Here is a 55,248-nt window from a genome sequence, read left to right as displayed (position 1 = left end):
CCGGGGTCTACGGACGGGTGATGTTCTCGGTCCACATGGTCGAGCACATGGCCCTGATGATGGCGGTGCCGATCCTGCTGGTCCCGGCCAACGCCGTCACCCTGGCGATGCGGGCCCTGCCGGCCCGCCGCGACCGCACGCTGGGTCCACGGGAGGTGCTGCTGGCGGTCGTGCACTCCCGGTGGGCCGCGTTCGTCGTCAACCCGGCCGTCGCCGGCGCCCTGTTCTTCGGCAGCCTCGTCGTCTTCTACTGGAGCGGCATGCTGGAGTGGGCGCTGACCACCCACGTCGGCCACCTGTTCATGGTCATCCACTTCACCCTGACCGGCTACGCCTTCGTCTGGTCGCTCGCGGGCACCGACCCCGGGCCGCCCAAGTGGCCCGCGCCGTTCCGGATGATGGTGCTGCTGGCCACGCTCGCCGGCCACGCCTTCTTCGGGCTGGCCCTGATGCAGGGCGCCTGGCTGCTGGCCCCCGGGTTCTTCAAGGCCATCGAGGTGCCCTGGGTGCCCGACCTGCTCGCCGACCAGCAGCTCGGCGGCACCATCGCCTGGGGCATCGGCGAGCTGCCGACCGTGGTGCTCATGCTCATGGTCGGCCTCGACTGGCTGCGCCGGGACACCCGCGAGGCGGTCCGGTCCGACCGGCAGGCCGACCGGGACGACGACGCCGAGCTGCGCGCCTACAACGAACGCCTGGCGGCCATGTCCGCCCGCACCGACCGGAGGAGCACACCATGAGGATCGCCGTCGTCCAGCTGTCCTACGGCGAGGGGGCCGACGAGAGCGTCGCCGAGCGGGCCGCCCGCGTCGCCGACCTGGTCCGCGAGCACGCGCCGGGGCACGACCTCGTCGTCCTGCCGGAGCTGTGGAGCGCCGGAGGCTTCGCCGTGTCCGAGTGGGAGGAGCGCTCCCAGTCGCTGGAGGGGCCCGAGCTGCCGGAGGCCCTCGCCCCGCTGCGGGAGGCGGTCCGAGGGACCGGCGCGGTGCTGCATACCGGGTCGGTCGTGGAACGCACCGCCGAGCCGGGCCCCGAGGGTCGCCACCTGCGGAACACCTCGGTGGTGCTCGACCCCGAGGGCGAGGTGGTGGCGACCTACCCGAAGATCCACCGGTTCGGCTTCGGCGGCGGGGAGCCGCGGCTCATGGAGGCCGGGGACGACCTCGTCGTCACCGACCTGCCCGCACCGGCCGACGCGCTGACGGTGGGCCTGTCGACCTGCTACGACCTGCGCTTCCCCGAGCTCTACCGGGCGCAGGTGGACCTGGGCGCCCAGATGTTCGTCGTGCCGGCGGCCTGGCCGGCGCCCCGGGTGGAGGCCTGGCGGCTCCTGCTGCGCGCCCGGGCGATCGAGGACCAGTGCTTCGTGGTCGCCTGCAACACCGCGGGCGAGCACGCCGGGATCCGGATGGGCGGCTTCAGCGCCGTCATCGACCCGTGGGGCACGGTGCTGGCCGAGGCGGGCACCGGGCAGGAGGTCCTCTCGGTCGAGATCGACCCCGGCCAGGTGGACCGGGCGCGGACCGACTTCCCCGTGCTGGGGGACCGCAGGCTCTGAGGCCACCCCGCGGCCGACCGTCTCGACGACCGCCGCAGCGCGTCGACAGGCCGGTCGGCGTCGGACGGGCTACCGTGGTGGACGGTCTTCACGGAAAGGAACCACCATGGGCCTCGGCCTCGGCATCTTCCTCCTCGCCGTCGGCGCGATCCTCGCGTTCGCGGTCAACTACGCGGTCTACGGCATCGAGCTGCAGACGGTCGGCTACATCCTCATGGCGGCGGGCGTCCTGGCCCTCCTCCTGGGCCTGGTGATGAACACCCAGCGCGCCAACACCACCCACCGTGAGGTCGTCGACCGGCGCGACGACACCGACGTCCGTCACCGCGACGTCTGAGCCGTCGGTCCCCGCGCCGGGACCGCGGCGGACCGGTTCGCCGCGGCCCGGGACCGGGTGCACGCGTGGCTCCCACGCGGGCTGGCACGGATCCTGCCCGCCACCGCGATCGGCTTCGCGGCGATCAGCTCCTTCACCTACGCCGTCGACCTGACCGTCCTGGCCGTCGGCTTCGACGTCCTGGAGCTGCCCTACCCGGTCGCCGTCACCGTCGGCTACCTCGTCGCGTTCACCCTGGCGTTCGTGCTCAACCGGTGGCTGAACTTCCAGTCGCACGGACCCGTGGCCGGGCAGACAGGCCGCTACGTGCTGACCGTCGTGGCCAACTACGTGCTGTTCATCCTGCTGCTGTCCAGCACGCTCGAGGCCGTCGGCGTGCACTTCCTCGCCGCCCGGCTCGTCGCCGGGGCCTGCGAGGCGGTGTTCATGTACCTCATGATGCGGATCGTCGTCTTCCGGCAGAAGCGCTACGCCTGAGCCGGGAGGACCGTGGTCAGATCCCTCAGAAGGACTCCTCCGGCAGCTCCATCAGCTCCGAGGCGTCGCCGGCGGTGACGACCCGACGGTCCGCGCCCAGCCGGGGCAGCACCTCGGCGGCGAAGAACCGGGCGGCGGCCACCTTGCCCTTGAGGAAGGCCTCGTCGGCCGGCCGCTCGCCGGCGGTCAGCAGCCGCTGGGCCACCTCGGCCTGGCGCAGCAGCAGCCAGGCGATGACGAGGTCGCCGGCGGCCATGAGCAGCCGGGTGGTGTGCAGGCCGACCGCGTAGATCTGCTCGGCCTCCTGCTGGGAGGCCATCGCCTTGCCGACGAGGTGCTCGACCATCGCCTGCAGCTCGCCCAGCGCCCGCATCACGGCCTGGCGCACCTCGCCCAGCCCGTCGTCGGTCTGCGCGGTCGCGGTGGCCATGATCTGCTGCGCGACGTAGCCCAGGGCCGCGCCCTTGTCGCGGACGATCTTGCGGAAGAAGAAGTCCAGGCCCTGGATCGCGGTCGTGCCCTCGTAGAGGGAGTCGATCTTGGCGTCGCGGACGTACTGCTCGACGGGGTAGTCCTGCAGGAAGCCCGAGCCGCCGAAGGTCTGCAGGGACTCGGTGCCCAGCAGCACCCAGGCCCGCTCGGAGCCGCAGCCCTTGACCAGCGGCAGGAGCAGGTCGTTGACCTTGACCGCCATCGCGGCCTCGGAGTCCGGCTCGACCTGCTCGTGCCCGGACGCCAGCTGGGCGGCCTGCACCGTGTCCTGGAAGGAGGCGGTGTAGAGCATCAGCGCCCGCAGCCCCTCTGCGTAGGACTTCTGCAGCATGAGCGAGCGCCGCACGTCGGGGTGGGAGGTGATCGTCACCCGCGGGGCGGTCTTGTCCGTCATCTGCGTCAGGTCGGCGCCCTGGACCCGCTCCTTGGCGTAGTCCAGCGCGTTGAGGTAGCCGGTCGACAGGGTCGCGATGGCCTTGGTGCCCACGAGCATCCGGGCGTACTCGATGACCCGGAACATCTGGGCGATCCCGTCGTGGACCTCGCCGAGCAGCCAGCCGACGGCGGGCCGCGACTCGTCCTCGCCGAAGCGCAGCTCGCAGGTGGTGGAGACCTTCAGGCCCATCTTGTGCTCGATGTTGGCCACCTGCACGCCGTTGACCTCGCCGACCTCGCCGGTCTCCAGGTCGACGTGCTTGCCGGGCACGACGAACAGCGACAGCCCCTTGGTGCCCGGGCCGGCACCCTCGGGACGGGCCAGGACGAAGTGGATGACGTTGTCGTAGAACGGGGCCGTGCCGCTGGTGATGAACCGCTTCACGCCGCTGATGTGCCAGGAGCCGTCCTCGGCCTGCACGGCCTTGGCGCGGCCGGCCCCGACGTCCGAGCCGGCGTCCGGCTCGGTGAGCACCATGGTCGCGCCCCACTTCCGGTCCACCATGAGCTGGGCCAGCTTCTGCTGCTCCGGCGTGCCCAGGCGGTAGAGGACCGTGGCGAAGGAGAAGCCGGCGGAGTACATCTTCACCGCAGGGTTGGCGCCGAGGACCATCTCGGCGACGGCCCAGGCCAGGCTCGGCGGGGAGGCCGTGCCGCCCAGCTCGGTGGGGACCTCCAGGCGCCACCACTCGTTGTCCACCCAGGTCTGGTAGGACTTCACGAACGACTCGGGCATGGTCACCGAGCCGTCGGCGGGGTCGAGCACCGGGGGCGTGCGGTCGGACTCCAGCAGCGAGTCCCCGATGGGCCCCTCGGCCAGCTCGGCGACCTGGTGCAGCACGTCGCGGGCGGTCTCGACGTCGATGTCCTCGAACGGCGCGGTGCCCAGCACGTCCCCCCGCTCCAGCACGTCGAACAGCATGAACTCGATGTCACGGACGTTGCTCCGGTAGTGACCCACGGTCGCCTCCACGTTGAGTCCCGGTACCCGGTACCGGGAGTACCTACTTCTTGGTAACAAGTGTGGCCCACGGGTCCGGGGAAAGCAACATCGGGGGGTATGCCGTCGTGCCGGGCCGTGGGGGGCCGCGCCGGCCCCGTGCCCGCGGACGTGCGTGCGGACCGTCGACGGTGCTGCGGGTCAGAGCCGGAGCAGCTGCTCGCGGGTCGCCCGGGCCAGGCACTCGGCGGTGCGGTGCCAGGAGGCGTGCGCGCCGAACCGGGCGGAGAGGTCGACGGCGCTGACCCGCCCCACCTGGCCCACGGGGGTGCCCGGCCGCACGGTCCCGACGAGGACCACGACCGGGATGCCGTGCCGCGCCGCGGCCGAGGCCACGCCGCCGACGACCTTGCCGCGGAAGGACTGCTCGTCCAGGGCCCCCTCGCCGGTCAGGACCGCGTCGGCCCCCTCCAGCGCGGCCTCGAGCCCCACGTGCTGGGCGACGACGTCGAAGCCGGGGGCCAGCCGACCCCCGAGCGCCACGAGCCCGGCGCCGAGGCCGCCGGCGGCACCTCCGCCGGGCATCGTGGGCAGGTCCACCCCGGCGGCGGCGAGACGCTCGCCGAAGACGTCGAGGTACTCCGCCTGCACCCGTTCCAGCCGCGCGGTCAGCTCCTCGACCTGCTCGGGGTCGGCGCCCTTCTGCGGGCCGAAGACCCGAGCGGCGTCGGTGAGCACGGTCGTCACGTCGCAGGCGGCGACGACGTCGACGCCCAGCCCCAGGGGGGTCCGGCCGTCCATCCGCTCGAGCACCGCGGCGACCGCGTCGCGACCCCCGTCGGTCGTGGCCGACCCGCCCAGCCCGACGATGACGGTCCGGGCCCCGGCGCGCACCGCCTCGGCGACCAGCTCACCGGTGCCGCGGCTCGTGGCCCGCACCGGGTCGTTGGCGGCGGCGCCGCCGGCCAGCGCCAGGCCGGAGGCCTGTGCGCTCTCGATGACGGCCGTGCCGTCGTCGCCGAGCCGCCAGGCGGCCTGCACCGGACGGCCGTGCGGCCCGGTGACCGTGCTCGTGCGGGTCGCCCCGCCGAAGGCGTCGAGCATGCCCTCCCCGCCGTCGCAGAACGGCATGCCCCGGACCTGCCAGCCCAGCTCCTCGGCGGCGGGGGTGACCGCGGCGACCACCTCGGGGGCGGTCAGCGACCCCCGGAACTTGTCCGGGGCCACGACGAGCACGCGCCGACGTCCGGCGTCCTGCGTGCGGTCCCCATCCATCTGCCGATGCTACGTCCCCCCGCCGCTGTCCTTCCGATCGGTCGTCGCGGGCGCCCCGTCGTCCTCCCCGCCCCCCGACGTCTCCTTCTTGTTCTTCCGCTCCTCCTTCTCCTGCTTCCTGCGCTCCTTCTCCGCTTCCTTCTCCTCCTTCTCCTGCTCCTTCCGAGCCTTCTCCTCCTCGCGCCGCTGCTCCTCGTCCTCGTAGGACTTCTCCCGGGACGCCAGCATCTCCAGCGTCCGCGACATGGTGATGAGGACGGCGGTCGCCGTGGGGGAGGCCGGGGTGGAGGGGTCGTTGACGACGTCGTCCAGGGCCTCGGTGGCCCTCCGCATGCGTCGCAGGTCCAGGGTGTCCATGGGCAGGCGCCAGCCGTCGAGCAGCTCCTGCAGCGCGCGCAGCGCCTCGCAGGTGACCTCGGCCACCGGCTCCCGCATGGCCGGCCCCCTCAGGTCGCTGCCGGCGGCGACCATCCCCATCGCCGCCGCGGCGAACTCCCAGGTGCGCAGCTGGTCCTCGGCCCGGGCGATCGTGGCGCCGTGCTGGTAGGCGCGCTGGTTCTTGCGCCGGGCGTCGCGCAGCTCGGCCACCGACTCCCGCGCCCTGGCCAGCTCCTGGTCGAGGTCGGGGGCCCGGCCCTTCCCGGGGTCCTTGGCGTCCTCCGCCATCTCCTCGGCGCTGCGGGCGTCCTCCTGCCGGGTCCCCTCGGTCTCCGTCCCGCCGGTCGTCGCCGCCCCCCGGGTCTCGCGCTGGTCCCCCCGGCCCTGGGCGTCCGCGGAGTCCTTCTGCTCCTCGTCGTCCTCGTCCTCCTCCTGCGCGGCCTCCAGGTCGTCCTCGAGCCGGTCGATGACGTCCTCGACCCGGTTGGACAGGGCGTAGCGCAACCGGTCCAGGTTCTGCTCGGCCAGCGCGACCGGCTGGCCGGGCAGGACGACGGCGATGAGGATCGCCATGACCGCACCGAGCAGGATCAGCAGCGTGTAGTACCCGACGAACGGCAGGTCGCCGCCGCCGAAGATGAGCGTGAACAACGCGGCCGTCGGCACCCAGGACCCCATCGGACCCAGCCAGCGGAAGGAGCCCAGGACCACCGCGATGCCGACGGTGATCCCCATCGCGAGCCAGCCGTCGTGGTCGCCGAAGAAGTCGGCGACGATGGCCGCCGTGCCGCCCAGGACGATCGCGGCCGAGGCCTGCAGCGCGGTGCGCAGCGAGCCGCCGGGGTTGTTGGTCGTGGCGATGACCGCGCCCAGCGGCGCGTAGTAGGCGTAGTTCGACGCCTCGCCGGGCAGGTTGGAGGCCACGATCCAGGCCAGCGCGACCGCGAGCATCGTGCGGAACGCGTTGGCCGCGATCGGGTTGCGGTCCCAGAGGGACACGGACCTGAGCAGCGCCTGTCTTGGGGTGGGGGTGGCCACCCCCCGATTGTGGCCCAGACCGCCGGCGACGGCAGGGGCGGGTGGCGGTGGCGGGGTGCCATGCAGGATGATGCGGAGCCATGAGGACGTCGATGAGGACGAGAACCCGCGCCCGCGCCGTCGCCGGCGTCGCCGCGGTGGCCCTGCTCGCGGGGTGCAACGCGGGCGCCGGCAGCAGCGACCCGACCACCGACCCGGGGGACGGGGGCACCGAGGAGGCGACCGACCCGGCCGACGCCGAGGACGACACCGGTGCCGCGACGGGGGAGGCCGCCGGCGGCGGCAGCGACGAGACCGTGCGCATCGGCCTGGTGGCCGAGCCGGCCAGCCTCGACTTCTCCACCACCGACGGCGCCGCGATCCCGCAGCTGCTGCTCGACAACGTCTACGAGACGCTCGTGCGCGTCGACGTCGAGACGGGGGAGGTCGTCGGGGCGCTCGCCGAGGACTGGGAGGTGAGCGAGGACCGGCTGACCTACACCTTCACCCTCAAGGACGGCGTCACCTTCAGCGACGGCTCGGAGTTCACCGCCGAGGACGCGGCGTTCTCCCTCGAGCGGGTCTCCTCCGACGCCTGGACCACGAGCCTGAAGGCCCAGCTCGACGTCGTCGAGGGCGTCGAGGCGGTCGACGACCGCACGCTCGAGGTCACCCTCTCCCGGCCCAGCAACCAGTTCCTCTACGCGCTGACCACCCGCGTCGGCGCGATGTACGACACCGAGGGCGTGGACGACCTGGCCAACGACCCGGTCGGCACCGGCCCCTACGTCTTCGACGAGTGGCAGCGCGGCTCCCGGATCACCCTGCAGCGCAACGAGGACTACCACGGCGAGACGCCGTACTTCGCCACCGTGGAGATGCACTACTTCCGCGACCCCAACGCGCTCAACAACGCGATGCTCACCGACGCCATCGACATCGTCTCCACCGTCCAGGCACCGGAGTCGCTCGACCAGTTCGAGGGCGGTGACTACCAGATCGTCGAGGGCACCACCAACGGCGAGGTCGTCCTGTCCTTCAACAACGGCGACGGCCCGTTCACCGACCTGCAGGTGCGCCAGGCGGCGCGCCACGCGATCGACCACGAGAGCCTGCTGGACACCTGCTGGGCCGGCCGCGGCGAGCTCATCGGCAGCATGGTCCCGCCCACCGACCCCTGGTACGAGGACCGCACCGGCGACTACCCCTTCGACCCCGAGCGGGCCCGCACCCTCCTGCAGGAGGCCGGCGCCGAGGGCGAGGAGGTGCGCCTGCGCCTGCCCACCCTCCCGTATGCCGTCGCGTGCGGCACCGTGGTCGAGTCCATGCTCGAGGACGCGGGCTTCGAGGTCACCGTCGACGAGCTGGAGTTCCCCTCGGCCTGGCTGGAGACGGTCTACACCAACAAGGACTACGACATGTCGATCGTCGCGCACGTCGAGCCCCGCGACCTGGGCAACGTCTTCGGCAACCCGGACTACTACACCTCCTACGGCACCGAGGAGCTGCGGACCCTGCTCGACGAGGCCGACGCCGGCACCCAGGAGGAGCAGGTGCAGAAGATGCAGGAGGCCGCCGAGCTGATCAGCACCGACGCGGCAGCCGACTTCCTCTTCCTGCTGCCCAACCTCATGGTCGCCGACCCGGACATCACCGGGCTGCCCGAGAACGCGATCACCGAGTCCTTCCGCCTGGCCCAGCTCGGCCGCGGCTGACCGACGCCCCGACGGTCCGCACCCGCCCGAGGCGAGACGGAGACCACCTTCCCCATGCTCCTGCGAGTCGCGCACCGGCTGACGGTGCTGCTGGTGAGCCTGGCGCTGGCCTCGGTGGTGGTCTTCGCCTTCATGCGCGTCCTGCCCGGCGACCCGGCCCGGGTCGCGCTGGGGGTGAACGCCTCGGAGGAGGCGGTCCGGGCGCTGCGCACCCAGTTCGGGCTGGACCGGCCGGTGCTCGTGCAGTACGTCGACTGGGTCGGCGGGCTGCTCACCCTCGACCCGGGCGTGGAGTTCCTCTCCCGCGCCCCGATCGGCCCCCAGATCGCCGACCGGCTGCTCGTCACGGCCTGGCTCGTCGTCTCGGCGATGCTCCTCGCGCTCGTCGTCGCCGTGCCGGTCGGCCTGTGGATGGCGCTGCGGCACCGCCACTGGGACGGGATCGTCCTCTCCGGGCTCTCCCAGGTCGGCGTGGCCGTGCCCGCCTTCCTGGCGGGGATCCTCATGATCTCGGTCTTCGCCGTCCGGCTGGGCTGGCTCCCCTCGGGCGGGTGGGTGGTGCCGGCGCAGGACCCGGTGGGCTTCGCCCGGCGGCTGGCGATGCCGGCGCTGTCCCTCGCGCTGGTGCAGGGGGCGGTGCTGGCCCGCTACGTGCGCTCGGCCGTGCTCGACGTGCTCCGCGAGGACTACCTGCGCACCGCCCGGGCCAAGGGGCTGCGGCCGGTGCAGGCCCTGGTCCGGCACGGCCTGCGCAACGCCGCCGTCCCGGTCGTCACGGTCCTGGGCCTGCAGCTGGCCACCCTGCTCATCGGCGCGGTCGTCGTCGAGCGCGTCTTCGTCGTCCCCGGGCTGGGCTCGCTGCTGCTGGACTCGGTGGCCAAGCGCGAGCTGCTCACCGTGCAGGCCGTGGTCATGGTGCTCGTCGTGGCGGTCCTGGTCATCAACTTCGTCGTCGACCTGCTCTACCTGCTGATCGACCCGCGGCTGCGGACGGGGGCCCGATGAGCGAGGTCGGGCGCGCCTGGGGGCGCCGGCTCAACCCCAGCCTCGTCGTCGGCGGGGTGCTCGTGACCGCGATCGTCGTGCTGGCCCTGGTCTCCTACGTCTGGACCCCTTGGCCGCCGATGCGGGTGCTGCCCGTCGAGGCGTACCAGACCCCCAACGCCGAGCACTGGCTCGGCACCGACCGCTTCCGGCGGGACGTGTTCACCCAGATCCTCGTCGGCGCCCGCACCACCCTCTACGTCGGGCTGGTCGCCGTCGGCGTGGCCGCCGTCGTCGGCGTGCCGCTGGGCATCCTGGCCGCCATGTCGCCGGGCTGGCTCGGCCAGGTCGTCATGCGCACCAACGACGTGCTGCTGGCCTTCCCGGCCCTGCTGCTGGCGATCATGTTCGCCGCGCTCTACGGCGGGTCCACCCGGGTGGCGATGATCGCCATCGGGATCGCCACGATCCCCGCCTTCGCGCGGATCACCCGGTCGGGCGCGCTCGGGGTGATGAAGAGCGAGTACGTCGTCGCCGCGCGCGCCGCGGGCCGCTCCCCGCTGGCCATCGCCTGGCGGCACGTGCTGCCCAACGTCGCCGGGCTGGTCATCGTCCAGGCCTCGGTGTCGTTCGCGATCGCGATCCTCGCCGAGGCGGCGCTGGCCTACCTGGGCCTGGGCACGCCCACCGGGCAGGCGTCGTGGGGGCGGATGCTCTACGAGGCGCAGACCACGCTGCGCTCGGCGCCCCACCTCGCGCTCGTCCCCGGCGCCGCGATCGCCCTGTCGGTGCTCGGCTTCAACCTCTTCGGCGACGGCCTGCGCGACTGGCTCGACCCGCGGCTGGAGCGGCGGTGAGCAGCGTGGCCGGCGCGTCGGGGACGGCCAGGAGGTGCAGGAGGTGCCCGACCGCACCGTCCTGCGGGTCGACGGCCTGGACGTGCACGCCGGCTCCACGCCGCTGCTGCAGGACGTCTCCTTCGCGATCGACCGCGGCGAACGGGTCGGGCTGATCGGCGAGTCGGGGTCGGGCAAGTCGCTGACCGCCCTGTCCGTCATGGGCCTGCTCCCCGAGGGGCTCGGGGCGACGGGCGACGTCCGGCTGGCCGCGCGCACCCCGGCGGAGCACAACCTGCTCGCGCTGGGGGAGCGGGCGCTGGCCCGGATGCGCGGCGACGGTATGTCGATGGTCTTCCAGGAGCCGATGACCGCGCTCAACCCCACGATGCGGGTCGGCGCCCAGGTCGCCGAGGTCATGCTGCTGCACCGCACCCGCTCGAGGAGGGCCGCCCGGGAACGGGCCGTCGAGCTGCTCGAGCAGGTCGGCCTGCCCGACCCCGCCCACGTCGCCCGCGCCTACCCGCACGAGCTCTCCGGCGGCCAGCGCCAGCGGGTCGTGCTGGCGATCGCCCTGGCCAACGACCCGGCGCTGCTCATCTGCGACGAGCCCACGACGGCCCTCGACGTGACCGTCCAGGCGACCGTCCTCGACCTCGTCGTCCGTGGCGTCGAGGCCCGTCAGGCGGCCCTGCTGTTCATCACCCACGACCTCGGCGTGGTCGCGACCGTCTGCGAGCGGGTGCTCGTCATGTACGGCGGGCGCATCGTCGAGGCCGGCCCGGTCCAGGACGTCTTCGGCGACCCGCGGCACCGCTACACCCAGGGGCTGGTCGCCGCCAGCGACCTCTCCGGGGCCGACGGCCGGCGCGAGCGCGCCCGGCTGCCGACGATCCCCGGCTCGGTGCCGCCCGCCGGCCGCTTCCCCGCCGGCTGCGTCTTCCGGACGCGCTGCGCGCACGCCACCGACGTCTGCGCGACCCCGCCCCCGTGGACGCCGCGCGGGGAGCACCCCGCGGGCGCGACCGCATACGGGTATGCCTGCTTCCACCCGGCGGGAGGTGAGGAGGATGGGTGAGGGGACCGGCACGCCCGCCGTCGAGCTGCGCGGGGTGAGCCGGCAGTTCCGGCGGCGGCGCACGTCCCTGCTGACGCCGGCGCCGGTCGTCGACGCCGTCCGGGACGTGAGCGTCACCGTCGCCCGGGGCGAGCGGTTCGGCATCGTCGGCGAGTCGGGGTCGGGCAAGTCGACCCTCCTGCGCCTGGTCAGCGGCCTCGACCAGCCGACGGCCGGGGAGATCCTCGTCGAGGGCCGGCCGGTGCACGACCAGCCCGCGCGTCGGCTCGGCTGGCTGCGGGAGACGCTGCAGCTGGTCTTCCAGGACCCGATGAGCAGCCTCGACCCGCGGATGCGGGTGCGCGACATCGTCGCCGAGCCGCTCGTCGCCCAGGGCCGGCACGACAACCGCGAGCGCGTGCACGAGCTGCTCGAGGCGGTCGGGATGTCGGCGGAGGCGGCCGACCGCTACCCGCACCAGTTCTCCGGCGGGCAGCGTCAGCGCATCTCGGTCGCCCGGGCGCTGGCGCCGGGGCCGGACATCCTCGTGGCCGACGAGCCGGTCAGCGCGCTCGACGTCTCCGTCCGCGCGCAGGTGCTCAACCTCATCGACGAGGTGGTCGACGGCTTCGACCTGACGTTGATCTTCGTCTCCCACGACCTGTCGGTGGTGCGGCACGTGTGCGACCGGGTCGCGGTGATGCGGCGCGGGGAGTTCGTCGAGGTCGCCCCGACCGAGCAGCTGTGGAACGACCCGCAGCACCCCTACACCCAGCAGCTGCTGGCGGCCGTCCCCGACCTGCACGGGGCGCTCGCCGGCCGGACCGCGCGGGACCTGGCCGCCGACGTGGCCCGCCGCGGGCAGGACGGGGCCGGGACGGGCTGACCGCCCTGGCCGGCGCCCGGGCCCCGTCCCCGGGACCTCACGCCCCGGACGCGGCCCAGTCGGCGGGGCGCGGCAGGGTGCGCAGCGCCCGGCTGGACAGCACCGCCCCCACCGCGAGCAGGCAGATCGCGGCGCAGGCCAGCAGCGTCGGGCGCAGGCCGAGCAGGCTCAGCCCCCAGCCCGCCAGCACGGGCGCGAGCGGCAGGGCGCCCGCCCCGACCAGCTCGGCCGCGCTCATCACCCGGCCCAGCACCCGGCGTGGCGTCTGGTGCATGAGGTAGCTCATCATCGCCGCGTTCGTCGCCGGGCCGCCGAGGATCCCCACGGTCAGCACCGCCAGGGTGCCCCAGAACCCGGGGACGAACGGCAGCACGAGCATCGACAGCCCCGCCAGGGACATCCCCGCCATCGCCACCGGGCCGGAGGGGAAGCGCTGCACGACCGGGCCGGCGGCCACCGCGCCCACGAGCATCCCGACGCCGAGGGCGGTCGAGACCAGCCCGATGCGCGCCGGGTCCTCGCCGGTCGTGGCCAGGTGGTAGAGCAGCGTGGTCACGGCGGCGTTGAGGCCGAGGTTGAGCAGCAGGGCCACGGTCATGACGCGCCGCAGCTCGGCGCGGGCCCACAGCCACCGCAGGCCCTCGACGGCCTCGGCGCGCACCGAGGCGACGTCGGTGGCCCGCTCCGCCCGGAAGTCGCCCCGGAGCACCAGCGCTCCCGCCGCGGCGACGAGGTATGCCGCGCCCGCGGCGGCGAGCGCGGGCAGCGCCCCGATCCCCAGCAGGAGGCCGCCGAGCGGCGGGCCGCCCATCGCCACGGCGGCGTCCCGGGCCTGGTTGGCGCTGGAGGCGGTCGGCAGCAGGGCGGGCGGCACGACCTGCTTGAGCGCCGCGTCGGAGGCGCCGGCCAGCAGGCCCGCGCGGACGCCTGCCAGCAGATTGAGCGCCCCGAGCGCGACGAGGCCGAGGTCCAGCGTCAGGACCGCGACCATCCCGGCGACGACCGTCGCGGCGAGCGTCCCGCTGAGCGTCATCAGCCGGCGCAGGTCGTGCCGGTCGGCCAGCACCCCGCCGAGGAGCGTGGTGGCGATGCGGCCCCCGGCGCCGAGCGCGGCGACCGTGCCGGCCGCGGCGGCGCTGCCGCTGACGACGACGACGAGCAGGGGGACGAGGAAGAACTGCAGCGAGGAGCCCAGGGCCTGCCCGGTGTCGCTGAGCAGCCAGGCCCAGTAGGCCCGGTGCCGGTGCAACGGGGGGAGGGCCGGCGGGACGGCCGTCCGGCCGGCGGGGCTGGGAGCCGACGGGTCGGCCGGTGCGGTGGTGGTCATGGACCGACAGTAGACCCGCACCGAGAGTTGCGCAATAGAAGGTGCGCAACTATTTGTGCGGGATGATCGGTAGGGTGGCCGTAATGACCGACGACCCGTCCTCCGCGCCCGCCGCCGGGCCGGCGTCCGGCACCGTCCGGCTCACCTCGCCGATGCTCAAGGCGATGGCCCACCCGCTGCGCCGACGTCTGCTGGAGCTGATGCACGAGGACGTGCCCCGCCGTGCGGCCGACCTGGCCGAGCTGGTCGACGCGCCGGCCAACTCGGTGAGCTTCCACCTGCGCCAGCTGGCCAAGGCCGGCCTCATCGTGGAGGCACCGGAGCACGCCCGGGACCGGCGCGACCGGGTCTGGGTGGCCTCCGGCAGCGGCTTCACCGTCAGTCCGCCGGAGGGCCCGGTGACCGCGGACGAGGAGCTCGTGCTGCGCTCCTTCATGGACCAGGAGGCGCTCGACCTGCACGACCTGGTCGCCCGCATCACCGCGTGGGCGGCGGCGTGGGGCAGCGGACGGGAGGAGTCGGTCCGCGCCGCGATCCACACCGGGCTCGTCGAGCTGACCGAGGAGGACGTGCGCTGGCTCAGCGGCGAGCTCGAGGCGCTCATGGACCGGGCGATCGAGCGCAGCCGCACGCCCACGGACCGGCCGAGGAAGCTCTGGCGGATGGTCTCCCTCGTCGCCGACGACTCGTTGCCCCGCCCGACCCACCCCGACCACGGAGAGGCACCATGACGACCCAGCCCACCGCCGGCCCCACCAACTCCCTCGTCGACGTCGCCGGCCTGTCGGTCGGCCACCACACGGCCGCCGGCGAGGGGTGGCTCACCGGATCCACCGTGGTGCTCGCCCCGCCGGAGGGGGCCGTCGGCGGGGTCGACGTCCGCGGCGGCGGCCCCGGCACGCGGGAGACCGATCTGCTGGACCCGCACAACCTCGTCGACCGGGTTCACGCCGTGTCGCTGTCGGGCGGGTCGGCGTTCGGCCTGGCGGCCGCCGACGGCGTCATGCGCTGGCTGCTCGACGAGGGGCGCGGCTTCCCGATGGGGGCGCCCGGCCAGGTGGTCCCGATCGTCCCCGGCGCGGTCATCTTCGACCTCGGCCGCGGCGGCAGGTGGACGAGCACGCCGGACGCCGAGTTCGGCCGGCAGGCCTGCGAGGCGGCCCGGGACGCGCTCGCCGCCGGCTCCGACGGGCGTGCCGCCGCGCCCCCGGTCGGGGCCGTCGGCGCGGGCACCGGCGCCCAGGTCGCCGGGGGGCTCAAGGGCGGGGTCGGCACGGCCAGCCTCGTGCTCGAGGACGGGACGACCGTGGCGGCGCTGATCGTCCTCAACGCCGTGGGGTCCACGGTCGACCCGGCCACGGGCGAGCTCTACGCCGCCCACCGCCTCCTGCCCCGGGACCTGGAGGACCTGCCCGGCTTCCCCGAGGGGGCGCGGCTGCATACCCCCGAGCCGGTGGACGTCGAGGCCGCCCGCACCCGGGCGGCCGAGCTGGGGTCGGAGGGCCTGCCGCGCACGCTGGCCACGACGATCGGGGTGGTCGGCACCGACGCCGCCCTGTCCAAGGCGCAGGCCTCCCGGCTGGCGATGAGCGGGCACGACGGCATGGCGCGGGCGGTCGTGCCGGCGCACACGATGTTCGACGGGGACACCCTCTTCACCCTGGCCACCGGCGAGCGCGAGGCGCCGGACGCGTGGGCCATGCACCAGCTCCTCCAGGGCGCGGCCGACGTGGTGGCCCGCGCGATGGTGCGGGCGACGCTGGCGGCCCCCACCGTGACCACCTCGGCCGGGACGTGGCGGGGCTACGTCGACGCCTTCCCCAGCGCCGTGTGGTGAGAAGCCTGCCGACCGGCACCTAGACTCGCTGACCGTGACCGCCGAGCCCGGACGCGACGTCGTCCTCACCCTGTCCAGCCCCGACCGCCCCGGGATCGTGCACGCCGTCTCCGGCGTGGCGCTCGAGCAGGGGCTGACGATCACCGACAGCCAGCAGTTCGCCGACCCCTCCAGCGGCGAGTTCCACCTGCGGATGGAGCTGCGGCGCGACGGGGGCGGCGCGCAGGGGCGGCCGGCCACGGGGCCGGCCGGGATCGCCGACCTGCGCGCCGCGTTCGCCCCGGTCGGGGAGCGCTTCGGCGCGCAGTGGGACGTGCACGACCGGGCCGAGCCGCACCGGGTGCTCGTCATGGTCAGCCGGATGGGCCACTGCCTCAACGACCTGCTCTTCCGGGCCCGCAACGGCCAGATCCCGATCACGGTCCCGGCGATCGTGTCCAACCACGAGGACTTCGCCGACCTGGCCGCCTGGCACGGCATCCCGTTCCACCACGTCCCCGTCACCAGGGACACCAAGCCGCAGGCCGAGGAGCGGCTGCGCGAGCTGCTGGCCGAGCACGACGTCGACACGATCGCGCTGGCGCGCTACATGCAGGTGCTCTCCCCGCAGCTGTGCGCCGACATGTCGGGCCGGATCATCAACATCCACCACTCGCTGCTGCCCAGCTTCAAGGGGGCCAGGCCCTACACGCAGGCGCACGACCGCGGCGTCAAGGTCATCGGGGCGACCGCGCACTACGTCACGGCCGACCTGGACGAGGGCCCGATCATCGAGCAGGACTTCCGCCGCGTCGACCACCGGCTGACCCCCGAGCAGCTGGCGCAGGCCGGCCAGGAGGTCGAGGCCGCCGCGTTCTCGCGGGCGGTGCGCTGGCACGCCGAGCACCGGGTCGTGCTGCGCGGCGGTCGCACGGTCGTCTTCAACTGACCTCCCCCTGGCGTCCCGGGCCGGGCGCTGCCAGGATCGGGGTATGACGTCGCTGGACTACGCCCGCATGTTCCGTCTCGACGGCCGCCACGCGGTGGTGGTCGGCTGCGGCGGCATCGGGGCCGAGATCGCCGCCGGGCTGGCCGCCCAGGGGGCCCGCGTGAGCTGTCTCGACAAGGACGAGGCGGTCGCCGTGGCCGTGCGGGACCGGCTGTCCCGCAACGAGAGCGACGGGGAGGCGGGCACCGGCGACGGTGACGGGACCGGCGGTGCCGGGCACGCGGCATACCCCGTCGACGTGCGGGCCGAGGGCGCCCTGGCCCGGGTCGCCGAGGAGCTGGGCGACGTCGACGTGCTCGTGCTCACGGCGGCCATGAACGTGCGCAAGCGGCTGCTCGACTACACCGGCGAGGAGTTCGACCGGGTCGTCGGTCTCAACCTGCGCGCCACCTTCGACGCCGCGCGGGCGTTCGCGCCGCGGATGGTGGAGCGGGGCACCGGGTCGGTCGTGGTGCTGACCTCCATCCGGGCGGTGACCGTCGAGCCGGGGCAGGGCGTCTATGCCGCGACCAAGGCCGGGGCCATGCAGCTGGTGCGGACCCTGGCGGCCGAGCTCGGTCCGGACGGGGTGCGGGTCAACGCGGTCGCGCCCGGGGTCGTCGAGACGCCGCTGACCCAGCAGATCCGCGACGACGCCGAGTGGGGGCGGGCCTACGCCGAGAAGTCGGCCCTGGGCCGGTGGGCGCGGCCCGAGGAGATCGTCGGGGCGGTCTGCTGGCTGGCCTCGGACGCGGCCAGCTTCGTCACCGGCAGCCAGGTCATGGTCGACGGCGGGTGGACGGCCATCGACGGGCGGTTCACGCCCCCGACCTGAGCCTCCTGAGGGCACTCTCAGCCGGTTCTTGACGCGGACCCGGACGTTTCCGCAGGTCGCGCAGGCCCCACCTGTCAGGAACCGGATGAGAGTGCGGGCCGACCCCCCTCCGGGGCCATCACTCCCGGAGCAGCTGCTCGCCCTTCTCCCGCAGCTCGACCTTGCGGATCTTGCCGGTGACCGTCATCGGGAACTCCTCGGCGACCTGCACGTAGCGCGGGATCTTGTAGTGCGCCAGCCGGCCCGAGCAGAACTCCCGCACGGCCTCGGCGTCCAGCCGCGGCGCCCCGGCCCGCAGCCGCAGCCAGGCCATGAGCTCCTCGCCGTACTTCTCGTCCGGCACCCCCACGACCTGGGCGTCGACCACGTCCGGGTGCGACATGAGGAACTCCTCGATCTCCCGGGGGTAGATGTTCTCCCCGCCGCGGATGACCATGTCCTTGATCCGGCCGGTGATCTCCACGAAGCCCTGCTCGTCCATGACGCCGATGTCGCCGGTGGCCATCCAGCCGTCCCGCACGACCTCGGCGGTCTTCTCCGGCTCCTCCCAGTAGCCGAGCATCACCGAGTAGCCCTTCGTGCAGAACTCGCCGGGCTCGCCGCGCGGCACGACCTCGCGGGTCACCGGGTCCACGATCTGGATCTCCAGGTGCGGACCGACGCGGCCGACGGTGCCGACCTTCTTCTCGAACGGGTCCCGGGGCGAGGTCTGCGTCGACACCGGGGAGGTCTCGGTCATCCCGTAGGCGATCGTCATGTCCCGCACGCCGGCGTCGATGAGCCGCTGCATCACCGACGCGGGGCACAGCGACCCCGCCATGATCCCGGTGCGCACCGTGGCCAGGTCCTGGACGGAGAACCCCTGATCGGCGTCGATCAGCTCGAACATCGCGATGAACATCGTCGGCACCCCGTAGAGCGAGGTGCACGCCTCCTCGCGCACGGCCGTCAGCGTGGCCGCCGGGTCGAACCCCGGCCCCGGGATGACCATGCAGGCGCCGTGGGTGACGCACGCCAGGTTGCCCATGACCATGCCGAAGCAGTGGTAGAAGGGCACCGGGATGCAGACGACGTCCTCCTCGGTGTAGCCGCAGCCCACGCCCACGAAGTAGCCGTTGTTGAGGATGTTGCGGTGCGAGAGGGTCGCGCCCTTGGGGAAGCCCGTGGTCCCGGAGGTGTACTGGATGTTGATCGGGTCGGTCGGGGAGAGCCGCCCCTGCAGCTCGGTCAGCCGCGCCCTGCTCACCTGGTGGGCCCCGCCCCGGAACTCCTCCCACGCGTGGCTGCCGATCACCAGCACCTGCGCCAGCGTCGGGCAGTCGCGGCGGACCTCCTCGACCATCGCCGGGTAGTCGCTGGAGCGGAACCTCTCGGCGACCACGATCGTGCTGATCCCCGCCTGGTCGAGCACGTAGGCCAGCTCGTGGGTGCGGTAGGAGGGGTTGATGTTGACGAGGACCGCGCCCATCTTGGCGGTGGCCAGCTGCACGAGGGTCCACTCGGCGCAGTTCGGCGCCCAGATCCCCACCCGGTCCCCGGTCCGCACCCCCGAGGCGATGAACGCCCGGGCCAGCAGGTCCACGTCCTGCACGAGCTCGGACCAGGTCCAGCGCCGCCCGCTGGCGGACTCCACGAGCGCCTCCCGGTCCGGGTGGGCCCGGGCGGTGTCGTCCAGCGCCTGCCCGATGGTGGTCTCCAGCAGAGGTATGTCGTCGCGCCCCCGGGCGTGGGACAGGTCGGGCGAGGGGGCGGGGACTGCGCTGTCGTCCATGGGGCCATCCTGCCCCCGCCGGGGGCACCCGCTCCACCCGGGGCCGTGGCCTCCTGCCTGCGGCGTGGAGGAGGTCGGCACGGCATACTCGACGCATGACCGACACCGCTGCCACCGCCGGCCCGGACGACGCGACCGCCCAGGAGCTGCCCGCCCTGGTCGAGGCCCACGTCAGCGTGCCCGACACGGACACGGCGCAGCGCATCGCCAGCGACCTCGTCGCCCGCCAGCTGGCGGCCTGCGTCCAGGTGCTCGGGCCGATGACCTCGGTCTACACGTGGGAGGGCGAGGTGCACCGCAGCGAGGAGTGGCTGCTGCTGGCCAAGACGACCGCCGTGTCCTTCCCGGCGCTGGCGCGGGCGGTCCGCGCGCTGCACGGCTACGAGGTGCCCGAGGTCGTCGCCGTGCCGATCACCCAGGCGCTGGGGGAGTACGCCGCCTGGGTGCGCCAGCACGCCGACGGCATCGACGACGCGGAGCTGTCCGGCCGGGCGGACGCGCCCGGCTGAGGGGCGGGTGAGCGGGCCGGTCAGCCGGTGCTCGTCGTGCCCTCGTAGAGGCCGACCTGGTTGCCGTCGGGGTCCTCGAAGATCGCCCACCAGCTGGTCTCGCTGATCGGGCTGCGGTCCATGACGACCCGGCCGCCCCGCTCCTGCACGGTCCGCAGGGTGTCCTCGATGGAGTCGACCTCGACGTAGGAGCGCGGCTGGCTGAAGTCCTCGCTGCGCGGGGCCAGCCCGCCGCCGCTGATCTCGTTGGGGGCCTGCCACATCGGGTAGCCATCGAAGCCGGGGACCTCGGCGATCTGCCACCCGAACAGGGCGCGGTAGAAGTCGGTCGCCCGTCCGGTGTCCGAGACCGGGATGTCGATGTGCGTGATGTCTCCGTGTGCCATGGGACCTCTCCTGCGGTGAGACGGGTGTGACGTGGGTGCGACCGGGGGGCCGGCCGCCGGGGGTCAGTCCAGGCAGAACTCGTTGCCCTCGGGGTCGGCCATGACGATGAACCCGTGGGTCATGGGCGGGTCCGGCTCGAACCGCTGCAGCCGGCGCGCGCCGAGGGCGACCAGACGCTCGCACTCGGCCTCGAGCGTGGCCATCCGCTCCTGACCCTCCTGCCCGGGAGCGGCGCGCACGTCCAGGTGGAGGCGGTTCTTGGCGACCTTGTCCTCGGGCACCTGCTGGAAGTACAGGTGCGGCCCCGACCCGTCGGGGTCCTCGAGGGCCGAGGCGCTGTTGCGCTGGTCCTCGGGCACCCCCGCCTGCTCCAGGAAGTCGTCCCAGGCGGCCAACGGGTCGGCGCCCGCGGGCAGGTCGACGCCCGGGGGCGGGGGATGGACGTAGCCCAGCACGTCCCGCCAGAACACGGACAGCGTCCTGGGGTCGTGGGCGCCGAAGGTCACCTGGATCTGCCGGCTCACTGGTCCTCCTCGACGGCGGGGTCACCTCCCTCCACTGTGCCGCAGGAGGGGCGGCCGGGGGAAGAGCCTGGTGCGACCCGACCGGAACGGCAGAAGGCCCCGCCGGTGGTCGGCGGGGCCTTCTGCGCTGGAGCGGGCGACGAGAATCGAACTCGCGTATTCAGCTTGGGAAGCTGATGTTCTACCATTGAACTACGCCCGCACCGGCTCGACCCGAGGTCTCCCGGGTCGGGTAGAGAGCATACCCCACCTGCGCACTCGCCCGGAAACCCGGCCGTCCCGGGCCTCCCGGACGCCCACTACAGTGGCTGCGTGCTGCTCTCCGACCGCGACATCCGCGCCCAGATCGACGCCGGCAGGGTCGTGCTCGACCCCTGGGACCCGGCGATGGTCCAGCCCTCCAGCGTGGACGTGCGGCTGGACCGGTTCTTCCGGCTGTTCGACAACCACAAGTACCCGGTCATCGACCCCGCCCAGGACCAGCCCGACCTGACCCGTCTCGTGGAGGTGGAGCCGGAGGAGTCGTTCGTGCTCCACCCGGGGGAGTTCGTGCTGGGCTCCACCTACGAGCAGGTGAGCCTGCCCGACGACGTCGCGGCCCGGGTCGAGGGCAAGAGCTCCCTCGGCCGGCTGGGGCTGCTCACGCACGCGACCGCCGGCTTCGTCGACCCCGGGTTCACCGGGCACGTGACGCTCGAGCTGTCCAACGTGGCGACCCTGCCGATCGTGCTGCACCCGGGCATGAAGATCGGGCAGCTGTGCTTCTTCCAGCTCAGCTCCCCGGCGGAGCACCCGTACGGCTCGGACGTGCGGGGCAGCCACTACCAGGGGCAGCGCGGTCCGACCGCCAGCCGGTCCTGGTCGGGCTTCCACCGCACCCGCATCGTCAGCTGACGCGCGCCCCGACCGGGCCGCTCAGCGCTCCGGCGTCCCGTCGGTGTCGGCCGTCGGGGAGGAGTCCGAGGGACGCTCGACCGCCGACTCCGGGCCGTCGGTCGCCTCGACCGCCTCGTCCTGCGTCGGCGCCACCCCTTCCTGGAGGGCGTCGTCCTCGGCCTGGGCCTGCTCGGCCACCGGGGCCCCGTCCCCGGGCGCCTGCGTGTCGGCGGGCGCGTCGGCCGCGGGCTCCTCGGCGACGGGCTCCTCCGTGCCGGGCTCCTCCGCGCGGCGCACGGCGGCCAGCAGCATCTGGGCCACGTCGACGACCTCGACCTCCTCGCGGGCGCCCTCGGACTGCTTCTGGGTCAGGCCGTCGGAGAGCATGACGCGGCAGAACGGACAGCCGATGGCGATCCGGTCGGCACCGGTGGCCAGCGCCTCCTCGGTGCGGTTGAGGTTGATCCGGGTGCCGAGCTTCTCCTCCATCCACATGCGTGCGCCACCGGCGCCGCAGCAGAACGACTTCTCCCCGTGGCGGGGCATCTCCCGCATCTCCACGCCGGGCAGGGCGCCCAGGAGCTCGCGGGGCGGGGCGTAGACCTGGTTGTGCCGGCCCAGGTAGCACGGGTCGTGGTAGGTCACCGACGAGGCCGTGGAGGCCACGCCGGCGGTGTCGGCCTGGTCCGGCCGGGAGACCGGGGTCAGGCGCTTCTCCCGGACGAGGCGGTTGAGCAGCTGCGTGTGGTGGACGACCTCGAACTGGCCGCCGACCTGGGGGTACTCGTTCTTGATGGTGTTGAAGCAGTGGGCGCAGGTCACCACGATCTTCGTGGCGTTGACCTCCTTGAGGACCTCGACGTTCTGCATCGCCAGCATCTGGAAGAGGAACTCGTTGCCGGCCCGCCGGGCGGGGTCGCCGGTGCAGGTCTCGCCGTCGCCGAGGACCGCGAAGGACACCCCCGCGGTGTGCAGCAGCTCGGCCACGGCGCGGGTCGTCTTCTTGGCGCGGTCCTCGAAGGCGCCGGCGCACCCGACCCAGAAGAGGTAGTCGACGGCGGAGAGGTCCTCGACGTCGGCCCCGGCCATCGGGACCTCGAACGGCAGGTCCTTGGCCCAGTCCATCCGCAGCCGGGCGTTCATCCCCCACGGGTTGCCCTTGTTCTCCAGGTTCTTGAACAGCCCGCCGAGCTCGTTGGGGAAGGCGGACTCGATGAGGTTCTGGTAGCGGCGCATGTCGACGATCGAGTCGACGTGCTCGATGTCGACGGGGCACTGCTCGACGCAGGCGCCGCAGGTGGTGCAGGACCAGAGCACCTCGGGGTCGATGACGCCGCCGCCGTCGGGGACGGTCGGGTCGCCGACGGTCTCGCCCACGAGCGGGCGGGCGGCCTCCGCCACGGCGGTGGTGGGGATGCCGTGCAGCTGCTCGGGACGCTCCCCGTCGCCGAGGGCCTCGAAGGCCTTCATCGCCGCGTCCCGGTGCTCGCTGTCGGCGAGCAGCCACGGGGCCTTGGCGTGGTGGTGGTTGCGCAGGTTGACCACGAGCATCTTGGGCGAGAGCGGCTTGTCGGTGTGCCAGGCCGGGCACTGCTCCTGGCAGCGGCCGCACTCGGTGCAGGTGGAGAAGTCGAGCAGGCCCTTCCAGGTGAAGTCCTCGACCTTGCCGACGCCGAGGGCGGCGTCCTCGTCCAGCTCCTCGATGTCCTCGAAGTCCACCGGCCGGCCGTTGACGGCGATCGGCTGCAGCTCGCCGAGGCTGGTCCGGCCGTCCGCGTGCCGCTTGAACCAGATGTTGACGAAGGCCAGGAAGCGGTGCCAGGCCACGCCCATCGTCGGGGTGACGGCGACGGTGATCATCCACCCCATCGAGATGAGGATCTTCAGCAGGGCGACCGCGACGATCGTGCTCTCCAGGGCCTGGACCGACATGCCCTCGAAGAACCGGCCCAGCCAGCCGGTCGTCGGGAAGTGGACGAGGTCGGCCCAGCTGGCACCGGTGGCCCGGCCGAGGGCATACTCCAGCCCGCGCAGCGCGACGATGCACAGGCCCACCCCGAGGATGACGAACTCCACGACGTAGGCCTGCCAGAAGGTGGACCCCCAGAACCGGCTGCGCCGCTCCAGGGAGCGCGGGTGCTGGCGCTGCCGGACGACGATGAGCGCGACGATGCCCAGGATCGTGAACCACCCGAACAGCTCGGCCAGCCAGATGTAGGGCGGCCAGTGCCCGATGAGGGGGAGCGCGAAGGAGGGGTCGAACAGCTGGCCGTAGGCGGTGGCCAGGGTCGTGGTCAGCAGGAGAAACCCGAGCATGACGCCCCAGTGCGCCACGGCGACGAGCGGTTTGCGGGCCATCCGGGTGTGCCCGAGGAACTCGCGCAGGAGCGTCAGCGTCCTCGTCCCCGGCTCGTCGGTGCGCTCCTCGGGCCGGCCGAGCCGGAACTTGGCCACGAAGCCGACGATCGTCCGCGCGAAGAGGGCGACGGCGGCCAGCGTGACCAGGCCTGCGACGACGATGGCGAAGACCTGCAGCGTGCTGACGTCCATGGGTGCAGGGTAGCCGTCGGGGCGGACGGACCGACGGGGGCTCGGCGCGCCGAGGGCCCGGCGGCCCCCGGCCGGGGGACCGTGCCACGATGGAATAACTCCGGATTGCGTGATGTATAACTGCTGGAAGATTTCGCCATCCCCTCGACGAAAGGTCCCCTCGTGCCCGTCTTCGACGACGTCACCCAGGTCATCGGCCACACCCCCCTGGTGCGCCTCAACCGGCTCACCGACGGCATCGCCGACGGTGCCCGGGTGCTGGCCAAGCTCGAGTCGCAGAACCCGGCCGCCTCGGTCAAGGACCGCATCGGTGCCTCCATCATCGACGCGGCCGTCGAGTCCGGCGAGCTGCAGCCCGGCGGCACGATCGTGGAGGGCACCTCCGGCAACACCGGCATCGCCCTGGCGATGGTCGGCGCGGCCCGGGGCTACAAGGTGTGCCTGGCCATGCCGGACACCATGTCCCTGGAGCGGCGGGCGCTCCTGCGCGCCTACGGCGCCGAGCTCATCCTCACCCCGGGGGCCGAGGGGATGAAGGGTGCCGTGGCCAGGGCCGAGGAGATCGCCGCCGAGCGCGGCGCCGTCCGGGCCCGCCAGTTCGCCAACCCCGCCAACGTCAAGGTGCACTACGAGACCACCGGCCCGGAGGTCTGGGACGACACCGACGGCGAGGTCGACGTCTTCGTCGCCGGCGTCGGCACGGGGGGCACGATCACCGGCGCCGGGCGCTACCTGCGGGAGCAGAAGCCCGACGTGCGGCTGGTCGTCGTCGAGCCGGCCGCCAGCCCGGTCCTGTCCGGCGGCCAGCCCGGTCCCCACAAGATCCAGGGGCTGGGGGCCAACTTCGTGCCCGAGATCCTCGACACCGAGCTCTACGACGAGGTCGTCGACGTCGAGCTGGACGACGCCCTCACCACCGCCCGGGCGCTGGCCACCCAGGAGGGCATCCTGGCCGGCATCTCCTCCGGGGCCAACGTGTGGGCCGCCCTGGAGGTGGCCCGCCGTCCGGAGAGCGCCGGGAAGACGATCGTGGTGATCATCCCCTCCTTCGGCGAGCGCTACCTGTCCACCGTCCTCTTCGAGGGGTTGCGCGACTGATGCCGATCCGTTCCACCCTGGGTGCGCTGGCCCGCGCGGCCGGCGACCTCGTCACGCACGTCCGCGAGGACCTGGACTCCGCGGTCGCCCGCGACCCGGCCACCGACTCGCGGCTGGAGATGGCCCTGGCCTCCCCGGGGCTGCACGCCGTCTGGACCCACCGGGTCTCGCACGCGCTGTGGACCTCGGGCTCGAGGCTGCCGGCGCGCCTGCTGTCGCAGGCGGCCCGGGCGGCCACCGGGGTGGAGATCCATCCCGCGCCCGGATCGGGCGACGCTTCTTCATCGACCACGGCATGGGCGTGGTCGTGGGGGAGACCGCCGAGGTGGGGGACGACGTCATGCTCTACCACGGCGTCACCCTCGGCGGCCGGTCCATGGAGGCGGTCAAGCGGCACCCGACCCTGGGTGACGGCGTCACCATCGGCGCCGGGGCCAAGGTGCTCGGCGACATCGTCCTGGGGCACGGGGCACAGGTGGGGGCCAACGCGGTCGTCACCAAGGACGTCCCGTCGATGGCGGTGGCCACCGGGATCCCGGCCAAGATCCGTCGCACCGACGGCACGGTCGACCCGCAGCACGCGCTCTACGACGAGCCGGCCCTCTGGATCTGAGGGCCCCCGCCTCTGGCGACCGCCCTCGCACGACGGAACGGCCCGCCCCGGAAGATCCGGGGCGGGCCGTCCGCGTGTCGTGGGGCGCCGGTCAGGGCAGCTTGTCGCCGCCGGGGCCGAACTGGGTGGAGTCCACGTCGACGCCGGAGTTCGGGTCGTAGGACCCGGTGGCGTTGGCGTAGGACCCGTCGGTGGCGGTGCTCTCGTGCCCGCCCATCTTGGACCGGGCCTCGCCGGCCTTCGACTTGGCCTGCTCGGAGACCTTCTGGGCGACCTCGGGGGCCTTCTCCTTGACCTCCTCGACCTTGGTCTGCACGCGCGGGTCGGTCCACAGCTTGTTGGCCTGGTCGGCGATCTGGTCGTAGCGCTCGCGCCCGGCGCGGGCCCCCAGCACGTAGCCGACTCCGGCACCGACGAGCAGCAGCAGCTTGTTCATGATGACTCCCTTCCGTGGGTCAACGTCTTTCCCCCCGACCCTACAAGCCCCCGGCGACGATGGCACACCGAAGCGGCCGCACCGCATACCCGCCCCGCGGCGGACCGCGGCGCTCCCGGCGGAGGGTGTGGGATTCGAACCCACGGAGGTCTCCCTCGGGCGCTTTCAAGGCGCCTGCACTCGGCCACTATGCGAACCCTCCAGCACCGCCGGCGGACCGGCGGCGGACGACCAGTGTCCCACGAGCCCAGGGCTCGCTGTGGACGATGCGAGCAATCGTCCCCGGTGCTGCTACCGTTGTCGGTGGTTGACGTTGCATTTCTCTGGCTGTGAAGGACACCGGCCCACGACCGCTCCGGCGGGCGCAGGACGGCTGAGCGCACGACCCCGGGTCACCGGGTCGCTAGGGGGTTCATCGCTCACCGTCCCCTGCCGACCTGGTGGGGGGCCGCACCTGGCAGTACTGCAGAAAGAGACATCCCATGGCACAGGGAACCGTGAAGTGGTTCAACTCGGAAAAGGGCTTCGGCTTCATCGCACAGGATGGCGGTGGCCCCGACGTGTTCGTCCACTACTCGGCCATTGAGAGCACCGGGTACAAGTCCCTCGAGGAGGCGCAGCGCGTCGAGTTCGAGGTCACCCAGAGCCCCAAGGGCCCCCAGGCGGACGCCGTCCGCCCGATCTGAGCCCCGGCTCACCGAGCTTCTCGAAGGCCCTCGCCACCACTGGTGGCGGGGGCCTTCGCCTGTGCCCGGGCAGGCAGGGTGAGCGCGAGGCCGGCGTCCTCAGTCGCAGACGGCCCCGATCTCCTCCAGCTCGTCGCTGGGGGGCTCGCTGGTCGTGGCCTCCTCGTCCGCCGGCGCGCCAGCACCGTCCTCGTCCGGACCCTCCGTGGCCGTGTCCCCGTCCGTGGCGGTCGCCCCGTCGGCGGGTGCGGGGGTGGCCGGCGCCGCGGTCTCGGGCTCGGGCGTGGGGTGCAGCGCCTCCCAGACGCGGTAGCGGATGTCGGAGTAGTTGGGGTCGGCGGTGTCGGTGTTCTGGGCGGTGAACGGCAGGCTCTTGATGGTGGCGTCCTGCACCAGCAGCGTCAGCTCGGCCCAGGCGCCCAGGTCCCCCTGCGGGATGTCGGTGACGACGTTGTCCCCGACGGCGGTGATGATGGCCGGGTAGCGCTGCAGCAGCGTCATCGGGTTGGCCTGGTCGATGACAGCGGCCACCATGCACCGCTGCCGCCGCATGCGGTCGAAGTCGTCGGACATCACCCGCGAGCGGGAGTAGCCCAGGGCCTGGAAGCCGGTCAGCGTCTGGGTGCCGGGCTCCAGCCACTCCAGCTGGGGGGAGTTCGGGTCCAGCTGCAGCTTGCCGTTGGCGTCGGTGTAGGTCCGGCCGTTGATCGGGATCTCCTCCTTCACCGTGACCGTCACCCCACCCATCGCGTCGATGAGGTCCTCGAAACCCTGCAGGTTGACGATCACCGTGTGGTGGATCGGCACGCCCAGCACCGTCTCCAGCGTGCGCCGGGTCGCGGTCAGACCCACGTTCGGGTCGCCGGCGTAGAGCTCGGGGTTCTCCTCCGCGTGCGCCTCGGCCTCCATCCAGACGGCGTTCATCAGGCACTGGTCGCCGCAGTCGTAGCCCTCCGGGTAGACCTCGTGCAGCGGGTGGTCCCGCGGGAAGGGCACCTGCTGCAGGTTGCGGGGGATGGAGAAGAGCACCGAGTCCCCGGTGGTGGTGTCGATGCTGACCACGATCATCGTGTCGGTGCGGGTGCCCTCCCGGGCCTCGGCCGCGTCCGAGCCCAGCAGCAGCATGTTCACCCGGGGCAGGTCGGCCCACGGGTCCGCGCCCGGCCGCACCGAGGAGGTGGCGCCGGTGCCGTCGGCCGTCCCGTCGTCCCCGCCGCCGACGGTGCCGTCGGTGAAGACCTTGTCCATGGCGGCCAGGTGGCTGTCGATGTAGCGCACCCCCATGACCGCCGGTGCGCTGACGACCAGGCACAGCAGCCCGGTGAACGCGGCCAGGGTCACCCGCTGGCCGGTGGTGGACCGACGGGGCTGGGTCATCAGCGCGGTGAGCGAGATCGCCCCGATCCACACGACCGTGCCGGCGACCAGGATGCCGATGATCGTCCGCAGACGGCCTCCGTCGGCGGCCGTCTGCAGGGCGGTGCTCGTCAGCCCCTCCCGGGAGACCCACCAGACGAGGGCGACGACGGCCAGGAGCGCCAGGCCCACGAGCAGCAGGCCGAGCCACCGGCGCCGGGTCGGCAGCAGGCCGGCGCCGGGCACCACGGCGCTGAGGGCCGTCAGGCCCAGGGCCCGCCGCAGCGACTCCGGGGTGCGCCGACGCCGACGGTCCGCACGGGTGGCGTGCGCAACGTGCCGACCACCGCCGGGGCCGTCGGCACGGGCGGCGTCGCGCGACTCGTTCATCGGGCCGGGGCAACCTTTCATCTCAACACGTGAGCAACCATCATGTCCTACCAGCCGTCGCTGGTGAACCGCTGGGAGGGCACGGCGTGGTTTGGGGGGCGGACCAGGGGTGCAGTAGGCTGATCCGCGATCTGGAGGCGTCGCCTAGTCTGGTCTATGGCGCCCGCCTGCTAAGCGGGTTTGGGGTTTAGAGCCCCATCGAGGGTTCAAATCCCTCCGCCTCCGCCGATCGACTGCCACCGCGCAGACGCAGAAGCCCCCGGACCCTCGTCCGGGGGCTTCTGCATACCGAGGGGTATGACGCGCCCGCTCAGTCCGGCACGTCCGTGCCCTCGCCGTCGTCCGTGGGGTCGGCGTCGGCGTCCGCGCCCGAGGCGGCGTCTCCGGTCTCCTCCGGGTCCCCGGGACCGTCGGCCGGCTCGCCGTCCTCGGTCTTCTCCTCACCCTCCTCGTGCTGGCCCTCGCCCTCGACGGCGTCGGCCGCGTCCTCGGCCGCCCTGGCCTCCGCGGAGCCCGACGCGCGGACGCTCTGCTCGATCTCGTCGACCGTCTCGACCCGCTCCTCCTTGCCCGGGGGGAGGGGCTCCTCGGCGAGCAGCGGCTCCTCCTCGTAGGTCCGGGCTCGGTGCCCGGGACGATGCCCATCAGGCGTCCGCCCCGGCCAGACGCTCCTCGAGCGTGGCCAGCTCGTCCTCCATGGCCGAGGGCAGGTCGTCGCCGAACTTGGCGAACCACTCCTTGATGAGCGGCAGCTCCTGCCGCCACTCCTCGGCGTCGAACTTCAGCGCGGCCGCGACGTCCTCGGTCGAGGTCGCCAGCCCGTCGGTGTCGATGTCCTCGGGGTGGGGCAGGTAGCCGATCGGGCTCTCCTGGGCCTCGACGTCGCCCTCGATCCGCTCGAACATCCACTTCAGGACGCGGGAGTTCTCGCCGAAGCCCGGCCAGAGGAAGCCGCCGTCCTCGTCGCGGCGGAACCAGTTGACCATGAAGATCTTCGGCAGCTTGTCGGCGTCGGCCTGCTTGCCGATCTCGAGCCAGTGGTCGACGTAGTCGCCGGCGTTGTAGCCGATGAACGGCAGCATCGCCATCGGGTCGCGCCGCACGACGCCGACCGCACCGGTTGCCGCGGCGGTGGTCTCCGAGGACAGGGTGGCGCCGACGAAGGTGCCGTGCTGCCAGTCGCGGGACTGGGACACGAGCGGGACCGTCGTCTTGCGGCGGCCGCCGAACATGATCGCCGAGATCGGCACGCCGTTGGGCTCGTCGTACTCCGCCGCGATGGTCGGGCACTGGGTGATCGGGGTGCAGAACCGGCTGTTCGGGTGCGAGGAGACCTTGCCCATGTCCGGGGTCCACCGCTCGCCGTGCCAGTCGATGAGCTCGGCCGGCGGCTCCTCGGTCATGCCCTCCCACCAGACGCCCCCGTCGGGGGTGCGCGCGACGTTGGTGAAGATCGAGTTGCCCTTCTCGATCGTCGCCATCGCCACCGGGTTGGTGTCCGCGCCGGTGCCGGGGGCCACGCCGAAGAGGCCGAACTCGGGGTTGACGGCGTACAGGCGCCCGTCGGGGCCGAAGCGCATCCAGGAGATGTCGTCGCCGACGAGTTCGGCCTTCCAACCGGGCATCGTCGCCTGGATCATCGCCAGGTTGGTCTTGCCGCACTGCGACGGGAAGGCGCCGGCGATGTAGTGGGTCCTGCCCTCGGGGTTGGTCAGCTTGAGGATGAGCATGTGCTCGGCCATCCAGCCCTCGTCGCGGGCCATGACCGAGGCGATGCGCAGGGCGTAGCACTTCTTGCCGAGCAGGGCGTTGCCGCCGTAGCCGGAGCCGTAGGACCAGATCGCCAGCTCCTCGGGGAAGTGGACGATGTACTTGGTCTCGTTGCACGGCCAGGGCACGTCCTGCTGACCCTCGGCCAGCGGTGCGCCGACGGAGTGCAGGCCCTTGACGAACGGGGCGCCGGTCTCCTCCATCTTCGCCAGGATCTGCGCCCCGATGCGGGCCATGATGCGCATGGAGGCGACCACGTAGGCGGAGTCGGTGATCTCCACGCCGTACTTGGGGTCCTCGGCCTCGAGGTGGCCCATGACGAACGGGATGACGTACATCGTGCGGCCCTCCATCGATCCCTCGAAGAGCGGCCACAGGAGGTCCTTCATCTCCTGGGGGTCCATCCAGTTGTTCGTGTGGCCCGCGTCCTTCTCCTCCACCGAGCAGATGTAGGTGCGGTCCTCGACCCGCGCCACGTCGTCCGGGTCGGAGAGCGCGTGGTAGCTGTTGGGCAACGTCTCGTCGGCCAGCTTGGTGAAGGTCCCGGCCTCGACCAGCTCGGCGTTGATGCGCTCGATCTCCTCGTCGGACCCGTCGATCCACACGACCTCCTTGGGCCGGGTGTGGGCGGCCACCTCCTTCACCCACGCGTCGAGCTCGGCGTGGCTGGTGCCTCCGACGGTCTGCGTCTGCTGCATGAATGAGTCCCTTCCCTGGCCTCGGCGCCATTGGTCCCTGCAAGGCGTCATCACCTTGACCTTTACCGTATCGTGACCCGCCGGTCCCGCAGCCCGGGGTCGCCCGTCGGCGACGCGAGATCGGTCACACCGGGACTACGCTGCGCTGGTGCCCGCCGAGATCGTCTACGTCGTCCTGGGCCTGGGCCTGCTGATGGTCAGCCTGCTGCCCACGATCGCCGAGGGGCGGGCGTTCTCGGCGCCGATGGTGGTGCTCTCCTTCGGCGTCGTCGTCGGCCTGGTCGTCCCCGGGGAGGACCCGGTCAGCCCGATCCTGGACGCGCGGGCCACCGCCCACATCGCCGAGGCCACGGTGATCATCGCGCTCATGGGGGTCGGGCTGGCCCTGGAGCGCCCGCTGAGCTGGCGGACGTGGATGCCGACGTGGCGGATGATCGGCCTGGCGATGCCCCTGGGGATCGCCGGCGTCGCGTTGCTGGGGTGGTGGGCCATGGGCCTGACGGTGCCGGCGGCGGTCCTGCTCGGCGCGGTGCTCGCCCCCACCGACCCGGTGCTGGCCAGCGACGTCCAGGTGGAGGGGCCACGGGGCCTGGGCCAGGACCGCACCGAGGAGCAGCGGGCGGACGGCCGGGCCGAGGAGGACGAGGTCCGGTTCACGCTCACCTCCGAGGCCGGCCTCAACGACGCCTTCGCCTTCCCCTTCGTCTACCTCGGGCTGTTCCTCATGGGCCGCGGCGCCTGGCAGGAGTGGGGTATGGAGTGGCTCCTGTGGACCCTCGTCGGCAAGATCGTCGTCGGGTGCCTGGTGGGGTGGCTGTCCGGGCGTCTCCTCGGGGCGCTGCTCTTCCGCGGCCGTCTGCGTGGGCGGCGGGTCGCCGAGGTCGGCACCCCGATCTTCGCGCTCGCCGCGACCTTCGCCGTCTACGGGCTGACCGAGGTCGTCCACGGCTACGGCTTCCTGGCCGTCTTCGTCGCGGCGCTGGCGCTGCGCGGCGCCGAGCGCGACCACGGCGTGCACACGGCCCTGCACGGATTCGTCGAGCAGACCGAGACCATCCTGACCCTCGTCCTGCTGCTCATGGTCGGCGCCGCAATGTCGGCGGGCCTGCTGGCCGGGCTGACCTGGGGCGGGGCGGCCGTCGGCGTGCTGCTGGTCCTCGTCGTCCGGCCGCTGGTGGGCTGGCTCTCGCTGCTCGGCTCCCGGGGGGCCGACCGGGCCGAGCGGGCCGCGATCTCCTGGTTCGGCGTCCGCGGGATCGGTTCGATCTACTACCTGGCCTACGCCCTCAGCAGCGAGTACGTCGCCGAGGGCCTGGAGCTGTGGTCCGTCGTCGCGTTCACCATCACGCTGTCGGTCGTCCTCCACGGGCTGACCGCCACGCCCGTCATGCGCCGCCTCGACCGGCGGCCCCGCCGTGGCCCCGGCGGCGATTTCGCCGCCTCCGCACCCGTGGGCTAAGGTAGGTCGTCGCAAGCGCCCGTAGCTCAACGGATAGAGCATCTGACTACGGATCAGAAGGTTAGGGGTTCGAATCCCTTCGGGCGCGCGCTGTGTTGAGACAGTAGGTCGAGGGCCCCACCGGATGCGGTGGGGCCCTCGGCATGTCCGGCCACCTCAGCCCACGGGCGTGAGGGGCTCCTGGCCGCCGAGCACGGCGACGACGTTGCGCGCGGCCAGCAGCGCCATCTGCGTGCGCGTCTCCACGGTGGCCGAGCCCAGGTGGGGCAGCAGGACGACGTTCTCCAGCTCCAGCAGCCCGGGGTGGACCCGCGGCTCGTGCTCGTAGACGTCGAGCCCGGCCCCTGCGATCGTCCCTCCGCGCAGCGCCGCCACCAGGGCCTCCTCGTCGACGACCGGACCGCGGGCGGTGTTGACCAGGTATGACGTGGGGCCCAGCCGGGCCAGCTCGTCCGCCCCGACGAGGTGGTGGGTCTCCCGGCTGTAGGGCAGATGGAGCGAGACCACGTCGGCGGTCTCCAGCATCTCGGGCAGCTCGACCCGTCGCGTCGACAGCTCCTCGACGACCTCCGCCGGCGCGTCCCGGCGCCCGGTGTAGAGGACCTGCATCCCGAAGGCCCGGGCCCGTCGTGCCGTGGCCCGGCCGATCCCGCCCAGGCCGACGATCCCCAGGGTGCGTCCCTGCAGCCCCCGGCCGAGCATGAACCCCATCCCCCACTGCCAGGGCCGCCCCGAGCGCACGAGCCGCTCCGCCTCGCCCAGACGCCGGGTCGTCATGAGGACCAGGGCCATCGCAAGGTCTGCGGTCGCCTCCTCGAGCACCCCCGGGGTGTTGGTCACCACGACGCCGCGCCCGGCGCAGGCCGCCACGTCCACGTTGTCGTAGCCCACCGCCACGTTCGCCACCACCCGCAGCCCGGTCCCGGCCGCGTCCAGCAGCTCGGGGTCGACCTTCTCGGTGACCAGCGTGACGAGGGCGTCGGCACCGGCGACCAGCCCGAGGAGCTGCTCGCGGGGCACCCGCTCCTCGCGCTCCCACGCCCGCACCTCGTGCCCCGCCCCCCGGAGCGCCGCGAACGCCTCCTCCGGCAGCCTGCCCGTCACCACGACCGTCGCCATCGCCCCAGGGTATGCGGCGCGTCCCGTGTGGCGTACGTCATACCCAGGGTGCAGACTGGCCCGCACCTCCCGTCACCGACGACGGCCACCGCACCACCCCGGGAAGGACGGCACCATGGCGACGACCACGGACGAGGGTCAGCAGCGGGACTACGTGCTCGGCAAGGCGATCCACCTGGCCTCGGTCGCCGCCCTCGGCGGCTTCCTCTTCGGCTTCGACACCGCCGTCATCAACGGCGCGGTCAACGCGATGCGCGAGGACTTCCAGATGGGGTCGGCGCTGACCGGGTTCGTCGTCAGCTCCGCCCTGCTGGGCTGCGTGCTCGGCGCCTACCTGGCCGGCCGCCTGGCCGAGCGGATCGGCCGGATCCGGGTCATGGTGCTCGCCTCCGCGCTGTTCACCGCCTCGGCGATCGGGTCCGGCCTGGCGTTCGGGGCCTGGGACATGATCCTGTGGCGGGTCCTCGGCGGCGTCGGGGTCGGTGCCGCGTCGGTCATCGCGCCGGCCTACATCGCCGAGATCTCGCCGGCCTCGATCCGCGGGCGGCTGGGGTCCCTGCAGCAGCTGGCCATCGTCACCGGCATCTTCGTGGCGCTGCTGTCGGACTACTTCATCGCCACCGTGGCCGGCGGCTCCGCGGAGCCGCTGTGGGGCGCGACCGCCTGGCGCTGGATGTTCCTCACCGAGGTCGTCCCCGCGATCTCCTACGGCGTGCTCGCCCTGACGATCCCCGAGTCGCCCCGCTACCTCGTCGCCCGCGGCCGGGTCGAGGAGGCCAAGGAGGTCCTGGGCCGGGTCATGCTCAAGGGCATCTCCGAGCGGATCGCCGAGATCAAGCGGACGGTGCGGCAGGAGGCGAGGGCCTCGCTGTCGGACCTGACCAGCGACGCGGGCAAGGTGCTGCCGATCGTCTGGATCGGGATCGCGCTGTCGGTCTTCCAGCAGTTCGTCGGCATCAACGTGATCTTCTACTACTCCTCGACGCTGTGGCAGGCCGTCGGCTTCACCGAGGAGGACGCCCTGACGCAGACGGTCATCACCTCGGTGACCAACATCGTCGTCACGCTCATCGCCATCTCGCTCATCGACAAGATCGGCCGGCGCAGGCTCCTGCTCATCGGCTCGGCCGGCATGTTCGTCTCGTTGGGCGTGATGGCCTGGATCTTCGCCACCGCCACCAAGGTGGCCAACGACGCCGGGGAGATGGAGCCGGTGCTGGGCGACACCCAGGGCCTGGTCGCCCTGATCGCTGCCAACGCCTTCGTCGTCTTCTTCGGCATGTCCTGGGGCCCGGGGGTGTGGGTGCTGCTCGGCGAGATGTTCAACAACCGCATCCGCGCGACCGCGCTCGGCATCGCCGCCGCCGCGCAGTGGCTGGCCAACTTCGCCATCTCCACGAGCTTCCCGGTCATGGCCGACCTGGGGCTGGGCTTCGCCTACGGCTTCTACACCCTGTGCGCGATCCTGTCGTTCTTCTTCGTGCTCAAGTGGGTGCCGGAGACCAAGGGCCGTGAGCTGGAGGACATGGACTGACCGACCGGGGCCGGTGCCGTTCGGGTGGCGGGGCGGCGGGCGGCGAGGACAAGGTTGTGCACCGAGGACGACGTCGACGACCTGGTCCCTGGTGCACAACCTTGTCCCGGGGATGGGCTCCTCAGGCGGCCGCCTCCTCCCGGACGTCGAGCACCCAGCGGTCGCCCTCGGGCCGGAAGCCGATGCGGCCGTAGTAGGGGTTGGCCATGCCGGCGGGGGAGAGCACGCGCTCGAAGCCCCGGCGGGCGAACAGCCCGGACTCGCGGTAGACGAACTCGCCGGGGGTGAAGTCGCGGTAGCCCGGGCTGACCCAGTCGAGGACCACCTGCGCGGTGCCGCCGCCGGCGTCCTTGACGAGGACGACGCCGACGGTCTCGTCGCCCTGGAGGACCAGGTAGGAGCTCTGGTCGCCCTGGGGGGCGTGCGTGAAGCCGGGGTTGTAGCGGGCGATGTCCTCGCGGTGGACGTGCAGCACGTGCGCCAGGTAGCGGTCGTCGGGCTCCACCTCCAGGACCGTGTAGGCGTGGGCGTCGTGCCGGGAACGCAGCATCCGCCACAGGTAGACGACGTTGATGAGCGAGAGCACGACGTTGAGGCCCACCATCGGCCAGACCGCGATGATCGCGTTGTAGGCCAGCAGGATCAGCGACCCCGCCAGGTTGATGATCCGCAGCCGCAGCAGCCGTGTCTGCAGCAACGAGATGACGAGCACCGCCGAGCCCGTCCAGCCCACCACCTCGATCCAGTTCATGGGCGAAGCGTAGGCGCTGGCGCCTTTAGGATCTGCACCATGGCAGTCCGTCCCATCACCGTCATCGGCCACAAGGCCCTCCACTCGCCGACCAAGAAGGTCAAGGAGGTGACCGAGGAGATCCGCACGCTGGTCGCCGACATGTTCGACACGATGGAGGCCGCGGACGGCGTCGGCCTGGCGGCCAACCAGGTGGGCTCGCGGCTGCGGATCTTCGTCTACGACTGCCCGGTGCCCGAGGGCCCCAACGCGCGCGGCGTCGTAGTCAACCCCGTCCTGGAGCGCCTGGGCACCCCGCCGCCGCTGCACTCCGAGGAGGACGGCGAGGGCTGCCTGTCCGTGCCCGGGGAGTGGTTCGCCCTGGCCCGGCACCCCCACGCCCGGGTCACCGGCACGGACCTGGACGGCAACGCGGTCGTCGTCGAGGGCGAAGGGCTGCTGGCCCGGTGCCTGCAGCACGAGACCGACCACCTGGACGGCTACCTCTACGTCGACCGGCTGACCGGTCCCGTCAAGGCCGAGGCGCGCGAGGCGATCAAAGACCGCGGCTGGGCCGAGGACGGCGTGCTCAAGTGGGACCCGTCCACCCAGACCTCCGACAAGGTCTGACGAGCCCTAGCCCGAGCCCGAGCCGGCCGCCGGCCGCCGGGGACCGGCCCGGCCTACCGCCTGCGCGGGCGGGGCGGGGTCGGGTCGGGGTCGACCGCGACGCGGCGACGGCGTGGCTGCTCGTCGATCCACTCCCAGTCCGCCGGCAGGTCGTCGCGGTCGACCGGCTCCCACCGCGGCCCCGCGGGCGGCACCTCGGCGTGGTCCTGCCGTCGCAGCCGGCCTGCGGGCGTGCCCCGGCGGGCGACCAGGACGTCGGCGTCGAACCGGTCGGCCACACCCGGGCGGTCGGGCAGGTCGGTCTCGAACGGGTCCTGCTCGCCCGGCTCGTCCCAGTCCGCGGGACGGCCCCCGCCGGGCGCCCGCCCGTCCCCGTCGCGGCCGGCGTCCTCCTCGGGCGCGGCGCCGGCGTCCTCCTCGGAGTCCCACCCGGCCGGCCCGAAGATGGTCGCGCAGATCCGGCGGTACTTGTCGTCCGGGTCCGGCAGCCAGTTGATCTCCCGCATGGCCTGCTCCTGCCCGGCCGACTCCAGCACGAAGGTGCCGTAGCCGAGCATCCGCCCCAGCAGGCTGCGGCCGTAGTTCATGTCGGTGACCTTGCGCAGCGGCATCATCGCGACCTTGTGGGTCAGCAGGCCGTAGGTCATGATCAGCCGCTTGTCGGTCGCCACGAACCACTCGTTGCGCCACTCGGCGAAGCGCCAGACCGCCCGTCCCAGCACCGCGAACCACGCCCACCACAGCACGGCGACGAGCTGGCCGACGGTCTCCTCGACCGTGGGGGAGACCGCGGCCACCGCGACGAGGGCGGCCAGCGTGGTCGCGACGGGCTCGACGAGGTAGGCCCAGTGCTGGCGGGTGGCCACGACCGGACGCTCGTCGTCGAGCAGGTAGCGCTGCAGGATGCGCCGGCTGAGCCGGATCCCGTCGTCGGTCGTGGCGGCCGCGGACATGTCCGCTAGCCGTTGACGATGTTGCCGAAGAACCGGCCGATGTTGAGCACGCCCTGGCTGATGATGTCCCAGATGGCGCGGACGATGTCGGCGGCCGTTCGGGGTTGGTCACGACCGCGTAGATGATGAACCCCCACAGCAGCCAGTGCAGGACCTTCTTCACCGTGGCTGGCATCGGACGTCCTCCAGAGGGTCGGGGTCGGGGTCGGTCACGCGTGTGCCACCGGGTGCCGCCCCGGTCACAGTCCTGGTGCCAGTGTGGCAGAAGTGACCGGGTATGCCGTGCTGCGTGCGGTCGGGAGTGTCGCAGCTGCGTCGCGGCCGGACCTGGTCGCTCAGGCCCGCAGCAGCGGCGAGGCGGCCATCCGGTCCAGCGCCTCGGCCACCTCGGCGGTCGACCCGGCGAAGGACAGGCGCACCATCCGGTGGCCGTTCGCCGTGTCGAAGTCCACGCCGGGCGTGATCGCCACCCCGCAGTCGGCCAGCAGGTCCTGGCACCAGGCCACCGAGTCGTCGGTGAGGTGGCCGACGTCGCACCAGGCGTAGAAGGCCCCGTCCGGCGGGGCGTCCATCCGCAGCCCGACCTCGGGCAGGCGGGCGACGAGGAGCTCGCGGGTGGCGGCATACCGCTCCCGGTGCCCCTCCAGCTCGGCCCGGGCCTCGGCGGTGAAGGCGCCCAGGGCCGCGTGCTGGCTGATGCCCGGCGGGCAGATGTTGAGGTTGCCGGTGAGCACCTCGAGCGGGCGGCGCAGCGACGCCGGGGCGAGCAGCCAGCCGACCCGCCACCCGGTCATCGAGAAGTACTTGCTCACCGACCCCACGACGACCGCCTCGCGCGAGGTCTCCCAGGCGCTCGCCGTCGGCCGGCCGTAGGTCAGCCCGTGGTAGATCTCGTCGCTGACCAGCAGCGTCCCGTGCTCCTCGCACCAGCGGGCCAGGGCGACCAGCTCGTCGGCGTCGATCACGGTCCCCGTCGGGTTGGCCGGGGAGGCGACGATCAGCCCGGCCGGCGGCCCCGACTCGGCCGCCAGGTCCTCGAGCATCGCCACCGTGGGCTGGTAGCGGGTCTGTGGACCGCAGTCGACCTCGTGCACCCGCACGCCCAGCGCCTGCAGCGTGTTGCGGTAGGCGGGGTAGCCCGGGCGGGCCATCACGACCGTGTCGCCGGCGTCGAACGCCGCCAGGAAGAGCGCGGTGAACGCCCCCGACGAGCCGGGGAAGACCAGGACCTCGTCGGGGTCGACCTCGATGCCGCTCAGCTCGCGGTGGTGGCGGGCGATCGCCTCCCGCAGCGGCAGGATCCCGGTGGACTCGGTGTAGCCCAGCACCTGGGAGGTGGCCGCCTCGACCGCGGCCCTCACGGCCGGCGCCGGGGCGGGGGTCGAGGGCTGCCCGGCGCACAGCATGAGGACGTCGCCGTGGGTGCGCTGGCGCTCGGCCGCGGCCTTGAGCACCTCCATCACGTGGAAGGGCTCGACCGCGGACCGCCGCGAGACCCGCGCCGGGCGCGACGGCATACCCGGTCCTCCTCAGACCACGCCGTAGAGCCGGTCGCCGGCGTCCCCGAGCCCGGGGACGATGTAGCCGTGCTCGTTGAGCCGCTCGTCGATCGCCCCGGTGGCGATGGTCACCGGGCAGGCGAGGTCGGACAGCTCGGACTGCAGGCGCTCGATCCCCTCGGGTGCCGAGAGCAGCGTGATGGCGGTGATGTCGTCGGCGCCCCGCTCGGCGAGGTAGCGGATGGCCGCGGCGAGGGTCCCGCCGGTGGCCAGCATGGGGTCGAGGACGTAGCACTGCCGCGCCTCGAGGTCGTCGGGCAGCCGGTTGGCGTAGGTGTGCGCCTCGAGCGTCTCCTCGTTGCGCAGCATGCCCAGGAACCCGACCTCGGCGGTCGGCAGCATCCGCATCATGCCGTCGAGCATGCCCAGCCCGGCCCGCAGGATCGGCACGACGAGCGGCTTGGGGCTGGCCAGGTGGATGCCCTGGGTGGGGGCCACCGGGGTCTGGATGTCGAAGGGCGCGACCCGCACCTCGCGGGTGGCCTCGTAGGCGAGCAGCGTCACCAGCTCGTCGGTCAGCCGGCGGAAGGTCGGGGTGTCGGTCCGCCGGTCGCGCAGGTAGGTGAGCTTGTGGGCGATGAGGGGGTGGTCGGCAACGTGCACGCGCATGGGCAAGACTCTAGGTCGTGACGGACGACGACGGCACCCCGGTGGGGGAGGACGGGCCCGGTGGGGCGGACGGGGCGTCCGGCGTGCGCGTCGGGTCGGGTGCGGGGCCGGCCGTCCCCCCGCGGTATGCGGAGTGGCTGCGGCTCGCGCTCGCCGAGGCCGAGGGGGCGCTGACCTCGGGCGACGTGCCGATCGGAGCGGTCGTCGTCGACGCGGACGGCCGGGTGGTCGGCCGCGGACGCAACGTGCGTGAGGCGGAGCACGACCCGACGGGCCACGCCGAGGTGGTGGCCCTGCGGGAGGCCGGCCGGGCGCTGGGGCGGTGGCGGCTGGACGGCTGCACGCTCGTCGTGACCCTGGAGCCGTGCGCGATGTGCGCGGGGGCGGCGGTGCTGGCCCGGGTCGACCGGGTCGTGTTCGGCGCGTGGGACGAGAAGGCGGGGGCGTGCGGGTCGGTCTGGGACCTGCCCCGCGACCGGGCGGCCCTGCACCGCCCGGAGGTCGTCGGGGGCGTGCTGGCGCAGGAGAGCGCCCGCCTGCTGCTGGGCTTCTTCGGCGACCGGCGGGGCTGAGGGGTCGTCGCCGGGGCGAGGATTTTTGGCGGTCGCGGGCGTCGGGTAGCCTGATCCGCGGTGGCGTGTCCGAGCGGCCTAAGGAGCACGCCTCGAAAGCGTGTGAGGGCGCAAGTCCTCCGTGGGTTCAAATCCCACCGCCACCGCGCTGGTCCGCGGAGCGGACCCAGGACCCCCGAGCCGATCGGCGTCGTGGGCTCTCTGCGTCTCCGATGGAGTTCGCCGGCGCGGGGGGTGCTCCGCGGAGCACCCTTTTCGGGGCTGCTCCGCGGAGCACCTGCATCGGAAGGCCAACTACTTGCGCTGCCTGACTAGTCAGGCATATGGTCTAGTCATGCAGACGGAGCAGTGGCCCGGCGAGTGGCTGCGCGGAGTCCTGGGGGTGTGCGTCCTGCGGATCCTCCTGGACGGCCCCAGCTACGGCTACGCCATCACCCAGCGGCTGGCCCAGGTCGGCCTCGGCGAGGTCAAGGGCGGGACGCTCTACCCGCTCCTGGGCCGCCTCGAGCAGGCGGGACACGTCGAGGTCGAGTGGCGACCCGGGGACGGCGGACCGGGGCGGAAGTACTTCGCCCTCACCGGCGCCGGTCGTGCCCACGCGCACCGGCAGGCGGCCGACTGGGCCGCCTTCACCACCACCACCCGCGCGCTGACCGACGGCGCGCTCGACCCCCAGGGGGAGCACCGATGAACAGGACCAGCAACCAGGGCAACGGCCGGGCAGGACGCGACCGGGCGGCGCAGCATCCCGCGGACCGGGACCCGGCGGACCTCGCGCCCAGCGTCGAGCGGGCCTGGGCGGACGAGTTCGCCCTCGAGCAGCGTCTGCTGGACGTGCCCGGGGCCCGGATCGGCGACGCCCTCGTCACCGTCGAGTCGCACGTGGCCGAGTCCGGGGAGACGGCGCGGGAGCCTTCGGCGACCCCCGGGCCTACGCCCGGGAGCTGGCCGAGGGCGAGGGGGCCGCACCCGGTCCGGTCGGGCCGGCCACGGCGACCTGGGCCGTGCTCGGGCTGGTCGGGATGATCCTGACCGGGTGGGGCTTCTCGGCGTGGCTCCAGGAGTCTCCGGCCGACATCTCGGTGGGTGCGCTCGTCGGCGGGGCCTTCGCGCTGACCTCCTTGGGGGCCCTCCTGCTGGCCCCGGGCGTCGTCCTGCGGGCCCTCGTCTCCCGGCTCTGGGTCGGCGCGGTCCTGATGGTGGTCCCGGTCATGGCGATGAGCGTCGCGATGGTGCTCCTCCCCGCCACCGCCTTCCAGGCGCCCGCGCTGCCGGTGCTGGCCCTCGGGCTGCTCCTCGTGGCCGTCGCCAGCGTGCTCGGGTGGTTCGACCACGACCAGGCCGACCTGGTCCTGGCCCCCGGGGAGCAGCCCTCCGGCGGCGGACGTGCCCGCCTGCGCCTGGCCCTCGTCCTGCCCGCGGCGACCCTCGTCGTGGTGGTCCTCTCGTGGCTGTTCGACCTGCTGGCCTGACGGTCGGTCGTGCGGCCGTCAGTCCTCGGCGGCCTCCGGAGCCGCCCACACGACCGCCTGCGCCACCTGGCTGAGGCCGCCCTTGGGGTGGGTCCGGAAGAGCGGGGAGGTGCCGAACACCACGGCGGTGCCCTGGTCCCCGCGTGCCGAGATGACCGACGCCTGCCCGGCGGCAGCGTCCGGACCGTTCGCCCCGTTCGTGGCCCGCCAGTGCCCGGCCAGCATCGGGTCGGTCGCGTAGGTCTGCTCCACCGTGGTCGATCCACCGAGCTCGGTGAACCACACCGGCGGGTAGACGAAGGCGTGGTCCTGGGCGTGGGGCGCCAGGATCGACCCGTCCGGAGTGTCCACCGCGACGATGCCGTTGGACCGGCCGGATCCCTGGACCGGTGTGGCCTCGACCAGATCGAACTGCGCCGCTGCGCCGAAGCCGGCGGTGCCGGCCCCGACGATGGCGTGGCCGTCGGCCAACCACTCGGCGACCGTCTGTCGACCGCCCGCGTCGGCGCCGCTGAAGGAGAACGTCCCGTCGACCCACAGGACGTCGACGTCACCGAGCACGGCGGGGTCGCCGGCGATGCTCCCTGCGGTGAGCGGGACGATGTCGAAGCCCAGCTGCTCGAACGAGGTGCGGTCGTCGGCCCCGCCGACCACGCCGACCGTCAGGTCGTCGAGAGCCTTGGCCTCCCCGGCCGCGACGGAGGTGAGCTGCTCGTCGTCGGCGGCCCGGACGACGATGTCGTGCTCGACGGCGGCGTTGACCACCGTGGCGTGATCGTCGGCGGAGACCACGGCCACGCCCTCGTCCAGCATCCAGACCTCCGCGTCGGCGTCCAGCAGGTCGTTCAACGCCCGGTAGTCCGTCACGCCGGCCACGTCGAAGGCGGTGGCCACCTGCTTCTTCGGCGCGGTCCCCACCGAGAGGGGGACCTCGATCGCCCGGGTCCCCGGGATCGCCCGGTCGGTGATGTCGCCGACCTTGTCGACCGTCGCGCCCCAGAGGTAGGCGTAGCTCCAGGCGGAGATGTCGTACATGGTCGGCACCTTCTGCGAGATGTCGGTGCCGAGGTCGAGCAGGGCGTTGGCCAGGGCCCGGTGGGGCTGGTGCAGGTCGACCACGTAGGAGCCGGCCGGGTAGGTCGTCCCGTCCAGCGTGCGGGGGGCGTTGAGGACCTGGACCTCGACGCCGTGGAGGCGCAGCTGCTCCACGAGCGAGGCGGCGTCGCTCGCTGACCGCTGCCCCTCGCCCGCGGGGATGACGTAGGCCCGGGGCAGGTCGACCGGGTCCTGGTCGTCGGTCGGGTCCCACAGCTCCTTCCACTGGTCGGGCCCGGGCACCTCGGCGATGTTCTCCCCGGTGAGCGCGGTCTTCGGCTCACCGGCGGCGGCGCGGCGGAAGAACTCGATCTGGTTGGCCAGGATCTCCTCGCTGTGGGCGGCGACGTAGTCCACGCTGCTCTCGATGACCTCGGAGGCGACCGCGGTGTTGACCGCCGCCCGTTCCGGGGTCTGCACCCCGATGCGCCGGTCCCGGGGGAGGGGCAGCTCGACTGTGGCGGTCAGCGCGCCGAAGTAGGCGGCGTACTGGGCGGTGAAGATCGGCGGGTAGTCGTCCCACCCCGACGGGGTGTCCCGGTAGGGGATCTTGATGCCGCCGGCGTCGGTGAGCGGGTTGCCCTCGATCGCGGCGTCGACCACGTCCTGCTCCACCTGGAGGGCCAGGGCGTAGTTGTGCGGGATGAACAGGTCGTACTCGTAGTTCTCCCCGTGCGGCGGGCCGGTCGCTCCACCTGCAGGTTGCCGGTGTAGCCGTGCAGGTCGAGGCGTAGAGGGGCAGCAGCGCCTGCGCCAGCTCCACGTAGGAAAGCGCCTCCGGGGTGACGTTGGTGACCATGTCGCGGTTGGCGTCGAAGCCAGAGCGGTCGCGCGGGTGCCCAGGTAGCGCCCGTCCGGGTTGAGCGTCGGGGAGAAGTAGAGCCGGTGGTTCTCCAGCAGCTCGGCCACGGCCGGGTCGTCGGAGGTGGCCAGCTCCTCGATGTAGTGGAGGACCGCGTCGGTGCCCTCCCACTCGTTGCCGTGGATGTTGGCGGAGAACCAGATCGGGGTCTTGTAGTCGCGGGCCAGCCGCTCGTCCTGGGCGGCCTTGGCCGGGTCCTGCTCGACGAGGTCGCGCCACCGGGTCTGCTGCGTGGTCTGCTGCCGGGTCTCGGGGGCGGTCACCGTGACGAGGTAGAGGTCGCGCCCCTCGGTCGACTGCCCGACCACCTGCGTCGAGACGCGGTCGCTCTCGGCCATCACCGCGTTGAGCCGTGGCGCCAGGTCCGCGTAGCCCACCAGGTCGGCGGCGTAGCTCTTGTCGTCCGGCGCATGGTCGAACTCCTGAAGGGCGGGCTGGACCGGGTACGACTCGGGCATCGTCAGCCCGGTGGTGCTGGTCGCCGGTAGCTGCCCGTTGCCGTTCCCGCGGGGCCCGTCCGGCGGACCATCGGGGGCCGAGGCCGCGGTGGGGGCGCCCGCCAGGGCGAGGCAGACGGCCAGGGTCAGCCCCTGGGTGGCGCGGCGGCTCCTGGTGCCTCGGGTCATGGGTCCTCCCTCGAACGCCGGCCGGCTCCCGGCCGAAGGCTCGAACCTAGCGATCGACGGGTCCGCCTGACCAGGGTCCGGGAGAACTCCAGACCAGATCTTTACCCTGGCGGAGGAGCCTCCGAGGGGGTCCTCAGCCGGTGACGGTGGCGGCCGAGGTGATGAACAGGCCCATGAACGCCAGGAACCCCAGGGTCCCCAGCACCAGGAACACGGTCCCGACGATGCCGGTCACCATGCCGCCGACGAGCATCGAACGGTTGGTGGCCGGCACCCCCGATCGGTCGACCTCCTTCAGCGCGCGGTGGCCCATGGCCCAGGCGAACGGCCCGAGCAGCGGCATGACCACGACGCTGAGGATGCCGAGCACGAGCACGGTGGTGCCCTGCGGGTGGGCGTAGCCGGAGGGGGCGCCCCACGTCGGCGGACCGGAGGGGGCCTGCCGACGCTCCGGCTGGAGGGCCCAGGGATCCTCGGGCTCGCTGCCCCCGGTCGGCGGGGTCGGCCGGAACTCGCGCATGGTCGGCACGCTACCCGCGCGCCAGCTCCTCCGCCGCCCGGGCGATGTCGTCCAGCTCGGTCCGCAGCGACTTCTCCGTGAGCTTGGTCCCCAGCGGACCCACCACCTTCAGCGCCAGTCGTTGCAGCCGGCCCGGGTCGGTGACGGAGGCCTCGAAGGTGACGGTGAGCAGGGTGCCCGAGGCGTCGTCCATCGACTCCAGCAGCAGGGTGGTCCGGTAGCGGGTGCTCCCGTCGACGGCCTCGGTGACCGTCCGGCGCAGCGGGTCGTTCTCCACGACCACCATCTCCTGGGTCTCCGAGGCGCCCATCATCCGGCGCGTCTCGCGCCAGCGGGTGCCCACGGCATACGGACCGTCGGAGACGACGTGCAGGGCGGTGACCTGGGAGAGCCGTTCCGCGGCCGTCGAGGTCGGTGATCACCTCCCAGACGGATGCCGGCGGGGCCGACACGCGTCGGGAAAGGGTGACGTGGTGGTCCATGGTCAGCCTTCCTCGGTGCTCTCGGCGTCGGTCGCGCCGCTCTCGTCGTCACCCGGCTCGGCCAGGTCCTCCCACGCCGACCCCAGGACGAGGTCGACCGAGCTCGCCTGACGTCCGTCCTCGACCAGCTCGACCCCGTCGGGCAGGGCGTCCCGCAGGACCTCGGCCTCCTCGACGCCCTCGGGGCCGTGCCGGACGACCGCGACCCCGTCGATGGTCGCTCCCTCCGGGTCGTTAGCCACCGTCAGCACGTCGAAGGACCGGGCCCGCAGCGCCTCCCCGGCCCGGCCGGCGGCCCCGTTTCCTGCGTTGGCGTTGTAGACGTTCACCGGGACGTCCTCGGGGGCCAGGCTGGGGGCGGGCGCCGGCACCGCCGTCGAGACGGCCGCGTCGTCGGTCCCGCCCTCGTTGAGCCCGAACCATCCCTGGACGTAGGCGAGCGCGAACCCGAAGACCAGGAGCAGGCCGAGCAGGACCGCGACGATGACCAGCCCGGCCCGCCGACGGGCCCGGCGGGCGGCCGTCGACATGCCGGCGGTGCGCACGTAGCCCACGGCTGGTCCTTCCGTCGCGTCGGTCAGGGGCAGGGCGGGCGGAAAACCCGCTGTGCGAGGTTAGCGACCCCGACCGGCGTCGAGGTCCAGGACACGCCCGTGGACCACCGGACGGCCCTGCAGGGCGGCGCGCAGGGCCCGGTGCAGGCCGTCCTCGAGGTAGAGGTCGTCCTGCCACTTGACGACGTGGCAGAAGATGTCGCCGTAGAAGGTCGAGTCGGGGGACAGCAGCACGTGCAGGTCCAGCTGGGCCCGGGTGGTCACCAGCTCGTCGAGACGCAGCATCCGCGGCGGCAGGTGGGCCCAGTCGCGGGCCTCGTCCAGGCCGTGCGGCGGGTAGGGGCGCCCGTCGCCCACCCCCTTGAAGATCATGGCGGGAAGTCTAGGCGGCGACGGGCCCGTCCGCGCCCCGCACTAGAGTCGGCGTCGTGAGCGAGGAGAACGAGCAGAGCAGCCCGAGCGCCCAGGTCGACCGCATCCGGGAGGGGTATGCCTTCACCGCGCCGAGCATCGTGCTCGGCGGGGCGGTGCACGAGGGCGAGGTCGTCCCCGACGCGGTCGTCCGGCTGCCCCTGGGCTCGATGAACCGGCACGGGCTCGTCGCCGGGGCCACCGGCACGGGCAAGACCGTCACCCTGCAGGTGCTGGCCGAGCAGCTCTCGGACGAGGGCGTGCCGGTCTTCCTCGCCGACATCAAGGGCGACCTGACGGGGATGGCCTCGCCGGCCGAGGGCGGCGGGAAGATCGAGGAGCGCATGGGGGCCCTCGCGCAGGAGTGGAGCGGCACCGCATACCCCGTCGAGCTGCTCAACCTCGGCGGGACGGGGGTCGGCACGCCGGTGCGGGCCACGGTGACCTCCTTCGGCCCGACGCTGCTGTCGAAGGTGCTGCGGCTCAACAAGACCCAGGAGTCCAGCCTGGGGCTGGTGTTCCACTGGGCCGACCAGCAGGGGCTGGCCCTGCTCGACCTCAAGGACCTCACCGCGGTCATCCAGCACCTGCTCTCTGACGAGGGCAAGGCCGACCTGAAGTCGCTCGGCGGGCTGGCGACCTCCACCGCGGGGGTCATCCTGCGCGAGCTCGTCGGGCTGTCCGCGGCGGGCGGTGACGTCTTCTTCGGGGAGCCGGAGTTCGACACCGCCGACCTCATGCGCCTCACCGACGACGGCAAGGGGGTCATCAGCTGCCTGGAGCTGCCGGGCGTGCAGGAAAAGCCGGTGCTCTTCTCCACCTTCCTCATGTGGCTGCTGGCCGACCTCTTCCAGGACCTGCCCGAGGTCGGCAACCCCGAGCGGCCCAAGCTCGTCTTCTTCTTCGACGAGGCGCACCTGCTCTTCGACGACGCCTCCGACGCCTTCCTCGACTCCGTCGAGCAGGCCGTGCGGCTGATCCGGTCCAAGGGGGTGGGCGTCTTCTTCGTCACCCAGACCCCCAAGGACGTGCCCGACAGTGTGCTCGCCCAGCTCGGCAACCGGGTGCAGCACGCGCTGCGGGCGCACACGCCGAACGACGCCAAGGCGCTGCGGGCCACCGTCTCGACGTTCCCGACGAGCGACTACGACCTGGAGGAGCTGCTCACCGCGCTCGGCACCGGCGAGGCGGTCGTGACGGTCCTGTCCGAGAAGGGGGCGCCCACCCCCGTGGCCCACACGATGATGCGGGCGCCGCAGGGCCGCATCGGCCCGTCCGAGGAGGCCGTGGTCCGGCAGGTGGAGGCCGGCTCGGCGATCCGGGAGAGGTATGCCGAGGCGCTGGACCGCGAGTCCGCCCACGAGCTGCTCGCGGCGCGGCAGCGGGCCGCCGAGGAGGCCGCCGCCCAGGAGGAGGCCGAGGCACCGGCCCGGTCCGGGGGCGGGCGGCGCGGCAGGGCGGCGCAGGAGGACAAGGGCGTCATCGGGCAGGTCGTGGAGTCCACGGCCTTCCGGTCGATGCTGCGCTCGGCCGGCACCGTCATCGGGCGGGAGATCACCCGGTCCATCTTCGGGACCAGTCGCAAGCGGCGCTGACCTGCGGTTTCGACCCTCGCGCGACGGTCAGGTATCCTCGTCCGCGGAGGATTCGCATAGTGGCCTAGTGCGCACGATTGGAAATCGTGTTGGGGATGAAACCCCTCGCGGGTTCAAATCCCGCATCCTCCGCCACGGTCCTTGCGTAGGACGCGTCCGACCCCCGGTGCCGCCACGGCCCCGGGGGTCCTTGCGTGCGCCGGGTCGGGGAGGTTCCGCGACGACCGCGGATGTGCCAGGATAACTGTTGCTTGTCCAACTCATAGCAACGACTGATAGGACCTGTCATGGGCACCACCACCTGGCGGCCGGACCCCACCTTCTACCCGTCCCCGGAGCTGGCCGGCGAGGCGCCCGCGGAGCAGCACGCCTTCGTGGCCACCTTCTGGCGGGGGGAGGGGGAGCCGGGCAAGGACGCGCTCGCGGTCGTCTCCGTCGACCCCGCGGCGGCGGACTACGGGCAGGTGGTGGGCTGGTGCGAGATGCCGAACGTCGGCGACGAGCTGCACCACCACGCTGGAACGCCTGCTCCTCGGCCCTGTGCCCCGGCAGCGCCCACCCGCACGTCGAGCGGCGCTACCTGCTGCTCATGGGCCTGCGCTCCTCCCGGATCCACTTCGTCGACGTCAGGGACGACCCCCGCAACCCCACGATCGCCAAGGTCATCGAGCCGGAGGTGTACAAGGCCCGCAGCGGCTACTCCCGCCCGCACACCGCCCACTGCGGTCCCGAGGGGATCTACGTCACCAACCTCGGCTCCGCCGAGGGGGGACGAGGGGCCGGGCGGGATCGCCCTGCTGGACCACGACACCTTCGAGGTCAAGGCACCTGGGAGAAGGACCGCGGCGAGCAGTACCTGGCCTACGACTTCTGGTGGCACCTCAACCACGACCGGATGATCACCAGCGAGTGGGGCACCCCCCGCCAGGTGGAGAACGGCGTGCTGCCCGAGGACCTGCTCGCCGGCCGCTACGGCAACAAGGTCCACGTCTTCGACCTCGTCCGCCGCACCCACCTGCAGACGCTCGAGCTCGGCCCGCAGTACCAGATGGCCCTGGAGCTGCGGCCGGCCCACGACCCCGACCAGCAGTACGGCTTCGTCGGCGTGGTCCTGAGCCTGGAGGACCTCTCCGGCTCGATCTGGTGCTGGCAGCGCGACGGCCGGGACGGCGAGTTCACCATCACCAAGGTGTTCGACATCCCGGCCGAGCCGGTGGCCGACGAGGACGTCGACCGGCTGCCCGAGCTGCTGCGGCCGTTCAAGGCGGTCCCCCCGCTCATCACCGACATCGACCTGTCCGTCGACGACCGGTTCCTCTACGTCTCCTGCTTCGGCACCGGGCAGAGCATCCAGCTCGACGTCACCGACCCGCTGCACCCGAGGCAGGTCGGCGAGATCCGGCTCGGCGGCATCATGACGCGGGCCAGCCACCCCGCCGCCCCCGACCTGCCGCTGGCCGGCGCCCCGCAGATGGTGGAGATCAGCCGCGACGGGCGGCGGGTCTACTGGACCAACTCGCTGTACGGCGCCTGGGACGACCAGTTCTACCCCGACGGGGTGGGCGCCTGGATGGCCAAGGCCGACATCGACCCCGGGACGGGCCGGATGACGCTGGACGAGCGGTTCTTCCCCCACGGGGACGACTTCCGCGGCAACCGCGTGCACCAGACCCACCTCGAGGGCGGCGACGCCTCCAGCGACTCCTACTGCTTCAGCTGACCGGCCGGTGCTGCTGACCCACGCCGGCCACGCCGGGGGCGGGGTGGTCGACGTCGCCGCGCTGCTCGCCGCCCTGGGGCTGGGGCTCTTCCACGGGGTCAACCCCGCCATGGGCTGGCTGTTCGCGCTGTCCTACGGGCTGCAGGAGAAGAGCCGGCGGGCCCTGCTGCGCTCCCTGGCGTGGATCGTGCTGGGCCACGAGCTGTCGGTGCTGCCGACCGCCCTGGTCGTCACCCTCTTCGCCAGCCAGGTCTCCCGCAGCCTCGCCCTGGGCGCCGTGGCGCTCGTCCTGGTGGTCGTCGGGCCGTGCAGCTGCTGCGGCCCCGGCACTTCCGATGGGTCGGGATGCGGCTGCGGCCCTGGCAGCTGGCCTGGTGGTCCTTCCTCATGTCCACGGCGACCGGGGCGGGTCTGATGCTGGCCCCCGTGCTGCTGGCCACGACGACGAGCGGCCACGAGGACGCCGTCGCCGGGGCGCTCGCCGGCGACCTGGGGGCGGCCGTCCTGGTCGCGCTCGTCCACGCCCTCGGGATGGCGCTGGCCGCCGGGGCCACCGCCCTGGTGGTCTACCAGGTCCTCGGCCTGCGGGTGCTGCGCTCGCACTGGGTCAACCTCGACCGGATTTGGGCGCTCGCCTTCCTCGTCGCGGGGGCCGGGGTGGCCGTGGCCTGGTGGCTGGGGTGAGGCGGCCTCAGCCCACCGCCGGCCCCGCGACGCGTTCCCCGAGCGCCTCCTCGAGGAGCGTGACGAGCGCCTCGAGCTGGACGTCGGCCGAGTCGGGGATCTCCTGGTCGGCCCCGTCGAGGGCCCGCGCCGCCAGCCCCGCCTTGCTGTCGATGAGCTCGGCGATCCTCGTGTCGAGGGTCTGCGCGGCGATGATCCGCCACGCCGTGACCGGCTCCTCCTGCCCGATGCGGTGGACGCGGTCGATGGCCTGGGTCTGCTCGGCGTCGGTCCACGACAGCTCCGCCAGGACCAGGTTGGAGGCCACCTGCAGGTTGATGCCCACGCCGGCGGCGGCCAGGGAGCACACGGCGACGGCCACGTCCGGGCCCTCGGTGAACGCGTCGATGTGCTTCTGCCGGGCCGACGCCGTCTGGTCCCCGCGGATGGAGGCGTACCGGATGCCCCGCCGGGCGAAGGTCTCCTCGGCGGTGTCCATGACGTCGATGTGCTTGGCGAAGAGCACGACCTTCCCGGCGCTGCGGGCCAGCTGCGCGGCGTAGTCGGCCGCGAGCCCCGCCTTCGCCTGACCGATGCGCCGCATCATGCTGAAGACGTTCTCGTCCGAGGCCGTCGCCCTGCTCGCCCGCTCCCTGGCGGCGACCTTCCGCACGAGGTCGTGGTCGACGCCCTCGACGGCCCCGCCGCCGGGTCGCGCCTCCAGCGCCTGCTCGTAGCGCGCGACGAGACGGCGGGCCAGGCTCTGCTCCGCGGCCCGGACGGAGCGGCCGGCCTCGTCGTCGAGCTCCACCGGCACGTCGGCGACGCGGCGGGCGGGCAGGTCGGTGGCCACGTCCACCTTGCGTCGCCGCACGATGCCGCGCTCGACGACGGCGGCGCGGGCGGCGGCGGAGAAGCCCCGGTCGGCCGGCGTGAGACCGATCTCCTCGAGCGCCTCCATCAGCTCACCGACCGGGCGGGTCTCGTCGATCCAGCCGAGGAACTGCCAGATCGCCGTGAAGTCCTCGATGTCGTTGATCAGCGGCGTGCCGGTGAGGGCCATGAGCAGGGGGTGGCCGGTCCGCGTGCGGATGCGCTCGGAGAGGCGCAGGACGTGCTGGGACCGCTGCGACTTGCGGTTCTTGATGTAGTGGGCCTCGTCGACGACCATCCCGCGCAGGCCCAGCTCCCCGAGCCAGCCCACGTGCCGGTCGAGCACCTCGTAGTTGACGACGATGATGTCCGCGAAGCCGTCGATCGAGTGCCCGTCGCCGTGGACCACCGTGGCCCGGTGGGCGGGGGTCCACAGCGCGGCCTCGCGCGCCCAGTTCATCTTGACCACGTTCGGCACGACGACGAGCAGCGGGTAGGCGTCCGCCGCCTGGGCGGCGAGCAGCGCCTGCGCCGTCTTGCCCAGGCCGGGCTCGTCGGCCAGCAGGAACGTCCGGTGGCCCGCCGCGGCCGCGGCGACCACCCTCGCCTGGTGCGGCATGAGCTCGAGCCCGTCGGGCAGCAGGGTGGGGGCCGGTTCCGGCAGGTCCATGCACGAGAGCGCCCCGCCGTCCTCGAAGGACCGCAGCAACGGCTCGATGAGCTCCCAGCCGGCGAGGCGGCGGGGCCTGGCCGTGCGCCGGGCGACGGCGGAGAAGTCGGGCGGGAGGAAGGGGTTGGCGCGCTGACGGGAGAGCACCGACGGGGGCACCACCTGTCGCTGCACGGCCGGCGTGGGCTCGGCCGGCGGGGCCTGCTCGACGGGTTCCTCCGGCACCTCGACGCCGGCCTGCTCGAGGAGCTCGCGGCGCAACGACCGTGCCCGGTCGGTGATGACGGCGTCGTCGGCGAGCAGGCCGAGGAGGGTGGTGTCGCGGGCGGCGGTCGTCGCCAGGATGGTGGCGATGCCGTCGAGGCGCTTGAGCTCCTCGGTACGCCGCGCCGCCGACATCTCCCCGTCCGCCTTGACGCGGGCCCGTTCCTCACGCATGAGGAGCGCCACCACCTGGAACTTCGTCCGGACCGAGGGGGGCGTGCGGCCGCGCCTGACCGCGGCCTCGACCTCGCGGACCACCTTGGCGAGCACCTGGATCGTGCCGTCGGCGTCGTGGCCAGGCCCGCGCCGGGTGCGGGTGCGGGCGTCGTGCTGGCGCGTGCGTGCGCCGTTCTGACGCGTGCGTGCGCCGCTGGGACGCTGGGCTCCTCGAGCCACGAACTCCTCCTCAGGAGTGGTCGGTCAATCCCCGGCGGGACCTGGCCCGCACCTCACCCGCAGGCGAGGACGCCCGGCAGCCCCGGACGGAGACGTCCCCGGGAGCGAGCTGGTCCAGCGGATCTGCAGCAGATCGACGCGTCGGAGGTGTCCAGCCGCGATGGCACCACCAGCGTACCGCGTGGCGGGCGCCGTGAGGCCATCACTCGGCGCGGCCCGCACGTCGACCGCACGTCGACCCGCTCGTTGGCCCGCCCGTCGCCGGTCGCCTACACTGGTCCCCGGACCCCTCGTGCGGTGGTACCTCACTGAACTCCCCCAGGGCAGGAATGCAGCAAGGGCAGGTGAGCTCTTCCAGGTGCGCGAGGGGTTCTTCCATCCCCGGACCCCCTCAGGGCGTGAGCATGACCTTGATCGCCCGGCGCTCGTCCATCGCCCGGTAGGCCTCGGCCACCTCGGCCAGCGGCAGCGTCAGGTCGAAGACGAGGCCGGGCTCGATCTCGCCGGCGAGCACGTCGTCGCGCAGCTGCTCCAGGTAGTGCCGGACCGGAGCCACCCCGCCCGCCAGCGCGACGTTGTGCCGGAACATCCGTCGGACCGGCACCTCCACGCCGTGCGGGACGCCGACGAAGCCCACGGTCCCGCCCGGGCGCGCCGAGTCGAACGCCTGGGTCATCGACTCCCCGGTGCCGACGCACTCGAGCACGCGGTCGGCCCCCACGCCGTCGGTCAGCTCCAGGATCCGTTCCGCACCCTCCTCGCCCCGCTCGGCGACGACGTCGGTGGCGCCGAACCGGCGGGCGATGTCCTGGCGCGGCTCGTGGCGCGACATCGCCACGACCCGGCCGGCGCCCATCCGGGCCGCCGAGAGCACCGCCGACAGGCCCACGGCCCCGTCGCCCACGACGACGACGGTCTCGCCCTCCTGCACCCCCGCCAAGACCGCGCAGTGCCACCCGGTGGCCATGACGTCGGACAGCGCCAGCATCGAGGGCAGCAGCTCCTCGTCGGGCACCTCGGGCGTGGCGACGAGGGTGGCGTCGGCGTAGGGCACCCGCATCACGTCCCCCTGGCACCCGGGCGTCCACTCCCCGTCGCCGTCCCGGCCGCCCCAGCCGTCGCCGCCCAGCACGCACGAGGTCTGCACGCCGTTGCGGCAGTGGGCGCACCGGCCGCAGCTGAACCGGAACGGGGCGATGACGAACTGCCCCGGCCGCACCGAGGTCACCTCGTCGCCGACCTCCTCGACGATCCCGACGAACTCGTGGCCGATCCGCCGCGGCTTGTCGACCGGGTTGATGCCCCGGTAGGGCCACAGGTCCGACCCGCAGACGCAGCTCGCGGTCACCCGGACGATCGCGTCGGTCGGCCGGACCAGGGTGGGGTCGGGCACCTCCTCGAGGCGGACGTCACCGGGCGCGTGGAGGATCGTGGCTCGCATGGGCGCCATCCTGCCACCGGCGCCCGACCACCCCTGACGGCACCTGCACCCCATACCTCGTCCGTGGGAGGATGAGGCGCCCCGCCGCCCGTTCGGGCGTCCCACGAGAGAGGAAGCCACGGTATGCCGTTCCACGTCGGCTCCGAGGTCGGTCGCCTGCGCCAGGTCATCGTCCACCGCCCGGGCCTGGAGATGCACCGCCTGACCCCGGCGAACAAGGAGCGCTACCTCTTCGACGAGATCCTGTGGGTGGAGAAGGCCCAGGAGGAGCACGACCACTTCTCCCGGCTGATGACCGACCGCGGTATCACCGTCCACCACTTCGACCAGCTGCTGCGCGAGACCGTCGCCGTTCCCGAGGCGCGCCGCTACATCCTCGACGCCTCCCTGGACCAGCGGCACGTGGGGCCGATGGCCGCGGAGGAGCTGCGCACCGCCTTCGAGCAGATGGACGACGCCCGGCTGACCCGCCACCTCATCGGGGGGATCACCAAGGCCGAGGTGCTCGACGCCATCCCCTCCCCGCAGAGCCTGATGATCGAGCAGCTGGACCTGCACGACGCCGTGCTCGCGCCGCTGCCCAACCACCTGTTCACCCGGGACACCTCCGCCTGGGTGCACGACGGCGTCGCGGTCAACTCGATGCACAAGAAGGCGCGGCGCCGGGAGACGGTGCACTACGACGCCATCTACACCTACCACCCGATGTTCGCCGACGCGGGCATGCGCTGGTGGGCGCACGGCGTGCACGACGGACCGGCCACCGCCGAGGGCGGCGACATCCTCGTCCTCGGCCGGGGGGTCGTCCTCGTCGGGCTGTCCGAGCGCACCACGCCGATGGGCGTGGAACGGCTCGCGCGCCGCATGCTCGCCGCCGGCGACGTCACCACGGTCGTCGCGCTGGACATGCCCAAGGCCCGGGCGGTCATGCACCTGGACACCGTGATGACGATGATCGACGAGGGCACCTTCACCCGCTACAGCGGGCTTCCGGACCTGCCGTCGTGGACGATGACCGCCGGGGACGTGGCGGGCGACGGGGAGGTCGACGTGGTCATCCGGCGCAACGCGCCCGAACGGATGATGGACGTCATCGCCGAGGCGCTGGGCCTGGACTCGCTGCGCGTGCTCGCCGCCGACCAGGACCCGCGCGCCGCGGCCCGCGAGCAGTGGGACGACGGCTGCAACGTGCTCGCGCTGGAGCCCGGCGTCGTCGTGGGCTACGAGCGCAACACGGTGACCAACGACTACCTGCGCGCCCAGGGCGTGGAGGTGCTGACGATGTCCGGCTCCGAGCTGGGCCGGGGCCGCGGCGGTCCGCGCTGCATGTCCTGCCCGATCGAGCGCGACCCGCTGGGCTGAGGCGTGCCCGCCCGACGGCGCACCGACCCCGCCGAGGGGGAACAGGCCCTGGCGGCCTGG

The 55,248-nt window shown here is 73.0% G+C and carries 53 protein-coding genes, 6 tRNA genes, 1 other RNA gene and 2 pseudogenes (2 of these 62 cut by a window edge); 36 read left to right on the top strand and 26 right to left on the bottom strand.

Going from position 1 to position 55,248, the window contains the following annotated elements; translation table 11 throughout:
- The 4 genes from BJF81_RS01080 to BJF81_RS01065 all read left to right on the top strand — a co-directional run.
- On the top strand, positions 1-740 hold the end of the coding sequence (locus tag BJF81_RS01080) for a cytochrome c oxidase assembly protein (RefSeq protein WP_075956788.1). Its footprint begins 1,246 nt before the window's first position; only the last 740 of its 1,986 coding nucleotides appear in the window; its start codon lies off the left edge, out of view; its stop codon occupies positions 738-740.
- On the top strand, positions 737-1,558 hold the full coding sequence (locus tag BJF81_RS01075) for a carbon-nitrogen family hydrolase (RefSeq protein ID WP_075956787.1): 822 nt from the start codon (positions 737-739) through the stop codon (positions 1,556-1,558). Before BJF81_RS01080 ends, BJF81_RS01075 begins: the two co-directional genes overlap by 4 nt.
- 106 nt (positions 1,559-1,664) lie before the next feature.
- Entirely contained in the window at positions 1,665-1,895 is a 231-nt protein-coding gene (locus BJF81_RS01070; protein ID WP_075956786.1) for a DUF6458 family protein, read from the top strand.
- Positions 1,896-1,952: 57 nt separating this feature from the next.
- Positions 1,953-2,372 (top strand): GtrA family protein, encoded by a 420-nt coding sequence (locus BJF81_RS01065; protein ID WP_075956785.1) that lies wholly within the window; start codon positions 1,953-1,955, stop codon positions 2,370-2,372.
- 25 nt (positions 2,373-2,397) lie between these two features.
- On the opposite strand, the gene BJF81_RS01060 is transcribed toward BJF81_RS01065, so the two are convergent.
- The 3 genes from BJF81_RS01060 to BJF81_RS01050 all read right to left on the bottom strand — a co-directional run bounded on the left by BJF81_RS01060 (position 2,398) and on the right by BJF81_RS01050 (position 6,930).
- Positions 2,398-4,260: an acyl-CoA dehydrogenase gene (locus tag BJF81_RS01060; protein WP_075956804.1), complete on the bottom strand. Its 1,863-nt coding sequence runs from the start codon at positions 4,258-4,260 to the stop codon at positions 2,398-2,400.
- A 180-nt stretch (positions 4,261-4,440) separates the two neighbouring features.
- Positions 4,441-5,514 (bottom strand): glycerate kinase family protein, encoded by a 1,074-nt coding sequence (locus BJF81_RS01055; protein ID WP_075956784.1) that lies wholly within the window; start codon positions 5,512-5,514, stop codon positions 4,441-4,443.
- A 9-nt stretch (positions 5,515-5,523) separates the two neighbouring features.
- The gene (locus BJF81_RS01050) at positions 5,524-6,930 is read right to left on the bottom strand and encodes an FUSC family protein (RefSeq protein WP_143780611.1); all 1,407 of its coding nucleotides are present in this window, start codon (positions 6,928-6,930) and stop codon (positions 5,524-5,526) included.
- Positions 6,931-7,022: 92 nt separating this feature from the next.
- On the opposite strand from BJF81_RS01050, the gene BJF81_RS01045 reads away from it, so the two are divergent.
- The 5 genes from BJF81_RS01045 to BJF81_RS20620 are packed head-to-tail and all read left to right on the top strand — an operon-like array spanning position 7,023 to position 12,387.
- Positions 7,023-8,624: an ABC transporter substrate-binding protein gene (locus tag BJF81_RS01045; RefSeq protein WP_237769943.1), complete on the top strand. Its 1,602-nt coding sequence runs from the start codon at positions 7,023-7,025 to the stop codon at positions 8,622-8,624.
- 54 nt (positions 8,625-8,678) lie between these two features.
- Positions 8,679-9,629, top strand: coding sequence for an ABC transporter permease (locus BJF81_RS01040; protein WP_075956781.1), 951 nt, complete (start codon positions 8,679-8,681; stop codon positions 9,627-9,629).
- Positions 9,626-10,465, top strand: a complete 840-nt coding sequence (locus BJF81_RS01035) for an ABC transporter permease (protein WP_075956780.1) — start codon at positions 9,626-9,628, stop codon at positions 10,463-10,465. The genes BJF81_RS01040 and BJF81_RS01035 overlap by 4 nt, the downstream gene beginning before the upstream one ends.
- Before the next feature lie 43 nt (positions 10,466-10,508).
- On the top strand, positions 10,509-11,522 hold the full coding sequence (locus tag BJF81_RS20625; RefSeq protein WP_075956803.1) for an ABC transporter ATP-binding protein: 1,014 nt from the start codon (positions 10,509-10,511) through the stop codon (positions 11,520-11,522).
- A complete protein-coding gene (locus BJF81_RS20620) occupies positions 11,515-12,387 on the top strand; it encodes an ATP-binding cassette domain-containing protein (protein ID WP_075956779.1) in 873 nt (290 codons plus the stop codon). Before BJF81_RS20625 ends, BJF81_RS20620 begins: the two co-directional genes overlap by 8 nt.
- Before the next feature lie 37 nt (positions 12,388-12,424).
- On the opposite strand, the gene BJF81_RS01020 is transcribed toward BJF81_RS20620, so the two are convergent.
- Complete coding sequence (locus tag BJF81_RS01020) at positions 12,425-13,714, bottom strand: MFS transporter (RefSeq protein WP_083663891.1); 1,290 nt, start codon at positions 13,712-13,714, stop codon at positions 12,425-12,427.
- Positions 13,715-13,797: 83 nt separating this feature from the next.
- Here BJF81_RS01020 and BJF81_RS01015 point away from each other — a divergent pair, with 83 nt between their 5' ends.
- Genes BJF81_RS01015 through BJF81_RS01000 form a run of 4 tightly spaced genes read left to right on the top strand, consistent with a single transcriptional unit; the run spans position 13,798 to position 17,353 of the window.
- On the top strand, positions 13,798-14,445 hold the full coding sequence (locus tag BJF81_RS01015) for a helix-turn-helix domain-containing protein (RefSeq protein ID WP_075956778.1): 648 nt from the start codon (positions 13,798-13,800) through the stop codon (positions 14,443-14,445).
- Positions 14,442-15,551, top strand: coding sequence for a P1 family peptidase (locus BJF81_RS01010; protein ID WP_075956777.1), 1,110 nt, complete (start codon positions 14,442-14,444; stop codon positions 15,549-15,551). Before BJF81_RS01015 ends, BJF81_RS01010 begins: the two co-directional genes overlap by 4 nt.
- Before the next feature lie 28 nt (positions 15,552-15,579).
- Complete coding sequence (gene purU / locus BJF81_RS01005) at positions 15,580-16,479, top strand: formyltetrahydrofolate deformylase (RefSeq protein ID WP_075956776.1); 900 nt, start codon at positions 15,580-15,582, stop codon at positions 16,477-16,479.
- 43 nt (positions 16,480-16,522) lie between these two features.
- The gene (locus BJF81_RS01000; RefSeq protein WP_187345479.1) at positions 16,523-17,353 is read left to right on the top strand and encodes an SDR family NAD(P)-dependent oxidoreductase; all 831 of its coding nucleotides are present in this window, start codon (positions 16,523-16,525) and stop codon (positions 17,351-17,353) included.
- Positions 17,354-17,471: 118 nt separating this feature from the next.
- Here BJF81_RS01000 and BJF81_RS00995 read toward each other — a convergent pair whose 3' ends face one another.
- Positions 17,472-19,124: an AMP-binding protein gene (locus BJF81_RS00995; RefSeq protein WP_075956775.1), complete on the bottom strand. Its 1,653-nt coding sequence runs from the start codon at positions 19,122-19,124 to the stop codon at positions 17,472-17,474.
- Positions 19,125-19,219: 95 nt separating this feature from the next.
- Between BJF81_RS00995 and cutA the strand changes: the two genes are divergently transcribed.
- Positions 19,220-19,633 (top strand): divalent-cation tolerance protein CutA, encoded by a 414-nt coding sequence (cutA, locus tag BJF81_RS00990; RefSeq protein ID WP_075956774.1) that lies wholly within the window; start codon positions 19,220-19,222, stop codon positions 19,631-19,633.
- A 20-nt stretch (positions 19,634-19,653) separates the two neighbouring features.
- Here cutA and BJF81_RS00985 read toward each other — a convergent pair whose 3' ends face one another.
- From BJF81_RS00985 to BJF81_RS00975, 3 genes are all read right to left on the bottom strand, one after another.
- Positions 19,654-20,019: a VOC family protein gene (locus BJF81_RS00985; protein ID WP_075956773.1), complete on the bottom strand. Its 366-nt coding sequence runs from the start codon at positions 20,017-20,019 to the stop codon at positions 19,654-19,656.
- A 63-nt stretch (positions 20,020-20,082) separates the two neighbouring features.
- Complete coding sequence (locus BJF81_RS00980) at positions 20,083-20,544, bottom strand: VOC family protein (protein WP_075956772.1); 462 nt, start codon at positions 20,542-20,544, stop codon at positions 20,083-20,085.
- Between the two features lie 128 nt (positions 20,545-20,672).
- Positions 20,673-20,746, bottom strand: a tRNA-Gly gene (locus BJF81_RS00975).
- A 110-nt stretch (positions 20,747-20,856) separates the two neighbouring features.
- Between BJF81_RS00975 and dcd the strand changes: the two genes are divergently transcribed.
- Positions 20,857-21,438, top strand: a complete 582-nt coding sequence (gene dcd, locus BJF81_RS00970; RefSeq protein WP_075956771.1) for a dCTP deaminase — start codon at positions 20,857-20,859, stop codon at positions 21,436-21,438.
- 21 nt (positions 21,439-21,459) lie between these two features.
- Here dcd and BJF81_RS00965 read toward each other — a convergent pair whose 3' ends face one another.
- Positions 21,460-23,970, bottom strand: a complete 2,511-nt coding sequence (locus BJF81_RS00965) for a heterodisulfide reductase-related iron-sulfur binding cluster (protein ID WP_083663889.1) — start codon at positions 23,968-23,970, stop codon at positions 21,460-21,462.
- A 162-nt stretch (positions 23,971-24,132) separates the two neighbouring features.
- On the opposite strand from BJF81_RS00965, the gene cysK reads away from it, so the two are divergent.
- On the top strand, positions 24,133-25,068 hold the full coding sequence (gene cysK / locus BJF81_RS00960; RefSeq protein ID WP_075956770.1) for a cysteine synthase A: 936 nt from the start codon (positions 24,133-24,135) through the stop codon (positions 25,066-25,068).
- A pseudogene (gene epsC, locus BJF81_RS00955) lies at positions 25,068-25,681 on the top strand (serine O-acetyltransferase EpsC). The gene cysK and the pseudogene epsC overlap by 1 nt, the downstream one beginning before the upstream one ends.
- A 91-nt stretch (positions 25,682-25,772) precedes the next feature.
- On the opposite strand, the gene BJF81_RS00950 reads toward epsC, so the two are convergent.
- Together BJF81_RS00950 and BJF81_RS00945 are read right to left on the bottom strand one after the other, a co-directional pair.
- The gene (locus BJF81_RS00950; protein WP_075956769.1) at positions 25,773-26,117 is read right to left on the bottom strand and encodes a YtxH domain-containing protein; all 345 of its coding nucleotides are present in this window, start codon (positions 26,115-26,117) and stop codon (positions 25,773-25,775) included.
- Positions 26,118-26,236: 119 nt separating this feature from the next.
- Positions 26,237-26,319, bottom strand: a tRNA-Ser gene (locus BJF81_RS00945).
- A gap of 280 nt (positions 26,320-26,599) precedes the next feature.
- Here BJF81_RS00945 and BJF81_RS00940 point away from each other — a divergent pair.
- A complete protein-coding gene (locus BJF81_RS00940; RefSeq protein ID WP_075956768.1) occupies positions 26,600-26,803 on the top strand; it encodes a cold-shock protein in 204 nt (67 codons plus the stop codon).
- Positions 26,804-26,902: 99 nt separating this feature from the next.
- Here the strand turns inward: BJF81_RS00940 and BJF81_RS00935 are convergent, their stop codons facing one another.
- On the bottom strand, positions 26,903-28,549 hold the full coding sequence (locus BJF81_RS00935) for an LCP family protein (RefSeq protein ID WP_075956767.1): 1,647 nt from the start codon (positions 28,547-28,549) through the stop codon (positions 26,903-26,905).
- 133 nt (positions 28,550-28,682) lie between these two features.
- Between BJF81_RS00935 and BJF81_RS00930 the strand changes: the two genes are divergently transcribed.
- A tRNA-Ser gene (locus tag BJF81_RS00930) sits at positions 28,683-28,774 on the top strand.
- Positions 28,775-29,193: 419 nt separating this feature from the next.
- On the opposite strand, the gene BJF81_RS00925 is transcribed toward BJF81_RS00930, so the two are convergent.
- A complete protein-coding gene (locus BJF81_RS00925; protein ID WP_075956766.1) occupies positions 29,194-31,017 on the bottom strand; it encodes a phosphoenolpyruvate carboxykinase (GTP) in 1,824 nt (607 codons plus the stop codon).
- A 148-nt stretch (positions 31,018-31,165) separates the two neighbouring features.
- On the opposite strand from BJF81_RS00925, the gene BJF81_RS00920 reads away from it, so the two are divergent.
- Both BJF81_RS00920 and BJF81_RS00915 read left to right on the top strand, forming a co-directional pair.
- Complete coding sequence (locus BJF81_RS00920) at positions 31,166-32,476, top strand: cation:proton antiporter (RefSeq protein ID WP_202817390.1); 1,311 nt, start codon at positions 31,166-31,168, stop codon at positions 32,474-32,476.
- A gap of 15 nt (positions 32,477-32,491) precedes the next feature.
- Positions 32,492-32,564, top strand: a tRNA-Arg gene (locus tag BJF81_RS00915).
- Between the two features lie 68 nt (positions 32,565-32,632).
- Here BJF81_RS00915 and BJF81_RS00910 read toward each other — a convergent pair.
- The gene (locus tag BJF81_RS00910; protein ID WP_075956765.1) at positions 32,633-33,595 is read right to left on the bottom strand and encodes a 2-hydroxyacid dehydrogenase; all 963 of its coding nucleotides are present in this window, start codon (positions 33,593-33,595) and stop codon (positions 32,633-32,635) included.
- A gap of 115 nt (positions 33,596-33,710) precedes the next feature.
- Here BJF81_RS00910 and BJF81_RS00905 point away from each other — a divergent pair, with 115 nt between their 5' ends.
- Entirely contained in the window at positions 33,711-35,129 is a 1,419-nt protein-coding gene (locus tag BJF81_RS00905; protein WP_075956764.1) for a sugar porter family MFS transporter, read from the top strand.
- A gap of 121 nt (positions 35,130-35,250) precedes the next feature.
- Here the strand turns inward: BJF81_RS00905 and BJF81_RS00900 are convergent, their stop codons facing one another.
- Positions 35,251-35,880: a hypothetical protein gene (locus BJF81_RS00900; protein WP_075956763.1), complete on the bottom strand. Its 630-nt coding sequence runs from the start codon at positions 35,878-35,880 to the stop codon at positions 35,251-35,253.
- Between the two features lie 39 nt (positions 35,881-35,919).
- Between BJF81_RS00900 and def the strand changes: the two genes are divergently transcribed.
- Positions 35,920-36,489 carry a peptide deformylase gene (gene def, locus BJF81_RS00895; RefSeq protein ID WP_075956762.1) on the top strand — a complete coding sequence of 190 codons (570 nt, stop codon included), beginning with the start codon at positions 35,920-35,922 and terminating at the stop codon, positions 36,487-36,489.
- Positions 36,490-36,542: 53 nt separating this feature from the next.
- Here the strand turns inward: def and BJF81_RS18445 are convergent, their stop codons facing one another.
- The 4 genes from BJF81_RS18445 to upp form a co-directional block, all read right to left on the bottom strand.
- On the bottom strand, positions 36,543-37,442 hold the full coding sequence (locus BJF81_RS18445) for a PH domain-containing protein (protein WP_075956761.1): 900 nt from the start codon (positions 37,440-37,442) through the stop codon (positions 36,543-36,545).
- Positions 37,443-37,447: 5 nt separating this feature from the next.
- Positions 37,448-37,579, bottom strand: a complete 132-nt coding sequence (locus tag BJF81_RS20165) for a hypothetical protein (protein ID WP_269087293.1) — start codon at positions 37,577-37,579, stop codon at positions 37,448-37,450.
- Positions 37,580-37,777: 198 nt separating this feature from the next.
- Positions 37,778-38,959 (bottom strand): aminotransferase class I/II-fold pyridoxal phosphate-dependent enzyme, encoded by a 1,182-nt coding sequence (locus BJF81_RS00885; RefSeq protein ID WP_075956760.1) that lies wholly within the window; start codon positions 38,957-38,959, stop codon positions 37,778-37,780.
- 12 nt (positions 38,960-38,971) lie between these two features.
- The gene (upp, locus tag BJF81_RS00880; protein ID WP_075956759.1) at positions 38,972-39,610 is read right to left on the bottom strand and encodes a uracil phosphoribosyltransferase; all 639 of its coding nucleotides are present in this window, start codon (positions 39,608-39,610) and stop codon (positions 38,972-38,974) included.
- Positions 39,611-39,693: 83 nt separating this feature from the next.
- On the opposite strand from upp, the gene BJF81_RS00875 reads away from it, so the two are divergent.
- The 5 genes from BJF81_RS00875 to BJF81_RS00855 all read left to right on the top strand — a co-directional run bounded on the left by BJF81_RS00875 (position 39,694) and on the right by BJF81_RS00855 (position 41,654).
- Positions 39,694-40,182 (top strand): nucleoside deaminase, encoded by a 489-nt coding sequence (locus BJF81_RS00875; RefSeq protein WP_075956799.1) that lies wholly within the window; start codon positions 39,694-39,696, stop codon positions 40,180-40,182.
- 59 nt (positions 40,183-40,241) lie between these two features.
- Positions 40,242-40,328: transfer RNA gene (locus tag BJF81_RS00870), tRNA-Ser, on the top strand.
- 188 nt (positions 40,329-40,516) lie between these two features.
- Positions 40,517-40,873, top strand: coding sequence for a PadR family transcriptional regulator (locus BJF81_RS00865; protein ID WP_075956758.1), 357 nt, complete (start codon positions 40,517-40,519; stop codon positions 40,871-40,873).
- Complete coding sequence (locus tag BJF81_RS00860) at positions 40,870-41,208, top strand: hypothetical protein (RefSeq protein ID WP_075956757.1); 339 nt, start codon at positions 40,870-40,872, stop codon at positions 41,206-41,208. The genes BJF81_RS00865 and BJF81_RS00860 overlap by 4 nt, the downstream gene beginning before the upstream one ends.
- Positions 41,187-41,654 (top strand): hypothetical protein, encoded by a 468-nt coding sequence (locus BJF81_RS00855; protein WP_075956756.1) that lies wholly within the window; start codon positions 41,187-41,189, stop codon positions 41,652-41,654. Before BJF81_RS00860 ends, BJF81_RS00855 begins: the two co-directional genes overlap by 22 nt.
- Positions 41,655-41,672: 18 nt before the next feature.
- Here the strand turns inward: BJF81_RS00855 and BJF81_RS00850 are convergent, their stop codons facing one another.
- The 5 genes from BJF81_RS00850 to BJF81_RS00830 all read right to left on the bottom strand — a co-directional run bounded on the left by BJF81_RS00850 (position 41,673) and on the right by BJF81_RS00830 (position 46,165).
- Positions 41,673-44,237 (bottom strand): M14 family zinc carboxypeptidase, encoded by a 2,565-nt coding sequence (locus BJF81_RS00850; RefSeq protein WP_083663888.1) that lies wholly within the window; start codon positions 44,235-44,237, stop codon positions 41,673-41,675.
- 133 nt (positions 44,238-44,370) lie between these two features.
- Positions 44,371-44,757, bottom strand: coding sequence for a DUF4190 domain-containing protein (locus BJF81_RS00845; RefSeq protein WP_187345478.1), 387 nt, complete (start codon positions 44,755-44,757; stop codon positions 44,371-44,373).
- Positions 44,758-44,767: 10 nt separating this feature from the next.
- The gene (locus BJF81_RS00840) at positions 44,768-45,100 is read right to left on the bottom strand and encodes an SRPBCC family protein (RefSeq protein WP_083663887.1); all 333 of its coding nucleotides are present in this window, start codon (positions 45,098-45,100) and stop codon (positions 44,768-44,770) included.
- A 141-nt stretch (positions 45,101-45,241) separates the two neighbouring features.
- Entirely contained in the window at positions 45,242-45,793 is a 552-nt protein-coding gene (locus tag BJF81_RS00835; protein WP_075956755.1) for a LytR C-terminal domain-containing protein, read from the bottom strand.
- 60 nt (positions 45,794-45,853) lie between these two features.
- A complete protein-coding gene (locus BJF81_RS00830) occupies positions 45,854-46,165 on the bottom strand; it encodes a type II toxin-antitoxin system VapB family antitoxin (RefSeq protein WP_075956754.1) in 312 nt (103 codons plus the stop codon).
- Positions 46,166-46,221: 56 nt separating this feature from the next.
- Here BJF81_RS00830 and BJF81_RS00825 point away from each other — a divergent pair, with 56 nt between their 5' ends.
- From BJF81_RS00825 to BJF81_RS18435, 5 genes and pseudogenes are all read left to right on the top strand, one after another.
- Positions 46,222-47,799 (top strand): helicase HerA-like domain-containing protein, encoded by a 1,578-nt coding sequence (locus BJF81_RS00825; RefSeq protein ID WP_075956753.1) that lies wholly within the window; start codon positions 46,222-46,224, stop codon positions 47,797-47,799.
- A 45-nt stretch (positions 47,800-47,844) separates the two neighbouring features.
- Positions 47,845-47,934, top strand: a tRNA-Ser gene (locus BJF81_RS00820).
- Between the two features lie 152 nt (positions 47,935-48,086).
- A pseudogene (locus BJF81_RS00815) lies at positions 48,087-49,519 on the top strand (selenium-binding protein SBP56-related protein).
- A 7-nt stretch (positions 49,520-49,526) separates the two neighbouring features.
- Entirely contained in the window at positions 49,527-49,934 is a 408-nt protein-coding gene (locus BJF81_RS18440) for a hypothetical protein (protein ID WP_143780608.1), read from the top strand.
- On the top strand, positions 49,907-50,203 hold the full coding sequence (locus tag BJF81_RS18435) for a hypothetical protein (RefSeq protein WP_158068591.1): 297 nt from the start codon (positions 49,907-49,909) through the stop codon (positions 50,201-50,203). Before BJF81_RS18440 ends, BJF81_RS18435 begins: the two co-directional genes overlap by 28 nt.
- A gap of 7 nt (positions 50,204-50,210) precedes the next feature.
- Here the strand turns inward: BJF81_RS18435 and BJF81_RS00805 are convergent, their stop codons facing one another.
- On the bottom strand, positions 50,211-52,385 hold the full coding sequence (locus BJF81_RS00805) for a DEAD/DEAH box helicase (RefSeq protein ID WP_075956752.1): 2,175 nt from the start codon (positions 52,383-52,385) through the stop codon (positions 50,211-50,213).
- 281 nt (positions 52,386-52,666) lie between these two features.
- Between BJF81_RS00805 and ffs the strand changes: the two genes are divergently transcribed.
- An RNA gene (gene ffs, locus BJF81_RS00800) (signal recognition particle sRNA small type) lies at positions 52,667-52,763 on the top strand.
- Between the two features lie 13 nt (positions 52,764-52,776).
- Here ffs and BJF81_RS00795 read toward each other — a convergent pair.
- The gene (locus BJF81_RS00795; RefSeq protein WP_075956751.1) at positions 52,777-53,826 is read right to left on the bottom strand and encodes a zinc-dependent alcohol dehydrogenase family protein; all 1,050 of its coding nucleotides are present in this window, start codon (positions 53,824-53,826) and stop codon (positions 52,777-52,779) included.
- Positions 53,827-53,949: 123 nt separating this feature from the next.
- Between BJF81_RS00795 and BJF81_RS00790 the strand changes: the two genes are divergently transcribed.
- The gene (locus BJF81_RS00790; protein ID WP_075956750.1) at positions 53,950-55,188 is read left to right on the top strand and encodes an arginine deiminase; all 1,239 of its coding nucleotides are present in this window, start codon (positions 53,950-53,952) and stop codon (positions 55,186-55,188) included.
- A 3-nt stretch (positions 55,189-55,191) separates the two neighbouring features.
- A protein-coding gene (locus BJF81_RS00785) for a sterol carrier family protein (RefSeq protein WP_075956749.1) crosses the window boundary here: on the top strand, positions 55,192-55,248 show its 5' end (the start). It continues 345 nt past the right edge of the window; the window shows 57 of its 402 coding nt (coding positions 1-57); its start codon is at positions 55,192-55,194; its stop codon lies beyond the right edge, outside the window.

Origin of the sequence: Ornithinimicrobium sp. CNJ-824, from assembly GCF_001942405.1 — a bacterium.
GTDB classification, from domain to species: domain Bacteria; phylum Actinomycetota; class Actinomycetes; order Actinomycetales; family Dermatophilaceae; genus Ornithinicoccus; species Ornithinicoccus kibberensis.
This window is presented reverse-complemented; position numbering and strand designations above follow the sequence as displayed.

Coding starts and splice junctions, on each gene's coding strand:
- cutA (WP_075956774.1), top strand. CDS start 19,220: ATGACCGACACCGCTGCCACCGCCGGCCCGGACGACGCGACCGCCCAG.
- BJF81_RS00795 (WP_075956751.1), bottom strand. CDS start 53,826: ATGCGAGCCACGATCCTCCACGCGCCCGGTGACGTCCGCCTCGAGGAG.
- BJF81_RS00850 (WP_083663888.1), bottom strand. CDS start 44,237: ATGACCCGAGGCACCAGGAGCCGCCGCGCCACCCAGGGGCTGACCCTG.
- BJF81_RS01045 (WP_237769943.1), top strand. CDS start 7,023: ATGAGGACGAGAACCCGCGCCCGCGCCGTCGCCGGCGTCGCCGCGGTG.
- BJF81_RS01055 (WP_075956784.1), bottom strand. CDS start 5,514: ATGGATGGGGACCGCACGCAGGACGCCGGACGTCGGCGCGTGCTCGTC.
- BJF81_RS01015 (WP_075956778.1), top strand. CDS start 13,798: ATGACCGACGACCCGTCCTCCGCGCCCGCCGCCGGGCCGGCGTCCGGC.
- upp (WP_075956759.1), bottom strand. CDS start 39,610: ATGCGCGTGCACGTTGCCGACCACCCCCTCATCGCCCACAAGCTCACC.
- BJF81_RS00910 (WP_075956765.1), bottom strand. CDS start 33,595: ATGGCGACGGTCGTGGTGACGGGCAGGCTGCCGGAGGAGGCGTTCGCG.
- BJF81_RS00845 (WP_187345478.1), bottom strand. CDS start 44,757: ATGCGCGAGTTCCGGCCGACCCCGCCGACCGGGGGCAGCGAGCCCGAG.
- BJF81_RS18435 (WP_158068591.1), top strand. CDS start 49,907: ATGTCCACGGCGACCGGGGCGGGTCTGATGCTGGCCCCCGTGCTGCTG.
- BJF81_RS00860 (WP_075956757.1), top strand. CDS start 40,870: ATGAACAGGACCAGCAACCAGGGCAACGGCCGGGCAGGACGCGACCGG.
- BJF81_RS00790 (WP_075956750.1), top strand. CDS start 53,950: ATGCCGTTCCACGTCGGCTCCGAGGTCGGTCGCCTGCGCCAGGTCATC.
- BJF81_RS20620 (WP_075956779.1), top strand. CDS start 11,515: ATGGGTGAGGGGACCGGCACGCCCGCCGTCGAGCTGCGCGGGGTGAGC.
- BJF81_RS01070 (WP_075956786.1), top strand. CDS start 1,665: ATGGGCCTCGGCCTCGGCATCTTCCTCCTCGCCGTCGGCGCGATCCTC.
- BJF81_RS00935 (WP_075956767.1), bottom strand. CDS start 28,549: ATGAACGAGTCGCGCGACGCCGCCCGTGCCGACGGCCCCGGCGGTGGT.
- BJF81_RS00900 (WP_075956763.1), bottom strand. CDS start 35,880: ATGAACTGGATCGAGGTGGTGGGCTGGACGGGCTCGGCGGTGCTCGTC.
- BJF81_RS18445 (WP_075956761.1), bottom strand. CDS start 37,442: ATGTCCGCGGCCGCCACGACCGACGACGGGATCCGGCTCAGCCGGCGC.
- BJF81_RS00940 (WP_075956768.1), top strand. CDS start 26,600: ATGGCACAGGGAACCGTGAAGTGGTTCAACTCGGAAAAGGGCTTCGGC.
- BJF81_RS00885 (WP_075956760.1), bottom strand. CDS start 38,959: ATGCCGTCGCGCCCGGCGCGGGTCTCGCGGCGGTCCGCGGTCGAGCCC.
- BJF81_RS00865 (WP_075956758.1), top strand. CDS start 40,517: ATGCAGACGGAGCAGTGGCCCGGCGAGTGGCTGCGCGGAGTCCTGGGG.
- BJF81_RS00985 (WP_075956773.1), bottom strand. CDS start 20,019: ATGGCACACGGAGACATCACGCACATCGACATCCCGGTCTCGGACACC.
- BJF81_RS01040 (WP_075956781.1), top strand. CDS start 8,679: ATGCTCCTGCGAGTCGCGCACCGGCTGACGGTGCTGCTGGTGAGCCTG.
- def (WP_075956762.1), top strand. CDS start 35,920: ATGGCAGTCCGTCCCATCACCGTCATCGGCCACAAGGCCCTCCACTCG.
- BJF81_RS01000 (WP_187345479.1), top strand. CDS start 16,523: ATGACGTCGCTGGACTACGCCCGCATGTTCCGTCTCGACGGCCGCCAC.
- BJF81_RS00905 (WP_075956764.1), top strand. CDS start 33,711: ATGGCGACGACCACGGACGAGGGTCAGCAGCGGGACTACGTGCTCGGC.
- BJF81_RS00830 (WP_075956754.1), bottom strand. CDS start 46,165: ATGATCTTCAAGGGGGTGGGCGACGGGCGCCCCTACCCGCCGCACGGC.
- BJF81_RS01075 (WP_075956787.1), top strand. CDS start 737: ATGAGGATCGCCGTCGTCCAGCTGTCCTACGGCGAGGGGGCCGACGAG.
- BJF81_RS00965 (WP_083663889.1), bottom strand. CDS start 23,970: ATGGACGTCAGCACGCTGCAGGTCTTCGCCATCGTCGTCGCAGGCCTG.
- BJF81_RS00950 (WP_075956769.1), bottom strand. CDS start 26,117: ATGAACAAGCTGCTGCTGCTCGTCGGTGCCGGAGTCGGCTACGTGCTG.
- BJF81_RS00925 (WP_075956766.1), bottom strand. CDS start 31,017: ATGCAGCAGACGCAGACCGTCGGAGGCACCAGCCACGCCGAGCTCGAC.
- BJF81_RS00995 (WP_075956775.1), bottom strand. CDS start 19,124: ATGGACGACAGCGCAGTCCCCGCCCCCTCGCCCGACCTGTCCCACGCC.
- BJF81_RS01035 (WP_075956780.1), top strand. CDS start 9,626: ATGAGCGAGGTCGGGCGCGCCTGGGGGCGCCGGCTCAACCCCAGCCTC.
- BJF81_RS01010 (WP_075956777.1), top strand. CDS start 14,442: ATGACGACCCAGCCCACCGCCGGCCCCACCAACTCCCTCGTCGACGTC.
- BJF81_RS01020 (WP_083663891.1), bottom strand. CDS start 13,714: ATGACCACCACCGCACCGGCCGACCCGTCGGCTCCCAGCCCCGCCGGC.